Genomic DNA, 57671 nt, shown 5'->3' on the forward strand with positions numbered 1-57671 from the left:
CCCCGGCAATATTAGGCGTACCCGCCTCAAATTTGTAGGGCAATTGATTGTAGGTGGTGCCGGCAAAGCTAACCGATTCGATCATTTCACCGCCGCCCTGATAGGGCTGCATAGCTTCCAGCAATTCACGCTTACCGTACAAGACACCCATGCCCGTAGGACCAAACATTTTATGGGCCGAAAAGGCGTAAAAATCGCAACCCAGCTCGACCATATTGACTGGCCAGTGTGCAATGGATTGAGCAGCGTCAATCAACACCTTGGCCCCGGCTTTGTGCGCCAACTCAATAATATGGGCCACTGGGTTTACCGAACCCAAGGCATTAGAGACATGACCGACTGCAACCATTTTGACCCGCTCATCCAACAACGACTCGAAAGCCGCCATATCAATGGCGCCATCGGCATCAACCGGAATCGGCTCTACATTGGCACCGCGTTTTTGCGCAATCATTTGCCAGGGCACAATATTGGCGTGATGCTCCATTGCCGACACCAAAACTCGATCGCCAGCGGTTAAATTTTGCTCACCCCAACTAGCCGCAACGACATTAATACTTTCAGTGGTGCCCCGGGTCCAAAGTATCTGATCTTTGGAGGGCGCACCAATAAACTGAGCGACCTTTTCTCTGGCTCCTTCAAAAACCTCTGTGGCCCGATCACTAAGCGCGTGTGCGCCACGGTGAACATTGGCATTATCGTGCCGGTAGTAATTGGCAATTGCCTCAATCACAGACTCTGGCTTTTGCGTAGTGGCCGCATTATCCAAGTACACCAACGGCTGCCCATTTACTTCTTGCTGTAAAATGGGGAAGCGCGAGCGCACCTCGGCAACATCAAAGTGACTCAAACGCTTAAGCCTCCATCTGCAGCAAAGATTCTGAACGGCCAAATTGCTGAGCAATGATAGGCAACAAAAAATCTACGACCGCCGAGTTTTCAATACCCTGAATCAGCTCATTGATAAACCCAAAGCTGATCATGATTTGCGCTTGATCTTTATCAATTCCACGAGTCTGTAGGTAATACAGAGACTCGTCATCCAGCTGGGCCACCGTGGCGCCGTGTGCACAGCGCACATCGTCAGCGTAAATTTCTAATTCGGGCTTGGTATCAACCTCAGCTTTATTGGAGGTCAATAGATTTTTGTTGGACAGCTCGGCCAGAGTTTTTTGTGCATCCTGGTGAATATGAATGCGCCCATTAAAAACCGCTTTAGCTCGATCGCCAATAATGCCGCGAAACACTTCACTGCTGGTGCAATGAGGAACACAGTGTTGAATATTGGTGTGGTAGTCCACCACTTGTTTTCCACGCGGCAAGTAAACGCCATTGAGATCGACATGAGCGCCACTACCACGATGGGTTAACACGTAGTCATTGCGAATCAACTCAGCACCCTTCGCAAACGCAAAGCCATTGAACTGCGCGTCACGCCCCAATTCAACAAATACGCCACCGACATGAGTGATGCCCTCACCTTCAAGATTTAAACGGTAGTGTTTGCATTTGGCATTGGCCGCCATCACTATCTCAGTGTAAGAGGCCACTAAATTATTTTGCTGATCAGAATCAGTATTAAACTGCTCGATTATCTCAGCCTCAGCGCCCTCACCTAGCACGACCAAATGCCGAGTACTGGATAATTGTGCCGCATCGCCGGTACTGTAATTTAATAAATAAATCGGCTTATCTAATTGCTGTCCCGCCTGCACATAAATCAAGGCGCCTTGCTCTAAGGTAGACTCACTTAACGCGGCAAACAAATGCTCGCGACTATCGGCCAAACGTCCCAAATGTTGTTGAATAAGGGCTGACTGCTCGGCATTCGCCGATGCTAATAGTGTAATCTCGGCGGGCAATGAATCGGAAAGCGACTCGGCAAAAACACCGTTAACAAACACCAGCCGATAGGCCGGAGACTGCACGCTCGCCACCGATTGAAAATCGACAGAACTTGTTTCCGATGGTGTTAGAACTTTTTTCGCCAAACCGGCAAGTGGGGTGTATTTCCAATGCTCGGTGCGTCGTGTCGGCCAAGGTGTGGCCGCAAAACGTTCGGCGCCCTGCTCACGTAACCCAGACAACCAATCAGGGGCACTTTGTTGCTCAGCCAGTTCTAGCACACGGGTTTGTAACACACCCATTAAGCCACCTCGCCTTCTAGCCAACCGTAACCTTTCGCTTCCAATTCTTTGGCCAGTGATTTATCACCAGACTTGACAATTTTACCGTCGGCCAAGACATGTACGTAATCGGGCACAATATAATCTAACAGGCGCTGATAGTGCGTCACGACAATAAAACTACGCTCAGTATCGCGCATGGCATTAACGCCATCGGCCACTGTTTGCAGAGCATCTATATCCAGGCCAGAGTCAGTCTCATCTAAGATGCACAAGCTGGGCTCAAGTAACATCATCTGTAAAATTTCATTGCGTTTTTTCTCGCCCCCGGAGAAGCCTTCGTTAACGCCACGCTTCAAAAATGCTTGATCCAGTTTGACCTGCTTGCTCGCCTCACGCGCCATTTTCATAAACTCAACGCTGGACAACTCGCTTTTGTCTTGCGCCTTGCGAACCGCATCCACCGAGGCTTTCAGAAATTCCATATTGCTAACGCCGGGGATTTCCACCGGGTACTGAAACGCCAAAAACAAACCTAGGTGCGCGCGCGCCTCAACATCCAGCTCCAGCAGATTTTGCTGATTAAAGGTCACACTACCACCTGTCACCTCAAATGCCTCGCGGCCAGCTAACACACTACCCAGCGTGCTTTTACCAGCGCCATTGGGGCCCATGATGGCATGCACTTCACCTGGCTTAACTGTCAGATTTAAGCCTTTTAGGATTTCTTTTTCTTCAACTCGTGCGCACAATTTATCAATCGTTAACATAATCAGTATTCTCAAACGGTACCGACTCAAGATCGGTAAAAATTTTAACCTACCGAACCTTCTAGGCTCACTTCCAGCAGCTTGCCCGCTTCTACAGCAAACTCCATAGGCAACTCTTTAAAAACCTCGCGACAGAAGCCATTGACGATCATGGAAACCGCTTTTTCTGGATCCAAGCCCCGCTGCTGACAGAGGAACATTTGATCATCGCTCACCTTAGAGGTGGTTGCCTCGTGCTCAATAACAGCCGATGGGTTTTTACTTTCAATATAAGGGAAAGTATGAGCACCACAGCGATCACCAATCAGCAATGAATCGCACTGGGTGTAGTTACGCGCACCGTCGGCGCCCGGATTCATACGTACCAAACCCCGATAGACATTTTGACTTTTACCGGCAGAAATACCTTTCGAAATAATGGTAGAACGAGTGTTCTTACCAATATGAATCATCTTGGTGCCAGTATCGGCTTGCTGGTAATTGTTGGTCAGAGCCACCGAATAAAATTCACCCACGCTGTTATCACCGCGCAACACGCAACTTGGGTATTTCCAGGTCACAGCAGAGCCGGTCTCTACTTGCGTCCAGCTGATTTTAGCGCTGGTATGGCAAACCCCGCGCTTGGTCACAAAATTATAAATACCGCCTTTGCCTTCTTCATCACCTGGGTACCAGTTCTGCACCGTCGAGTATTTGATTTCGGCGTTATCGTTAGCGACCAGCTCAACAACGGCTGCGTGCAGCTGGTTTTCGTCGCGCATAGGCGCAGTACAACCTTCGAGGTAACTGACGTGAGAGCCCTCTTCGGCGATAATCAAGGTCCGCTCGAACTGGCCGGTATTTTGTTCGTTAATACGAAAATAGGTCGACAACTCCATCGGGCAACGTACGCCTTTGGGAATGTAGACAAATGAACCATCGGAAAACACTGCAGAGTTAAGCGCGGCAAAATAGTTGTCTTTTTGCGGCACCACTGAGCCCAAATATTTCTTTACCAACTCGGGGTATTTTTCCACCGCCTCACTGATCGAGCAAAACAAAACACCTGCCTCGGCCAGTTTTTCACGAAAGGTCGTCACCACGCTGACCGAGTCAAACACCACATCCATGGCGACACCGGCGAGCATTTCTTGCTCGTGCAGTGGAATCCCCAATTTTTCATAGGTCTCCAGCAATTTGGGGTCAACTTCATCCAAGCTTTGCGGGCGATCTTCCATACTTTTGGGTGTTGAAAAGTAGGATATCGCTTGATAGTCAGGCGCGGTATAGTTGAGGTGTGCCCAATCGGGCTCCTCCATTTCCTGCCAGGCACGAAAAGCCTGCAGGCGCCACTCCAACAACCATTCCGGCTCTTTCTTTTTGGCCGAAATAAACCGCACCACATCTTCGTTAAGACCTGGCGGTAAGGTTTCTGTATCAATCGCGGTATGAAAACCCGCGGCGTAGTCTTTCCTGATTAGGTGTTCAACCTGTTCAGACATCTTTCTCCTCTCCTTCACCTATAGTGAAGTGGGCAGGGTTTCTGCCGTGCTAATCATTTGCAGCTCTATGGCTGCCCAAATCGTTGCGGCCTTTAGCCGTCTATTTTTACTGAATCATTTCTGGTGTATAAATCGGTACGGAACAGACTCATCAGGCGCGCCGAGGCTGTTTACCGCCCTGCAGACCCAACACCACTTGTCGTATATGGGCTGCCGCTTGCTCAATATCGTCGGCGTCGGTGTAACGGCCGAGGCTGATCCGAATTGATGCCAGTGCATCCGCAGCGCTCAATCCGATAGCGTTTAACACATAACTGGGCGACATACTGGCCGAGGTACATGCCGAACCGGTTGATACTGCCAATTGCCGCAAGCTCAACAGTAAAACTTCGCCATCTATACCGGTAAAAGCTACATTTAAATGGCCGCACACCCGCTCGGCACCCTCGCCATTTAGGCGCACACCAGGCAGATCGCGAATCGACTGCCAGAGTCGGTCGCGCAATTTACTAATACGAGAGGTTTCTTCCGTTAAAACCTGACCGGCCAGCTCGCAAGCCAAGCCAAAACCGACACACTGGTGCGTAGGCAAGGTGCCCGAACGCATACCCCGCTCGTGGCCGCCGCCGTGTATTTGTGCTTGTACAGCGATATTGGGACTGCGCTTTACATAGAGTGCACCAATACCTTTAGGGCCGTAGCACTTGTGAGCCGAAAGCGACAGCGCATCTACCTTCAGCGCGTCTAGATCAATGGGCAGCTTGCCCAGTGCCTGGGCGGCATCGACATGCAGTAAAACACCCGCCTTTTGACAGAGGGCAGATATATCCGCAATGGGGTTGACCGTGCCCAACTCATTGTTAACCCACATCACGCTAACCAGCCGTGTATTGGGTTTTAGCAGCGCCTCAATTCGCTCTGGCAATATCGTGCCATCAGCGGTGGGCTCGACAAAATCGACCTCGATGCCCTGCTCTTTTAGCCAGAGCGCCACATCCAGCACCGCTTTGTGTTCGATACTGGATACAATCAGATGATCGCCAGGCCGGCACAGACCTTTAAGGGCCAGGTTGTTGGATTCAGTCGCACCGCTGGTCCAAACTATTTCCCGGGCATCGGCGTTTATCAAAGCGGCCACCTGACCGCGAGCGGCCTCCACGGCCTCTTCGGCGCGCCAACCATACACGTGTGAACGCGACGCCGGGTTGGCAAAATTGCCCTCTTCGGTCAGGCACTGAGCCATGGCCTCGGCAACTTTTGGCGCAACCGGCGTGGTGGCGGCATAATCTAAATATATCGGGTTCATGTCGCCTTACCGTTAGCTGAGATCACTGCAGACAATGTTCTGCAAATCTAGCTCGCTCTCTTGTCGCCGACAAACAGCCTGTATGTCTTGTCTGGCCACCAGATCGGCTAAGCTGATACCGCTGAGAAACTCATGGATTTGGCCGCTAAGATCCTGCCATAAGTGATGTGTAATGCAGATTTGACCGTCTTGACAGTCACCGGCACCGTTACACTTTGTGGCATCCAGTGACTCATTCACCGCATCGACCACCGCCGCCACCGACACCATAGCCGAGGTCTGAGCCAAACGATAACCACCCCCTGGCCCGCGCACACTAATGACCAGCGACTCGCGGCGCAACTTGGAGAACAGTTGCTCCAAATAGGACAGAGAGATCCCCTGCCGCTCCGAGATGTCAGCAAGGCTCACCGGGCCCGCCTCACTGTGCAAGGCGAGATCGAGCATGGCGGTTACCGCGTAGCGGCCTTTGGTGGTTAATCGCATAGAATTTCAGACTGATTTGCAATAACTGAGTATTTTACTCAACTATTACCCTTGTGCCAAGTGCCCCTACCTTAGCGGGGCCGTAAAACCCGTCCCAGAGCTACTGATCTGAGTCGGATTTTGGATTTTCAGCATGGTATATGTAATTTTGTGTGGATGTAAGCACACCGCGCATAATCGACAATTCCATTTCATCCATCCGTATACGACTGTAAAGACGGCGCAACCGGGTCATGGTTTGGCGCGGATTATCGGGCTCCAGAAAGCCGAGCTTTTCCAAGGTTTCCTGTAGATGGTCAAAATACCGCTCCATCGCCTCCACTTTGGCCGGCGGCACATCCCAGTCGTTATAAGTTGGAGCCTTGCCATCCTTATGGGCCAACCAAGCCATACGCAGCTCGTAGGCAATAACCTGTACGGCTGCCGCTAAATTGAGCGATGAATACTCTTCGTTGGAGGGAATATGTACATGAAAGTGACAACGGTGCAACTCCTCATTAGTCAGTCCGCGGTCCTCACGGCCAAACATAATAGCGACATCGTGACTGCCCGCCTCTTGAATGGCCTTTTCTCCACACTCGCGCGGATTCACCAATGGCCAGGGAATACGGCGCTCGCGAGCGCTGGTGCCGACCACAAAGCCGCAGCCTTCGAGAGCTTCGTCCAGAGTCTCCACCACGACCGCGTTATCTAGTACATCCAAAGCGCCGGCGGCGCGCCAGACGGCCTTTTCAGCCGGGAATTCTTTTGGCGCTACCAAATAGAGTCGCCCCATCCCCATATTCTTGATAGCGCGCGCCGCGCCACCGATATTGCCCGGGTGGGAGGTATTCACCAGCACAATACGCACATTATCCAGTCGATTTTCACTCATTGAGACGCCTCGGCAAGAGTTAGGTCAGCAAAACCGCGGCATTCTAGCAAAAATCGGCCTAAGCTGTTAGCGGATAGATAATAACGCTCAAACGCGCGGGGAAATATTTTGATTGGTTTCAAAGCACTGACTCGCTATAATTGCGCCGGCTGTATCGCCCCCTGTTCTTTAAGCTTTCTGTTAAATGGTGCCCCATGGAACCTATGCTGACTATTGCTTTGCGCGCTGCGCGCAAAGCCGGTGAACTCATTGAACGCGCCACCGAGCGCCTTGATGTCGTAACCATTGAAGAAAAGAGTCGCAATGACTTTGTGACCGAAATCGACAAAGCGTCGGAAAAAGAGATTATTTACCACCTGAAAAAAGCCTACCCCGATCACACAATTATCGGCGAGGAGGGCGGAGTTCAGCCTGGCAGTGATTCAGATGTAGAGTGGATTATTGACCCCATCGACGGCACCACTAACTTTATACACGGTATCCCCCACTTTTCTATTTCCATAGCCTGCCGGATCAAAGGCCAGCTGGAACACGCCGTGGTGTATGACCCCATCAAACGTGAAGAATTTACCGCCAGCCGCGGCCGTGGGGCTGCACTTAACGGCCGCCGTATTCGCGCCAGCAACCGCAAAGGTTTAAACGGTGCGGTTATCGGCACGGGCATTCCTTTTAGTGGCTACGCACTGGACAATATTTCAGCGTACTTGGCTGCGGTCCAAGAAATTGCCGGTCAAACCGCCGGTATTCGTCGCCAGGGGTCAGCTGCTCTCGATTTAGCCTATGTGGCTGCGGGACGTTTTGACGGTTTTTGGGAAATGAACCTAAACCAATGGGACATCGCTGCGGGATTGTTACTGATCAAAGAAGCCGGCGGCCTCAGCTGCGACTTCAACGGTGGCAACTCTCATTTTGAAACCGGCCATGTCGTTTGTGGCAGCCCTAAGGTGTTCAAGCCATTACTGCAAATCGTGCAAAAACATATGGGCCATATACGCTAGTAGACAACCGGCCTGTCAGCAGCCCAGCGATGGCAGGCCGGTTATTGCACTATTTACTACCCGGCGCAAACAGACGATTTAACACTTCAACCAGCTGGCTGATTTGCAGCGGTTTGGTTAAATATTCATAAAACCCTGCCTCTCGCCCTTTTTCTATATCGATCGACATCACATTTGCCGACAAACCAACCACTGGAATGTTTCGGGTAACCGGATCGTTACGCAGCACACTGAGCACATCGTAACCGTCCAACCCCGGTAAATTAATATCCAATAAAATAAGATCAGGGCAAGTTTGCCTGGCCCGGAAGATTCCCACATACGGTTCCTCACTGACCTCCAATTGAAAATTCTCACAGCGATTAAAAAATTGCTGCAACAATCGTATATTGGTCGGGTTATCCTCGATATACAAAACATTATAAAGCCCCTCAACATTCAACGAGAGAACTGTATGCTCCTGCTCTTCAAGCGCATTCGGTAAGCTGACATCTTCAGCCTCTGCGGTTCTGCGCAAATCCACCCAGAAACAAGTGCCCTCGCCCTGCTCACTGGTAAAATCTATGCGCCCTTGCATCATTTCAATTAATTGTCGGGTAATCACCAGCCCTACACCTGAGCCCTCCACCTTGCTAAGCTCTGCGCTTAGGCGGTTAAAGGGCTGGAACACTTCATCGTGACGCTCAGGGGCTATGCCCTGCCCCGTATCGCGCACAGCAATCCGTAAATGGTTATCTTCGGTGCTACTCAGGATAACTTCCACCTCACCACCGACCTTGTTGTACTTAATCGCGTTGCTCATTAAGTTCAGCAGAGCCTGCTTTAACCGGATAGGGTCGGCGGAAACACAAGCGTTCGCCAGGCCGGAAAAATCGCCGTGCAAATTAATACCTCGGGCATCGGCCTGAGGCTGCACTAGGGTAAAACAATCAGTGAGAAGCCTTGACACCAATACTGGCTGAAAAGCGGTGGTCACGGCTCCGGATTCAACTTTGGCCAAATCCAATACATCGTTAATGAGTTTAAGCAAGTGTTCGCCGGCAGAGCGAATTTCGCGAATGTTGTCTTTGTGCGACTCTTGCAAGTTTTCATCGTACTCAAACAACTGGGCATAACCTAAGATCGCATTTAGCGGTGTGCGCAACTCGTGGCTCATACTGTTAAGAAAATCACTTTTAGCCCGGTTTGCTTTTTCTGCCACCTCTTTGGCTTTAAGCACTCGCTCCTCGGCTCGCTTGATGTCGGTAATATCCATATTGGTGCCAGACATCCGGGTGGGTCGACCGTCCACATCAAAGCTGGCCTTACCGCGCGCCCGAATCCAACGAATACTGCCTTGCTTATCGTAAATGCGGTACTCAACATCAAATGGACCAAACCCCCGCAGATGCTGTTTCAATACAGCATTAAACTTTGGCGCATCCTCTTTGTGGATAAAGCTGAGCCACTCTTGCATGCGATCGTGGCCAGCGGTAACCAGATCATCCTCTTCGGTATAGCCGAGGTGCTCCCAGCAGCGGGCAGAAAACTGGAAGTCGTTACTCTCTGGGTACCACTCCCAAATACCGTCTTTGGAGGCTTGAATAATTCGCGCCTGTCGCGCTTCACTCTCGCGCAGGGCCGCCTCGACGTTTTTTAATTCGGTAACATCGAAGTTCACACCTGAAATATACATTGCCCGACCCGAGTCATCGCGTATGGAGTCTGCCCTAACCTGGGTCCAGATGTAATCGCCCGATTTGGTTTTAATGCGGTAACAGGTATTTAAAGGTTCCGCGGTGCGTAAATGCTCCCGCACAGCTTCATACATACAGTCGATATCGTCAGGGTGAATAAACTCAGGCAACCGGTTGGCATCGGTGACTATTTTTCGATCTTCATCGCTATAACCTAGCTGCTCCCAAAAAGTCCCCGACCAATCGATATAACTGTTGGTTAAATCCCACTCCCAAAAACCGTATCCACTACCGCTGAAAATTCGGCGATAGCGTTGCACCAAGTCGCGCAGCTCATCCGGCGTCATGGTGTCGAGCGTCTGACTGGCACTGATCGTATGCATGGTTTGGCTCATTTAAAACAGCATTGTTAAAGTTAGCATATCGCTGATTCTAGAGTAAAAAAAAGCCCACCGTAAGGTGAGCTTTTTTATTTAGGCATGGCGCAATGAAATAGGCGCCTAGAATTTACCGACTGCCACTAGGGCATTTGGTCAATTTCAGCACCTTCTTTTTCCGGTGGCATTAAGTCTTCTTTATCGAGCTTCAACCACATTAGTGTGTTGGCTGAAACGTAAATTGACGAATAAGTACCCACAACCACCCCAACAATCAGTGCAATAGCAAAGCCGCTGATCAACTCACCACCGAAAACGAACAACATTCCCAATACCAGCAATGTGGTCAAAGAGGTGATAAAAGTTCGCTCTAAGGTTTGGGTTAACGATGCATTGATCACATCGGTAGTCGAACCTTTACGCATTATGCGAAAGTTTTCACGAATACGGTCAAACACCACAATGGTATCGTTCAGAGAGTAACCGATAACGGCCAGCACCGCCGCTAACACAGTCAAATCAAAGTCAATACGCATCAAAGCAAAGAAACCAAGCACGATAATCACATCATGCGCCAGTGCCAATACCGCTCCAACCGAGAACTTGTACTGAAAACGAACCGCCACGTAGAGCATCACCACGACCAGGGCAACCAGCATACCAATGCCACCTTCATCACGAAGCTCAGCACCGATTTGCGGCCCGACATACTCACTGCGGCGCAACTCTACGGCGGACTGGGTCTGCTCAGCCAACACCTCAAGCAGCACTTGCGTATAGGCGGAGTCGAGATTATTTTCGATCAGTGCCGACACACCTTGCTCGCTGGCAGAAAGCTCCACTTGCCCATAAAACCGTGGCGGGAATAGCTCGTTAGTATTTAATTCACCGGGACTGACGCCAGAGATAAGTAGCTCCTGCGAATAGCCACTCACACCGCTGGGAGCGCGATTAACGGCAACCAGTTGGGCATCGCCGTATTGAGCCGTCAGGCGGGTTTGCAGGGCATTTTCAGCGCCCTCGGACATAGCGCCTTGAGTGCGAATCAATACCTCAGTATCAGAGCCAAACAGCACTGCAACGGGGTTTTTGAGCCCTTGTTCATTTAAAATACTGCGAATTTTAGGGATGTCGGCCGGTTGAGAAAAACTCACCTCAACCTGAGCGCCACCGGTAAAATCCAAGCCCAGTTTTAACCCATTAACCGCTAGTGCGCCTATAGCCACGACCAAAAAGATAACGGACAGGGCTGTGGCGGGAATTCGGGCTCCCATAAAATTTAATGCTTTTTTTGAAGACATGGCCACAATCCTTAAATCCAGAGTTTTTTCAGGTTTTTACGGCCACCGTAGACTAAATTAGTCAGTGCACGGGTGCCCATAATGGCGGTAAACATTGAGGTCAGAATACCGATCGATAAGGTAACAGCAAAGCCTTTAACCGGACCCGAGCCGATAGCGTAAAGAATGACCGCCACGATTAGCGTGGTTATGTTGGCATCGAGAATGGTGACATAAGCACGATCGTAACCGGCCGATATAGCTGCCTGCGGACTGGCACCATTTTTAATTTCTTCACGTATTCGGGCAAAAATGAGCACATTGGCATCCACCGCCATACCCACCGTCAAGACGATACCGGCAATACCCGGTAAGGTCAGAGTTGCCCCCAGAAGAGACATAACTGACACCAATAGCAATACATTCACCGCCAATGCCAGATTGGCAAAAACCCCAAAGGCTTTGTAATACACCAACATAAACAATAAGACTAAACCCAAGCCCCACTGTAATGATTTAACCCCGAGTTGGATGTTTTCTGCCCCCAGTGATGGACCGATGGTGCGCTCTTCAACAAAGTACATAGGCGCGGCCAGAGCCCCGGAGCGCAGCATCAGCGCCAGTTCAGAAGCAACGGTAGGCGAATCCAAGCCGGTAATACGAAATTGAACTCCCAGCGCGCCTTGAATAGTAGCCAAGTTTATCAAGTCTTTTTCGACATACTGCTCGGTAACCTGAACCTGCTCGCCCTGCTCGTCAACCTCGGTGCTCATCCGGGTTTTGTATTCAATAAACAGTACACCCATTCGACGTCCGATATTAGAGCGGGTGGCGTGGTTCATTTTATTGCCGCCCAAACTGTCCAGAGTAATATTCACCTGTGGCATGTTAGTTTCAGGGTCGAGCGACGCGTTGGCATTGGCGACATGGTCACCCGTTAAAATAACTTTTGATTCGATTTTGGCCGGGTAACCTCGGTACTCGAAGGCTTCGGTGGTTGAGACTAGCGCGTCGCGCTCGGCCTCCAGGCGAAACTCAAGGTTCGCGGTTTTACCAATCACACGCTTAGCTTCGGCGGTATCTTGCACACCAGGCAGCTGGACAATAATGCGGTTGCGCCCCTGACTTTGCACGATGGGCTCGGAAACCCCCAGCTCATTCACCCTTTTACGCAATGTCGTCAGGTTTTGGGTCAGTGCGTACTGCTCGATTTCTCGCCGAGCCATTTCGCTTAAACTTGCCTGAAAGACAAAGCGACCCTCGGTTTGCGGAGCGTCTGTATTGAAAAGCATTTGTCGGTATTCACTGCGCAAATGGCTGATGGCTTGGTCGCGCAGCTCTTCACTGCGAAACTCCGCCACAATAGTCATTTCATCAAGAGTAACGCGCGAATAGCGAATTCGCGCCTCACGCATGCTGTCTTTCATTTCTTCTGCACTGGTCTCCTGACGCTTGGCAATGGCCGAATCGACATCGACTTCGAGCAGAAAATGTACGCCACCGCGTAAATCGAGCCCCAGCTTCATGGGCTCACCACCCATAGATACGAGCCAGCTTGGCGTGGTAGGCGCTTGGTTTAACGCAACAACGTATTCGCTGCCCAGCGCTTGCTGAACCACTTTTTTACCGAGTAGTTGCGCCTCACCGCTGGCAAAACGCAACTGGGCGCTGCGCTCACTCTGAATCGGGTCAAAATACTCAACACCCGCCTCGGTTAGAGCTTTTTCAGCTTTAGACAAAATCGGGGCACCGATCACCATATCGCCGGAGCTACCGGAAATCTGAATCGCATCATCGGGTGGATAGAGGTTGGGTACAGCATAAATAAAACCAAGTATCGCAATAACGACAATCAGCAGATACTTCCAAATCGGGTAGCGGTTTGACATACGAAAGTCCATCGTGAGCACTGAAACAACCAAAGGGAGGCATCAGGCGTTTATTTTCTTTGTTCGAACCTATATGGGACTGATTGCCCTTATCTCAAGTCCCTAGGCCTACTCGGGGGCGGATTATACCGAAACTACCCGCAACAACAATGAATGTTACTCAGGCGCTGGTGGTACTTCGAGCCCTTGGCTCTGATAAAAATCGATCACAAACTGCTCAAGGCAGCCCTGCTCTATGGCATTGCGCAGACCGCTCATCAGGTTTTGGTAGTAACGCAAGTTATGAATTGTGTTGAGCTGGGCACCCAATATCTCGCCACATTTATCCAAATGGTGCAAATAGCTGCGACTAAAATTTTTGCAGGTGTGGCAATCACACGTTGAGTCCAAAGGACCGGTATCGTATCGATGCTTGGCGTTGCGAATTTTAATCACACCTTCGCTGGTAAATAAGTGACCATTGCGGGCGTTGCGAGTAGGCATCACACAGTCGAACATATCGACACCACGCCTAACGGCTTCTACGATATCGGCCGGCTTACCCACACCCATTAGGTACCTGGGGCGCTCTTCGGGCATTTCGGGGGTTAAGTGCTCCAGCACCCGCAGCATGTCTTCTTTGGGCTCGCCCACCGATAGACCACCAATGGCATAGCCATCGAAATCGATATCGACCAAGCCCTTGAGAGACTCCGTGCGCAAATGCTCGTACATTCCACCCTGCACAATGCCGAAAAGTGCTGAAGGGTTGTCTCCATGGGCATCTTTAGAGCGCTGTGCCCAGCGCAACGATAGCTCCATCGATTTCCGCGCCTCATCAGGGGTGGCCGGGTACGGTGTGCACTCATCGAAAATCATCACAATATCCGAGCCTAGATCGCGCTGCACCTGTATGGAGAGCTCTGGGTCCATAAAAACTTTACTGCCGTCAATAGGCGAGCGAAAAGCCACACCTTCTTCGGTAATTTTGCGCATTTTTCCTAGGCTAAAAACCTGAAAGCCACCTGAGTCGGTCAATATAGGGCCGCTCCAGCGCATAAAATCGTGCAAATCACCGTGAGCTTTAACCACCTCAGTCCCCGGGCGCAGCATCAGATGAAAGGTGTTACCCAGAATTATCTCGGCTCCAATCTCCTCAATATCACGTGGTGCCATGCCTTTTACGGTGCCGTAGGTACCCACAGGCATGAACGCCGGAGTCTGTACCTTGCCACGCGGGAACACCAGCTCGCCGCGACGGGCGCGCCCCTCTGACGCTTTTAGAGAAAAACTCATCTGGCACTGGCGGGTCATATATTTGTACTCTTTCTGCGTTTTTTCATAAATAAGGATTAATAAAGGCCCCGACTACGGGCCATCGGGCGCCGGATTGCGCTGAATAAACATGGCATCGCCATAACTAAAAAAGCGATATTGCTTCTGCACCGCGTGGCGATAAGCGCCCATAGCATTATCGTAACCGGCAAAGGCCGACACTAGCATCAGCAACGTCGACTCGGGCAAATGGAAGTTAGTGACCAAGCAATCCACCACGTTAAACTGGTAACCGGGGTAGATAAAAATGTCTGTTTCTCCCTGAAAGGGCGCTATTGTACCGCCGTGAGCTCTAGCGGCACTCTCTAGGCTTCGGACCGATGTGGTCCCCACCGCAATCACCCGCCCGCCGCGCGCCCGGGTAGCGGCAATTTGCTCACACACACACGCACCGACCTCAACGACTTCGGTATGCATGGTGTGATCTTCGATATTATCGGCTTTAACCGGCTGAAACGTCCCCGCCCCAACGTGCAAGGTCACAAACCCCTGCTCAACCCCCATCGCTTTGAGCTCAGCCAGCATGGCTTGGTCAAAATGCAAACCCGCTGTAGGCGCAGCTACCGCGCCCTCACGACGACCGTATACAGTTTGATAACGCTCTTGGTCTTCTTCTGTATCAGCCCGATCAATGTAGGGCGGCAAAGGCATATGCCCCACCCGATTCAACACAGGTACCACCGACTCGGCAAAATCCAGAATAAACAACGCCCCCTCTCTACCTACAACCTTGAGCTGGGAGCCGTCTTCGAGGTGCAGGCAACTGCCGGGTTTAGGTGAGCGGCTGGCTCGGGTATGGGCTAAAACTCGAGTTTCGGACAATACTCGCTCCACCAGTATTTCTACCGAACCACCGGTTTCTTTGCGCGCAAATAATCGCGCGGGTATCACCCGAGTATCATTAAATACCATTAAATCACCCGGCTCCACCCAATCGAGCAATTGGGCAAAGGATTGATCCTGAAGTTCACCGGTAGCCCCATCGAGCGATAACAGTTTACTATCGCGGCGCTCTTTTGCCGGATGGTTGGCGATTAATTGATCGGGTAAGTCGTAGTGGAATTGCTGGCGCTGCATAATTAATAAGCGATTGATTAAGTCGAGGCGCGCAAGATTAGCTTAAATGCGCAACAGTTGCCAGTATTGTGCAAATTGGCAGTTGACGGCGCAAAACTCGCTGCTATAATCACGCCCTCTTTGCCAGAGTGGTGAAATTGGTAGACACAGGGGATTCAAAATCCCCCGCCCTTAAAAGCGTGCCGGTTCGAGTCCGGCCTCTGGTACCAAAATATTAAAAGGCCCATATTATTATGGGCCTTTTTTTATGCCTGTCATTTCAATTCGCTGTCACCTCTATCACTTTCAATCGTCACGATTGTGTCCTATGCTGATTTTTCATGTTTATCTGGAGAGCATTGGATGTTCTATGAATGCACAGAACCTGTAAATAAACAGATAGCAGCACAATTCGGCGCTGTGCGTGCCCGCACTTTAGCCCTAACCAGCGGGCTTAGTGCTGAGGACATGATGCTACAATCTATGCCCGACGCCAGCCCTACCAAATGGCACCTGGCGCACACCACCTGGTTCTTTGAAGAGTTTATCCTCAAACCTCACTGCCCTAACTACACCGTTTTTCAGCAAAACTTTAACTATTTATTCAATTCTTACTATAACGCTGTGGGCTCGCGCCACCCTCGCGCGCAACGCGGCTTGCTTTCGCGCCCCGGTCTCTCTCAAGTGCTCGACTTTCGCCACCATGTCGATGTCGCTATTGAACAGTTACTCGCGGCACCTGACTGCCCCAAGATACAATCCTTAGTAACCACTGGGCTGCACCACGAAATGCAGCATCAAGAACTGATCCTGACCGACATCAAGCACGCGCTATGGCTAAACCCAGCCGCCGACATTGTGCCCAATCATGCGCTTAAAACCATTAAAGCATCACCTAAACCGCAATTTTGCACCTACCCAGAAACATTAACGACGATTGGTACCTCGGGCGCTGGGTTTCACTACGACTGTGAAGCACCAGCTCATCAAGTGTTTATTTCTGCCTTCTCTTTACGGGATCTGCCCATCAGCAACGGCGAGTGGTTAAATTTCATTCAAGATGGCGGCTATCAAACGCCCGGCCCCTGGCTCAGTGACGGCTGGGACCTCGCCCAACGTGAACAGTGGCAAGCCCCTCTGTACTGGCACCCTCAGGATAAAAACTGGCAAGAGTTCACCTTGCACGGCTGGCAACCTTTAGACCCTGCCGCTCCGGTGTGTCACATCAGCTTTTATGAGGCCGATGCATTTTGCCGCTGGGCCGGCTGGCGCCTGCCTACCGAATTTGAATGGGAATACGCCGCGCGCCAGCAAAACCGTACAGTCGAAGGAGAATTTGCCGAGAGTGGCCACTGGCAACCAGGTCCAGCCACACAGCCTTCATTGTTTGGCAATGTCTGGCAGTGGACATCCAGTGCCTATGCCCCCTACCCAGGCTTTAGCGCCGAGCAAGGTGCGCTGGGAGAGTACAACGGTAAATTTATGGCCAATCAATTTGTGCTTCGTGGGGGTTCTTGTGCAACGGCGCAAACTCAAATGCGTCACAGTTATCGCAACTTTTTTCACCCGCACCAACGCTGGCAGTTCAGCGGTGTACGACCTGCTAAAAATAACCATTGATTCACACTAATAACTCAGGGAAACCACAATGCAATACGCCGAAAGCCGTGACGCAAGAGAATTACCCGATAATGAATTTTTAGCCGATGTAATACTGGGCTTAAGCCAAGATCAAAAAACGCTGTCGCCCAAATATTTTTACGATCAACAAGGGTCTGAATATTTTGACGAGATTTGCGACCTGCAAGAGTACTACCCCTACCGCACAGAACTTGCCATGCTGCCCACCGTTGCTCAAGATTTGGGCAATTACTTTACCGGCAACGCACCCCGGGGCTTGGAAATTGTTGAGTTCGGAGCGGGTTCACTGCGAAAAGTAGGCGCCCTGCTGCGCTCCCTACAAAATGTTCGCAGCTTTACCGCGATTGATATCAGTGAGGCGCACCTGATAAGCGCTTGTCGAGTGCTGGAGTCTCAATACCGCGAGCTAAGCATTCACCCCTGTGTGCATGATTTCACCAAACCTCTATCGCTGCACCCTAGCGAACGCACGCGGTTAGGATTTTTCCCTGGCTCCACCATCGGTAACTTTACCCCACAACAAGCCTCAGTGTTTTTGCGCAATGCCGGCACCACACTGGGCACTGGCAGCTTTTTACTGATTGGGGTGGACACCCAAAAGCCCCCAACCATTCTCAATCAAGCCTATAACGACCCCAAAGGCATTACTGCAAAATTTAATAAAAACGTTTTAGAACGTATTAACCGTGAGCTCGACGGAAACTTTAAGCTGCATAACTTTGCCCACCACGCTTTTTACAATGAAACCGTCGGCCGCATAGAAATGCATTTGCGTAGCCTTAAAGAACAGCAAGTAAATATTGCCGGCCACACGATTGAGTTCAGCCGCGGTGAGAGTATCCACACTGAAAATTCGTATAAATTTAAACCCGATGATTTTACCGAGTTGGCGAGACAATCTGGCTGGGTTAAGCACCACTTATGGCTGGACAGTGACAAACTGTTCGCCGTTTATTTATTGCAATATGCCCACTAAACAACAGGAGTATCGGGCTTTTTGCACCAGTAATGGCAGCGGGGGCAACTGCCATAATGTTGTATTTACTACGGAAGACACTCCACCGCATCTCGACCCTAATGGTAAATGGGTGGTGGCTACCCAAGCTCGCCACAATAAAAACAACTACACTGATGCGAATGCTGACACCAACATTGTGGTCAGCCATTTCGACCGAAACCACAAGGTAAAACGCTGCGGCTCGGGCTCGATAGCCTTAGCCCGGGCCTTACAACAAAAACTCGGACACAACTTTGCCTGTAATATTGAAACTGATAGCGGCCCTCTAATGATTGGCTGTGACACCACGGGCCCTTATTACATTGACCAACCACTATCTATTTCACCCGCCAAACATCCCAAGTTTTGGTCCTGGGTGGTCCCTGCGCCTATTATTGATAGTCGCTACTGCGGCGGCCCCCAAGAATATTGCCTGATTCAATTAACACACAACACCAATTTGCGAACAATACAGCCCTTCGCTCGTCGCCTGACAGCCCTGTCGGGCCGCGCCCTCATTTTGGTGGTAGGAAATACTCAGCACCCCAAAATGCGTTACTTCGCCCCTCAGTACGGCGTTGGCGAAGATACAGCAACAGGCTCCGCCGCCGTGCAAGTGGCTAATTTTTATTGGCAAAAATACCGTTTTAAACAACTGTATATTGAACAGCAGTCACCTCAGGGGGGGCTGATTCACACTCAGCGACTCAACTCACATCGCATTAAAGTGCGCGGCAACTGTATCCGTGATGTTCATTAAGCCGCAGATTCTAATGATATACTCCGCCTGAGACTCAATTTCAGAGACAGGACCTATGACTGCAACCCGTAGTTTACAAGCGGTAATGTTCGCCGATGTATCCGGCAGCAGCCGCCTGTATAAAGAACACGGTAACACCCAAGCCAAACAACAAATCGATGGAACTTTAGGCGCCACACGAGAGATCATCGAAAGCTATGAAGGGGTAGTCATTAAAACCCTGGGCGATGAAATCATGGCTCGTTTTAGTTCCCCTGAGCAGGCCTGCCGCGCCGCCATTAAACTGCAACGCCATGCTCTTAAATATGGCCAGCTCTCATTGCGTATCGGCATGGCTTACGGTGAAACACTAATGGACAGCACCGGTGATGTTTTCGGCCAAGTGGTCAATGATGCCGCCGATGTATCCCATATCGCACGGGCCAACCAAGTGGTGCTGACCGACACTTTTAAATTACAACTTCCGCCTGCATTAACGCAACAGTGTGAACGCTTTGACCAAGTCAGACTTAAAGGTGCAGAACACAGCAGTATTGTTTACCGATTGCATTGGGAAACCTCCACCCACCCGCAAAACGCTACCGCGGTTATGGATATACTGTCATTAACCGACCTACCAGTACCGCAATCGCTCGAACTCCACCACGACTCTCGCCAACAAACTATCAATATTGATGATTTGCCTTTGACCATTGGCCGCGATGAAAGCCTTGTAAAATGGTTTGCCGATAACACCAAAGTTTCCCGCGAGCACTGCGAAATTATCTATAGACGCGGCAAGTTCGTGTTGATCGACCACAGCACTAACGGCACCTACATAACCCAAGAGCAACAAGAGTTGGTATACATTCGGCGCGAAGAGACACCTTTAATGGGTTCTGGCATAATCACGCTCGGCCAAAGGCCAGACCGAGCAGGCGCGTACAGCATAAGCTTTACGATTAATCACTCAAGTAGCTAGCCCAAACAATTATGTCCGACACGACAATCACCACTCTGTCCAGCGCCAAGATTTCTAAACGCTTAGCCGCCATGTTATATGACAGCCTACTTTTGATGGCCGTCAGTATAGGTTATGGAGCCGTCGCCCTTGCCATAAAAGTTAACGTGTTTGGAGAAACCTTACTCGAAGGGGAAAAAGCCAGCCTAGGCCCCATCGGTTTTATTGGTTGGGTCATTGTCCTAGTGGCTTTTTATTGTGTATTTTGGAAAAAATTTGGGCAAACACTGGGAATGAAAGCATGGCGCTTAAAAGTAACCGATATTCACGGCAAGCACCTAAGCGTCAGTCAAGGCTTGCGTCGCTGCGCGTGGGCCAGCCTGTCTATTGCAACACTGGGACTCGGCTACTTATGGCTGCTGGTCGACAGAGAGCAACTAACATTGCACGACCGGCTCAGTGCCACCCGAGTTTGGCAACTGCCCAAAGGTCGATAGCTGGCTGAACGCACATGACGTTGGTTCAAACAACCAGCAGCCGGCTAACCTGCTCGGCGCAGCAGGTAGACACCCAAGCCCGCACAAAGGGCAATTGGCAGCAGTACGGCAATCAGAGGCGAAAACCCAAACACAATACTGGAGGGGCCCAGTAAGCTTTGCAATAGCCGAAAACCAATACCAAATACCACCCCGGTAAAGATTCTCTGGCCCATGCTGACCTCCCGCAATGGACCAAACACAAACGATGCGGCAATGAGCACCAAACTGGCAATGGCTAATGGCTGTAACAACTTTTGCCAAAATGCTAACTCATACTCACGAGTGTACAACCCCTGCCCCGCCAAATACTGAACATAACCATGCAAACTGGTCATTGATAATGTTTCCGGCTCTACGGCAACGGTATTTAATAATGTTGGCGTCAGCTCCGTATCCCAGCGCCGCTCAGCAAACTCTTGGGAGGCTGTGCCCTGGTCGGAAAACGCAGTAACCGCTACGTCTTTCTCCAGCCAAACTCCCTCCGCTTCGTTAAAGGCGGCACTGCCGGTAAAGCTTGCCTCGGTCAGCTTGCCGTTATCGGAAAAGGTGTAACGACGAAAGCCAAAAAGCTTACCATCTGGCTGTACCACACTAAAATAAAAGAATTGATTGCCTTCGCGATGCCAAACCCCTCGTCTGGCTTGATCATCAACCGTATACCCCAAAGCCAAAGCCCGCCGACTGTCGGCGACCTGATCAGCGTAGGGAATGACGAACTCTCCCAGCGAAATCGTACAGATTATAAACAGCATTACCGGCTGTAACACAATACCAATAATCCGGGCCACAGAAATGCCTGCAGCCCGAACAATCACCAACTCACTGGAACTCGCAAGCGCCCCTAAACCGATCAGACACCCCACCAACACAGCATAGGGCATATACTGATAAACACTGGTGGGTAATCGCCAGAGTATGTACATCAACATTTCATAGAAGGTGTAATTTCCCCCTAAGCGATCTAACTGATCCATGACCTGCCCAATAAAATCGAGACAGAGCACCAGCAGCAATACCGCCAATATAGAAAAAAACACCTGCTTGGTAATATAGCGTCTTAAAATTCTCATGCAGCGCCCCGTTTAAATCTCGATAGAATATTGGAGGGGCCGATAAAAATAATCAGTGCAAGCAGTAAGAACACCCCGTGAACTAACCATAGTCCGGGCCATAGGGGGAATCCGCCTTCTTCAATGGATGAGCGCAAACTACTTAAGCTTGCGACATAGACCAAATACAAAATAATAGCGGGCAGCATTTTTAAAAAACGGCCCTGTCGGGGATTGGTGCGGCTTAACGGAACGGCAATTAGAGCCACAACCAATACCATAATCGGCATGGATAAACGCCACTGCAGAGCCACTTGGCTGGGAGCATCAGTCGCGCTCAGCAAAGAAAGGGTTGTTTTAGAATCGGCCTCATTAGTTTGAGCAGCGGTAACCTCTGGCTCTGGAACAAATTGGCCTAAGCGTTCAAATTCGGTCACTTGAAAGGCCGCAGAGCCCGGCACCCCCTGGTAGCGGACACCGTGATGTAACTCTAAAAAACGCTGATTGTATTGCGGATGAAAGAACTGATTACCACTTTGTGCCACGGCGATCGTTGGACCATCTGGAGCCAACTGAGCCAAAAATAAATTATTCAGTTTCTCACGATCATTGCTGACGCTTTGTACATAAGCAAAACTGTTATCGCCTATGGATTGAAAGTGGCCAGGTCGGAGCATGGTAAATTCATTGCGTGAGCGTTGCTCAGCGAACAACAATTCAGTTTTGGCTGCCCCCCAGGGGCTCACCCAAAGGCTCATAGACCCAACAAAAAGCGCCACCAGTACAGTGGGTAGCATGGTCAGTTTTAACAATTTGGCCGGACTCATCCCACAAGCAGAAAGTACGACCATCTCACTGTCCATATACATACGGCCATAGGCCAGCAAAATGGCGATTAAAAACCCCAGCGGAATGACCAACTCAAGAAAGCCTGGCAGACGATAGAACATAATTGAAAAGAGCACATCCACCGCCAGCTTACCCGTAGCGGCCTCGGCGAGGTATTTTACAAACCGCCCACTCATAATAATCAGCAACAAAGTCCCACTGACAGCTACCATTGTCAGTAGAATTTCGCGGGCTAAATAGCGATATATGATCAAATTATGAGCACCTCAATCGACTCTTAACGGGGACTATCCCCTTGCTTGTTTGGCCTGTGTTCCGAGCATGATAAACTCTGTCTAGACTCTCGTACGCGCGCTATTATCCCGTAAAGATGGGGCTTTGTCTTGCCACTGCGCCGCATGTTGGGCACTACCGTAACATTTATTCAACACTGAGGATTACTATGCAAATTCAAGCCAAGTCGAGCGATGCCCTCAAGCACAAGGCAGATGCTCTTGTCATCGGAATCTTTGAGGGTAAGCAGCTGTCTGAGACTGCCGCCAGCCTAGACGCCGAGTCAGGTGCAATTAGCAAGATTCTCAGTCAAGAGAAGTTTACCGGCCAAGCGGGCGCCAGCCTCACACTGCTACAAAATATTGGCCAGAGTGCCACCCGACTTGTATTACTCGGCCTAGGCAAGGCCACTGCTGGTGAGGTATCACAGCAAAACTTCAAAACAGCCCTCGGGAAACTACCTGCCCTAGCCAAACAGTATCGACATATTGCGCTCGATTTAAACGGCATTACCGTTAGCGACAATGACGCCAAGGCCTCCGCCAAACTTGTTGCCAAAACACTGGCAACAAGTTTGTGGCAGTTCAGCGCCTTTAAAACCGACAAGCCGCAAAAACCGGCTCTGCAAAAACTTACCTTGTTATGTGACAAAAAATCCGTTGCTCCATTCAATACTGGCAGTAAAGAAGGCATAGCACTGGCATCAGGTATCAATCTTGCTCGGGAATTAGGCAACTTACCGGGCAATGTCTGCACACCGACCTATCTTAGCAAACAAGCCCGAGCCATGGTTCGTGGCCACAGCGAAGCCACCGTCAAGGTCCTGTCAGAAAAACAAATGCAAGACTTAGGCATGGGAGCCTTTTTGTCAGTCTCGGTCGGCAGTGACGAACCCGGACAAATGATCATACTGGAATACCGCGGCGGGGCTAAAAACAAGGCCCCTTTAGCCTTAGTGGGCAAAGGCGTCACTTTTGATACCGGTGGCATCAGCCTCAAACCTGGGGCTGGAATGGACGAAATGAAATTCGACATGTGTGGCGCCGCCAGCGTGCTCGGCACCTTTCAATCGATTTTGGACATCAAACCCAAAATTAATGTCGTCGCCGTGATTGCAGCGGCTGAAAACATGCCCTCGGGCAATGCCACTAAACCCGGCGATATTGTCACTACCATGTCAGGGCAGACAGTGGAGATTCTTAACACCGACGCCGAGGGTCGGCTGGTTCTGTGCGACGCTCTCACCTATGTGCAGCGCTATAAGCCGAGCGCCATTGTCGATGTTGCCACACTAACCGGGGCCTGTGTCGTAGCTTTAGGCAGCCACGCACACGGCCTATACAGTAACGATGAAGCCTTAGCGGAAAAATTGCTGGCTGCAGGTAAAGCCGCCGATGATAAAGCGTGGCACATGCCCCTTTGGGACGAATACCAAAAGCAGTTGGACAGCAACTTTGCTGATATGGCGAATATCGGCGGCCGTGAGGCCGGCAGTGTGACCGCTGCGTGCTACCTTTCACGCTTTGTGAAAGATTGTAAGTGGGCTCACTTGGATATTGCCGGCACCGCGTGGAAATCCGGTGGCGCAAAAGGTGCCACAGGCCGCCCCGTTAGCCTATTGCTGGAATACCTGACAAGCTAATTATGACGCGCATCGACTTTTATGTTCTACAGTCAAACGACACGCAAACCCGATTTGAATTTGCGTGTCGTCTGCTTGATAAAGCGGTTAAAGGCGACCACCAAAGTGTGGTAGCCCTTAATTCCAGCCAAGACCAAAGTGCTCTAGAGCATACGCTTTTGCACTTTCGTCCCGAGACATACCTACCCTTTCGCAGTCATTCCGACAAGGACAGTGCCGAACCGATCATTTTAGACACTTCGGGTCAGGGGCCATACCACGATATATTAATCTGCCTTAAAGACGAATTACCGGAAAATTTTAGTCAATACCAACGTGTGATAGAAATTGTCACTCAAGACGCACACACGTTAAAAAGCACACGTGCCCACTGGGCCTTTTTTAAAGATAGAGGTTACCCAGTTCACCACCACACTGTGTAGCAACTTGGCAACCTATATGGAAGCCTATCAGCACTGAAAGATTTAAAAGCGCTCATACCGCTGAATGATGTAAGGTAAATACTTATGACGTCGGATCGTGAAAAAACCAAAACGGAATTACTGCAAGAGCTGGAGTCGATCCAAGGCCTGCTGGACGATCACGATATACCCATGCTTAGCGAGGTGATCGATAAACTCGAGCCTCAAGGCCAAACGACCCTAAGCGAACAGTCCGATCGACGCTTAAATAAAGATGAGTACGCCGATTTACAAGAGGCCTACCAAGTCATTAAGCAGGAAGTGGCAAAACAAACTGCGACAGACGAGCTTGCCCAACTAGCCGCAACCCTCGATACTGGCTCAGACGAAGAAAATTTAGAGCTCGATCTAGGGGCGCGCACTACTGCCGATAACCAACAAAAAAACATTAATGAACCAACCGCCGTCGATGGTAATACCGAAGCCAACATTAAATCAGGCGACCATAAGAGCACGCACTACTCTGAACCACCCTTACCTCTGCCCGGACAACAAGCGCTCTTTAATCCAGCCACCGATCAGACAGCCGCAGATAATCTGACGCAAGACGAACCCACAGGTGAAAGCGAACACCATGCAGAGTCCACTGTAGCTTTTAATGAGTCAAACTTAATAAGTACAGGAGGCAACTTAGAGTCAGAACAAGAAATAAACAACGAAGCAGACACTGAAATTAAAGAAAAAACCCACTCGGTAAAAGCCAGCGGAGAGAACCCATTTTTACCACAGCATATTCGCGAACGCTTACAGGGAAACCGGTCCGCTGAGTTTCAAGCTATGGCCAACGCTACTCAGCCTCGCACATACAATCGCAGCCAATTGGTGAATGAACTAATCGAGACGGTTCTGCCAGAGGTCGAAAGCACGCTTCGTCTAAAAATTGCCGCCATGAGTGAAGAGCAAATCCGAAAACTTCTGGACGACACTTAAAATCCACCACCGCTTATCATCGTACGACAATTAACATTAACGTCAGACACAAAAAAGCCCAACTGAAATAAATTCAGCTGGGCCTTTGGCTCGTCGCTATAAACGATTACAACAGTAAGCGGCGAACATCGGCAATGACAGCCGTCAGGTACGTAAAGAATCGACCGGCGTCTGCGCCATTGATGGCACGGTGATCGTAAGACAGAGCCAGCGGCAACATATTGCGCGGCTCAAAGTCTTTACCATTCCAAACCGGCTTCATTTGCGCTTTAGACACACCCAGAATGGCCACTTCCGGAGCATTGACAATCGGTGTGAAACCGTTGCCGCCCATGGCGCCCAAGCTTGAGATGGTAAAACAACCACCCTGCATATCGGCCGCAGTCAACTTGCCTTCGCGAGCCTTTTTCACCAGAGCGCTAAAGTCATCGGCCAATTCCCACAAGCCTTTTTTGTCAACATCGCGAATAACCGGAACCATCAAGCCGTTAGGCGTATCCACGGCCACACCAATGTTCACATATTTCTTCTGCACAATGTGCTCGCCATCGTGATGGATAGAAACATTAAAACTAGGCTCTGCGACTAGGGCTGCACCAGCGGCTTTCAGCAAAAACGGCAGTGGCGTTAACTTACTACCACGCTTTTCTGCTTCGGCTTTAAGACCTTTGCGGAAAGCTTCCAACTCAGTGATATCAGCGTCATCCCACTGGGTCACATGAGGAATGTTCAGCCAATTGCGAACCATGTTGTCAGAGGTGAGCTTTTTAATTTTGCTCATCTTAACGGTTTCGATTTCACCAAACTTAGAAAAGTCTATCGCTGGCATGGCGGGTAGCCCACTGCCGCCACCGGCTGTACCGCGACCTTCCTGAGTAGCGCTAACAATGTTTTTCACATAGCTGCGCAAATCATCTTTAGTGATACGCGAACGCGGGCCGGTACCTTTTACCTTGCTTAAATCGGCACCTAATTGACGCGCTAATTTACGCACCGAAGGGCCGGCATAAACATCGGCACTATTGTTAGCAACAGCTTCGCTGTCGGCCACAACCGGTGAACCAGCAGACGTTGTTTTAGCCGGGGCCTGAGCTGCAGGCGCGGGCGCAGGTTCAGACTTCGCTTTGGTAGGCGCCGCGGGCGCCGCACCCTCAAGCTGACAAATAACATCACCCTGAGAAATTTTGTCGCCTTCTTTAATGGCAAGCTTGACGATTTTACCAGCAGCAGGCGCTGGAATTTCCATCGAAGCTTTATCGGTTTCCAATACAATCAGAGTATCGCCTTCAGCGACCTCGTCGCCTTCGGCCACAGACAACTCGATAACATCAACACCTTCGGCGCCACCGATATCGGGCACGGGTACATCCTGTATGGATGAACCACCAGCTGCAGGAGCAGGCTCCGCCGGGGCAGCACTAGACTCAGACGCAGCCGGCGCAGCGGCGCCCCCGGTCATAACACCTAATGTATCGCCCTGTGAAACCTTATCACCTTCTTTTAAAGCGATACTAACAATGGTGCCGTCAGCAGGAGCAGGGATTTCTAATGACGCTTTGTCGGTTTCCAGAACCACCAGTGAGTCACCTTCGGCGACTTTATCACCCGCGCTTACACAAACCTCGATAACATCAACGTTATCTGAACCACCTAAGTCAGGAACTATAATGGGCTGCTCTGATGTCTGTGCAGGTTCTGACTCAGCTGCAGGTGCGCTTTCTGCTTTAGCTGGCGCTTCGGGCTCAGCGGCGGCTGTGGTTTCAATTTCTACCACCAGGTCACCTTCTGATACTTTATCGCCTTCTTTGACTTTGATAGCCTTAACCACACCGGCAACGGTGCTCGGCACTTCCAAAGAGGCCTTGTCGGTTTCCAGTACTACCAGAGAATCGTCCAGCTCTACGGTATCGCCTACAGCAACCGAAATTTCGATGACGTCTACGTTTTCAGAGCCACCAATATCGGGGACCTTTACTGATTCAATTGCCACTTTAAATCCTCGCTTCTTTTATCAGTCCGCCCAGGCTTTTGGCCCGGACGCAAATTATCCATTGATCTTGCAACCGCCCGCAGGCGGCTACTGGGCCGCGGTAGCGACTATACGGTCAATGGATCGGCTTTGTCTGGATCGATACCAAACTGCTTAATGGCTTTGGCGACGACATCCACTTTGATTGCGCCTTGATCGGCCAGCGACTTAAGCGCAGCGATCACAACAAATTCGCGGCTCACCTCAAAGAAGTGGCGCAGTTTCTGGCGCGAATCACTGCGACCGAAACCATCAGTACCCAGCACACGGTATTCACCAGGTACAAAAGCACGCAGTTGTTCGGCGTAGTTTTTCATGTAGTCGGTCGCAATAATGAACGGACCTTCGGCACCTTCAAGCTGCTCGGTAATATACGCCTTGCGCGGCTTGGCAGTTGGGTTTAGCAGGTTCCAGCGCTCGGCGGCCTGACCGTCACGGGTCAGTTCGTTAACACTGGTGACACTCCATACATCGGCCTCAACACTGAAGTCGTTGCGCAGAATCTCTGCCGCAGCACGCACTTCGTTAAGAATAGTACCCGAGCCCAGCAACTGCACACGGTTTTTCTTCTTACTGGTGCCTTTCTCCAGCTGGTAAAGCCCTTTGATGATGCCCTCTTCCGCACCTTCCGGCATATCCGGATGAACGTAGTTTTCGTTCATCAAGGTGATGTAGTAATAGCCATTCTCTTTATCCTGATACATGCGTTTCAGGCCATCCTGCACAATCACTGCCACCTCATAAGAGTATGTGGGGTCATAACTGCGACAGTTAGGAATGGTGTTCGCCATAATGTGGCTGTGCCCATCTTGGTGCTGCAAGCCTTCACCATTAAGGGTGGTGCGACCGGCAGTACCACCCAGCATAAAGCCGCGCGCCTGAGCATCACCGGCTAACCAGGCCAAGTCACCAATGCGCTGGAAACCGAACATTGAGTAGTATATGTAAAACGGCAACAGTGGCTTATCGTGGTTGCTGTAAGAGGTTGCGGCAGCAACCCAAGCGGCCATAGCACCGGCTTCGTTAATACCCTCTTCCAGAATTTGGCCTTTTTCATCTTCCTTGTAGTACATGATTTGGCCGGCATCTTGCGGGGTGTACTTCTGACCGAAGGCCGAGTAAATACCCACCTGACGGAACATACCTTCCATACCGAAAGTACGTGCTTCGTCTGGCACAATTGGCACCACTTGCTCGCCGATATTTTTGTCTTTCAACAGAGTATTCAGAACACGCACGAAAGCCATGGTGGTTGAAATTTCACGCTCACCTGTGCCCTTCAATTGAGCTTTAAAAGCTTCCAGCGATGGAATATCAAGCGCTTCAAAGTCAGCCTGACGTTCGGGCAAATAACCATTCAGCTCCTTACGGCGCTGTTGCAGGTACTGCATTTCGGCGCTGTCTTCCGGTGGACGGTAGTAAGGGATATTTTCCAGATCTTTATCTTCGATCGGGATATTAAAACGGTCGCGGAAAGTCTTCAGCCCTTCCAAATCTAATTTTTTCACCTGGTGCGCGTTGTTAACCGCTTCACCAGTGGGGCCCATGCCGTAACCTTTGACGGTTTGTGCCAATACAACAGTCGGCTGACCTTTGGTGTTAACCGCTTGATGGTAAGCGTTGTACACCTTGTGTGAATCGTGACCACCACGAGCCAGATGCAGGATTTCATCGTCTGACATATCCTTAACCAGCTCCAGCAGTTCAGGATACTTGCCAAAGAAGTTCTCGCGGGTGTAGGCACCACCGTTGGCTTTGTAGTTCTGCATCTCGCCGTCACAGACTTCGTCCATGCGCTTTTGCAGCAGGCCGGTTTTGTCTTTTTCCAGCAGTGCATCCCAGCCACCGCCCCACAGAACCTTAATCACGTTCCAGCCGGCACCGCGGAATACGCCTTCGAGCTCTTGCACGATTTTAGCGTTACCACGTACGGGGCCATCGAGACGCTGCAGATTACAGTTGATCACAAAAATCAGGTTGTCCAGCTTTTCGCGGCCAGCCAGAGAAATCGCACCTAAGCTTTCTGGTTCATCACACTCACCGTCGCCCAAGAAGGCCCAGATCTTGCGATCGGCCTTGTCGATCAGGCCGCGCGCATCCATATAGCGCATAACGTGCGCTTGGTAGATGGCTCCAATTGGGCCAAGGCCCATAGAAACGGTCGGGAACTGCCAATAATCGGGCATCAACCAAGGGTGTGGGTAAGACGAGAGGCCTACGCCGTCCACTTCGCGGCGGAAGTTGTCCAGTTGATCTTCACTCAGACGACCTTCGACATAGGAGCGAGCGTACATACCGGGCGAACTGTGGCCTTGGAAGTAAACCAGATCGCCTGGACCATCTTCGTTGCCGCGGAAAAAGTGGTTAAAACCAACTTCATATAAGGTCGCAGCGGATGAGAAAGAGGCAATATGGCCACCCAGCTCATCGGAATTTTTGTTGGCACGCACCACCATCGCAATCGCGTTCCAGCGAATTATCGAGCGTATTTTCTGCTCGATATAAGAGTCACCGGGACTCTGAACTTCTTTAGCAGGTGGAATAGTGTTGCGGTAGGGGGTAGTGATAGCTGAGGGCTGGTCAATACCGTGATCGGCAGCGGCCTCGGACAGACTTTTCAGAAGAAATGCAGCTCGCTCCATTCCTCCGTGGCGAACAACAGATTCCAGGGCATCACGCCACTCTCGGGTTTCCAGAGCATCAATATCTTCTATCATATAATCTCCTCAGTCATGCGCCTTTTGAGCACATTTAGACAAAGCGTTAGTACCAACGCGGACCTAGCCTGGCAGGATAAACCAGTGGCCTCGCCCTCATTAAGCACTGCAATCGCTGGGTAATACCCCCTATACGGGGACCGAAAAATGCGCGAATTTTTACATATTTAACGGCTATTTACCAGTCCCGTGGTGTTTTAGACACTCAGTCGGAACACTTTTCCCCATCCCCGGTACGATTATTGCTCAAGCAGGTTTAATTTTTGTGCAACCTTTAAGTCATAATTTACACAAGATTAACGTAAGCCTATCAAAAAAACGTTCATCGGGCTTACCAGACGCAACTTATGATGATAAGAACTAATCAAGCCACAGTGGTGGAAACATTTTAGGCAGCCGAAACCCAATGGGCGACGAATCAAATTGTTGCCGGTATTGCACCAAACCACTGGCATTAGAGGTCATCAAGCGAATCTCGGCGGTAAATAGATTTTCAACATAGCGTTCTACTGAGGCGGTATTGAGTGCCGCCAGTGCTGCTCGATTGTCATCGGGCAGCGGTTGAGTCAGATTTTGCCAAATTGCCGATGAAGCCGCCCTACTTTGAGCAACATCAATTTCTTCCTGACGCCACACACGTTTTAACTCCGCCAACCTGTGAGCAATATCAGGCCCCGCCAAGCGGCGTTTAAGCGCCTCCAACAAAGGACCTGTAAGCACATCAGCGGAGGTGGTCAAGGTTAAACCGGCCATTCCAGCCGTAGTGCTTAGCTCGGCTCGTATGGCCACAGGTGTCCCTTCACTGAGTCCCGGGCCATGATCCCCCCCTTCGACATTAATTAGCTCACCATCGAGAAGCCTGGCAATCGTGCGCAAAAACACAAAATCACGAGCGCGACTGGAGCCACTTTGTAAGTACAGCGTTAACTGTTCCTCGCGACGCTCCAGCCCCTGTGGTCGACCCCCTTTAGCCAAGATTAGGCGCGCCGGTAAAATGCCAGTGGCCTCGTCCGCCAGCAGCCTAAGCTCGGCCAGCGCCGCTAAGCGCTTAGCCTCTTGCTGGTAGAGACTACCGGCGACCAACATTTGCAATGACTGCACATCAACCGAGTGGCGCCAAGAGTCTAAGCTCACCCCCTCAAAGGCCTGTAACAATTGCTCGGCCGACCAGTAGGGTTCGTATTGCCACAAAATAAACGGGTCAGTAAAGGCCTCCCCCACCTCGCCTGGTGAGGTGAGCTGCATCTCTAGCCAGCGATGCGCACGGTTTAATGGTTTGCCCGAGGCCATGGGTTGGTCCAACGCTTCAGCCAATCGGCTAATAACAAGCCCTAATTGCGAATTATAACCAGAGACTTCAATGTCCAACCCCAACACAGTGGGACGTATGATGTAGCTCACCCCGGCGCGCTCCGCCTCATCAAATTGAGCTTTCAGTCTATCGGCCAAGAGATAGCTGGCTAATAATGTATCAACCGCTTGCTTTGCTGTGGCACCCCCGCCTTGGGTCAGTAAGCGCAAATAAAGACTGGCATCCGGCAGGCCGGACTGAGCTCCACCCTGGTACCAAGCCGTGATAGTCGACTTATTCACCAAAGTAAATGGCACCGCGTTTTGATTATTTTGTGGGCCGAGTAAAAGCTGACTGGATTTGGCAATCAGCTTTTGTGGGATAAACCTATTGGCATCTGGGAAGTGCAACCTGCGCTTCACCTCCGGCTTAATATCGGGCTGCCTAACTTCGGCCTCCATCAAACGATAAGCGGTATGGCTCTGCCCGGCAATATTAGCCCCCTGAACAGTATCACTGACCAACATCACGATCACACTCTCGCTACTGAGTGACTTCAGGGCATCTCGCACAACAGATTCATTAAATACCCCAAGCTCATAGGGGGCCACTAATACTTTAGCCGGCTCTGTATCTTGCAGTCGATTGGCCAGTACTGGCAGGGATCGTTCGGCAAAGGCGTCGCGATAGAGAAAATGATTATTGGCCGCCCGGGCTAGCTCGGTAAAACGCCACTCATCCAAACCTCGTTGTTGGATATTTCGCAGCACATAAAACAATAGAGCTTCAATTTGTGGGCTGGCTCTAACGCCAAGTGACGTCAGCCCCACCTTAACAACAGCAAAGCCATCGCCACTAGGCTTAATATGAGTGTTAAATGTGATCGATTCACCCCAGCCCAAAGCTTGCAGCAAGGCCACGAGACTGCCCTCACCTTGACGAGTGATAAGCGCATCGACAATGGCAAAGGTATGCTGACGCTCAAGCTGATTCAGGCCCGCTACGGGAAAATAAAAGTACAATGCCGGAGCTTCCACCAAGCTATTCACATGCACTTCTATGGGCAATTTTTCAGTTTCAAAGGCAAGTGCATCAAAACCTGCCAACGGATTGGCAGGTGTAGACTTGGCAAATTGGAATATGGTTTTTATTTGCTCCGCCATTCTATCCAGCGAAGCGGCAGAGCGCACCACCAACGCAGCCCGATCAGCGCGATAATGCTGCGCCATATACTGGCGCAATGCCGGCCCTACATTTACCATAGGCGCGATGCTTGCTGACTGACCCGGCAAGTCCGTTCGCGCTATGGCTTTAAGCACATCAGTGCGATGCTCATGGGGCGCCACCTGACGGGCGGAGCGAATTCTTTCGGCCAATAATTGTTGGGCGCGGGCGATATCTACATCGCTAAAATCACTGGGGCGTAGTAATTGCAACGCCTGCTGCAAAGTCCTCTGACGGGCGTAAGTGGGCAGTTCAAATACGGTATAACGAGGGGTTACTGAAAAATCGACCTCCCCTGTCAACTGACCTTGTAGCGCTATAGCCGCCAACCGGTGCAAGCCCGGAAAAGCCAACGGGTCACTGGCAGCCCCAGCTTTAACACTCAGAGCCCAATCCAAATCAGTATGGCTTTTATCTTGAATCAGCAGGACTTTCAGCCCACTGGCAAGAGTCAGAGCCCGGTAACTTCGCTCATCTAGGGTGCTGGTCGTAACCTCACCGGCCTGTGGCCAAGCCTGAGCACTGAACAACCATAGCAATGTAGCGAGCCCACAGAGCCTTAGATGCTGACCTATTGACCTCATAATGCGTCCGTCTGCGAACTCTTCTGCCGCAAACCGGCCTCATGTACGCCAATAGGCCAAGCGTAGAGTATGGCTTTCACTAAGGTTGCCAACGGGATGGCAAAAAACACCCCCCAGAAACCCCACAAACCGCCAAACACCAGCACCGCCATAATGATGGCAATAGGGTGCAGATTTACAGCCTCTGAGAACAACAAAGGCACCAGGACATTGCCATCCAGTGCCTGGATGATGCCGTAAGCGAGCAACAAGTAGAAAAACTCAGAGCCCCAGCCCCACTGAAAGAAGCCAATCATCGCCACCGGCAAAGTGACTACCGCAGCACCGATATAGGGGATCAAGACAGACAGACCAACCGCTATGGCCAACAGAGCAGCATAATTAACCCCGAGCAAAGCAAACACCATGTAGGTCACAGAACCTACAATCAAAATCTCAATGGCTTTACCGCGCACATAATTGGCAATTTGCTGGTTCATCTCCTGCCAAATCTTACTCATAACGGGCCGCTTGCGAGGCAAAAAACTACCCACCCAGTCGACGATAAGGCTGCTGTCTTTTAAGAAAAAGAAAACCAAAATGGGCACTAAGACAAAGTAAACAAGCACCGCTACTAACATCGGCAAGCTACTGACCGAGAAACTCACAATCCCCTGCCCGAGACGCCCCAATTCGGCTGTAGTCACCGCCATTAGCTCTTCTACCTGAGTTTGTGTGACCAAATTGGGGTAGTTTTCCGGCAATAACAGTAAAACATCTTGCCACTCGCCGATCATGCGGGGCATTTCGGCAATAAAGCGAACCGATTGCTGCCATATTACCGGCAGTAAAATAAACAAGACAGACACCAACATTGCCACCAAAATCACAAAAGCAACGCTAACAGCCAGCCAGTGCGGGGCGCCCCAAGAGCGTAATCGTACCACCACCCCCTGCAATAAAAACGCAATGATAATGCTGGCAATCATTGGTGCCAGCACCATACCCATGGTCAGTAAAATAGCTAAACTGGCAATAATCAATACAACCAGCAACACGGCCTCTTCGTCGGAGAAGTAGCGGTCAATCCAGCCGCGAAATATTCTTAACATTTATATCGGCTCCTGACCGATGGCGCCTTCAGTGGCACCTTTTTGAATAATATGACAATAAACGCCTTGCCCTTCACTCTGCTCAAGTAAAGTATGTGGGGACAGTTGTACATATGACTGAAAATCACGCACCGATCCACTATCTGTGGCCTCAATTTGCAACACCTGCCCGACCTGCATCTGATTGAGCGCTTGCTTGGCTCGCAACAAAGGCATGGGGCAGCGCAGGCCGCGTGCATCCAGGTGCTTATCGACACAAGGGGAACTAGCTGTCTCGGTGTAGGTCATAGAATCATGCAACTTCTTCATCTTAGTCAAAACGCTCTAGAACACGGGAGCCACGGGGCATAGCACCAACCTGTAACACTGACCTATAGTATCAACAAAACATGCTAATGAACCAAACAGGGTTAGACAAGTATCGCCAGCAGCCCCAAAGCTGCGGCCATTATCCAGTATGTGTCCGGCAAACGATACCAAAACAGCCCCTAGCGACGAACGACTCTCAAAGAGTTGGCGCCAAGTGGTAAGATATATACAAATTGTACCTATTAATGGCCTTCTAAAATAACCATTCGGACCCGCGGAGTCATTCTGTAACGTGAGAGCAGTTTTTTTTGGCGCTATTTTATCCGTCATAGCAACACCCAACCTGCAAGCCGATGAGTTTAACTTACCGGATTTGGGCGATACGACATCAGGCATAGTCTCTTTACAGGAGGAGCGACGTCTGGGCCAGATGTTTCTACGCAGTTATCGCAGCCAAGTGCCCACCTCCAATGATCCTCTACTACACCATTATCTGGACGCATTGCTAAGCAAGCTGGCCCAACACAGCCCGCTAATCAATCGCAATTTCGATTTAGTCATTACCCAAAGTGCCTCCCTCAACGCTTTCGCCGCTCCGGGCAATATCATAGGCGTTAACACCGGCCTGATGACTCACACCCAAAATGAGGGTCAACTGGCATCGGTTCTGGCTCACGAGCTGGCCCACCTAAGTCAAAGACATTATGCGCGCCGGTTAGAGCAGCAACAGAATATGGCCCTTCCCTTCTACACCGCGCTGCTGGCAAGCTTGGTGATTGCGGCCAGTGGCAGTGCCGATGGAGGGTTAGCGGCCATGAGCGCCACGCAAGCTGCCGCGGCCAACGCACAATTAAAATTTAGCCGACAAAACGAGCAAGAGGCTGATCGGCTAGGCATTCAAACATTGATTGACGCCGGCTACGACCCCTACGCCGCTTCCGACATGTTCGAGCAGATGCTGCGCGCAGCGCGTTACTCACGGCGCCCGCCGGAATTTTTATTGACCCACCCAGTTACGGAAAGCCGTATTGCCGATGCCCGCGCCCGCGCCATGCGCTACCCCAAAAAATTAGCCCCAAACAATTTGGAGTTTCATTTAATGCGCTCACGTGTTCGCGCGCTTCAAGCTGAAACACCACAGCGAGCTATTGATGTTTTCCAAGGTGAACTCAATGGCAATTCAATGTCAGTTGATGCCAGCCAATACGGTCTCGCCCTCGCTTACAACTTGGCCAGCCAACCGCAAAAAGCGCATAAGGCATTAGCACCTTTACTGCAAAAAGAGCCTGAACGGTTAACTTATCGGGTTATGGACATCGACATTGATATTGCCGCTGAACAATACGACCAAGCTATTGAAAAGTTGCGTTCAGGCTTGCGGACATTGCCCAACTATTATCCTTTTAATGTTCGCTATGCCGAAGTATTAATGCAATCTGGGCGCTATCAAACCGGCGCTCACTTTTTAACGCAGCTGGTGCGACAAATAAAAGACGATCCGTACCTTTGGTATCTACTCGCCGAAGTCAATGGTTTAGCGGGCGATGTACCCGGTGTTCACGAAGCGCGCGCCGAGTATTTTATTTTGATTGGGGTGTACGACAAAGCCATTTTACAATTGCGCAACGCTCTTAAACTCAGTGAAAGCAGTTATCAAACGGCTCTTTTACAAGAACGCTTACGCTATGTGGAAAAATTGCGGGCCGATATCGACCGAGGCTAGAGCGAATCGCCGAGAATTAGCGCTCTAAAAATTGAGGGGAATAATTTTAAGGGCACTAGGAATCGCTGCGCAAACAATGACACCAATCAGACTCAGCAATCCAGTGCTTTATTCCATCGAGATTCATGGGGCGACCAATAAAATACCCCTGAGCATTATCGCAACCCATGGCCACCAGCCGGTCGAGCAGCTCTTGATCTTCAACACCTTCTGCCACCACTTTAATTTCCAAGTTATGGGCAAGCTGTATGGTGGATTTAACGATTATGCCGTCGCGCTCTGATTCTTGCATCTGACGTACAAACGAGTTATCGATTTTTAAGGTTTGAATTGGCAAACGCTTTAAATACGCCAGCGAAGAATAACCCGTACCAAAATCATCGACCGAGAGCCCTACCCCTAAAGCGTGCAACTCATCCAAATTACGCAGGGCTCGATTGGGGTCAGTCATTATCGCACTTTCGGTGATCTCTAAATCCAGTGCGCTACCAGGTAACCGGTAATGTTCCAACAGTCGGCGTAGCATGGAGGGCAAATTATCATCCAACAGATTTCGTGCCGACAAATTAACCGCCATGGTTAAGTGGCAACCCTGATCGTGCCATTGGCGGGCCTGCTTAATCGCTTCATCCAACACCCAATTGGTTAGAGGGTGAATCAAACTGGTTAATTCTACAATAGGAATAAATTCTGCCGGCGACACAAACCCCATAGTGGGATGAAACCACCGAATTAAGGCCTCCACACCGTAACATTGTCGATTGTGCAAACTGACTTTAGGCTGATAATACAGAGTCAGTTGATTTTCCCGAATCGCACGCCCTAAATCACTCATCATCGCCAAACGCTTGGGCGAGTGCGGATCATACTCGGCGTTATAAAGCGACAGCCCGCACATGTCTTTTTTGGCCCGGTACATAGCCACATCGGCTTTGCGCATTAAGGTACTAACATCTTCGGCCTGACTGGGCGCCAAGGCCACGCCTATACTGGCGCTAATTTCGGTGGAGAACCCCTCTAAATTAAACTCATTCCGCAGTGCATCCAGAGTGCGGTGAGCAATAATGATCGCTTGTTGTGAATTACGAATTCTTTGCAAAAAGATGGCAAACTCATCGCCTCCGAGGCGGGCAATGGTTCCCGGCACTTCTGCCAACTCGGCTTTTAATCGAGGCCCCACTTGCTGCAATAATTGATCACCCACTTGATGACCAAGAGTATCGTTAATTTCTTTAAAGCGATCCAAATCAATCAGCAACAGTGCCCCTTGCTGATCAGGTTTTCGAGCGGCCAACCACTGCTCTAGATCTTTATATAAACTGGCTCGGTTAGGCAGCTTGGTCAAGGAATCGTGATTGGCTTGATAAGCCAGCTTTTCTTCGTAAAGTTTACGCGCTGTAATATCTTTAGTGGTGCCCCACACTCGCACCAAGTGGCCACCATCAACAACTCCAACACAGGAAATTTGTCGATAAGTCGCGTCACCTTGTTTATTTTTTTGAGTGATCTCATGATCACCCAGCTGATAGTGATTACGGATAAACGTATGGATATCAAAAAAGTAATTCTGTGATCCAATTTGCGACAAATCTGTACCTAAGACTTGCTGTTTATTATCCAACCCCATCATTTTAATCAGCAAGTCATTGCACTGCGACAAACGAGCGTGATTAGCAATGGCCTTGGCTTGCTCATCTACCGACCAATGCAAAGGTATCGGAGGCTCCATATCGTAGCACCAGATAGCGTCGGTGCTGTTGGCTCGATAGGCTTTATAACGGGCTTCAATATCCCGTAAATTTTGTGCCTGCTCTATTTGCTCGGTTACCTCGCTCATGGTTAACAGCACACCACTAATAACACCGCGATCATCTCGCGTGGGCACTTTATCAACACTGTACCATCGGGTGCGCCCGTGCTGAGTAACGCTCTCCAAAGAGTCGGTCTGAGCGATGCCCGTTCTGGCCACATGCATAATTTCACGCTGTCGCTCGGACGAATCGTCCCAACCCTGGGCGTATTCCACAAAGTGCTTATCGTTAAATGCCTGTGCGCCAAACACTTGGCGCGCCGCTTGGTTAACTTCTTTTACCACCCCCCAACAATCAAGATAACAAATAGCAGCGCGCACGGCATTGAGTAGCCGCTGCACATCATGTCCTTTGGGCGTAGACAGTGCCTGATCGGAATGAGGGCTAAGTAACTGAGCATACAACCCGGATTTTTGACCTTGAATCTGCAGCGGCAGATCTAACACCGTGTATCTCTGCTCCATTGACTGCGGTGGTAACGCAAGTGTCATAATATCGGCCAAAGCAGTTTGCCCCGCCAAAGACTCTTTGCCCAGCCGGCGCAACGCCATTGCTGAGTGAGCCGAAAAACAATCTAAATCGGTCTGCCTCACGACCTCACTGACACCACTATCAGTCTCACAAGCGTAATAAAGCGGGTAGAATTCAGATAGATAAAAACCTTTTTGATTTTTAATGGTAAGAGCCGTCTGGTCACTAAGCACCAAATTATCAATATTAGCGAGCGAGTCGTGCTGACCTGCCAAGTGTAAATGCATTAAAAAGGCGCCCCCCGACTCTTCGCTCACAAGCGGAATAAAACGGACCCGGAATTGGCCAAAATTCAGCGGCCCGCCGCCTTGCCGAGTTGGGTAGCGAACCACAAACGCGCCGCCAACTTTGTCCGAGCTGACACGCTCAAGAACATCGGTTAGTGCGACTTGCTCAGTAAGGTGGGTATCTTGCAGGAGGTTATAACGATTAATCGCTCGGGCTTGTTGACGCAAGTTCATGCCAAGCAGTTTGCGGCTGGCAGTGTTTAGCCAACTGAGGGTTCCATTTGCATCAAACAATGCGAGCCCATCACAAGCCAACTCCATCACCGAAAGGGTATATTGGCTCAACCCTAATTTGCCCGCGTGCCGCCCTATAGGAATGGCCACTCCCTCGGCAATACGAGCATTTATATCACCGGCAGGAGTAAATACAAACAGTAAGGATTGGGGCTGGGTGTCTTCATGCAGGAGGTCTTGACGCAAGGAAATAGTGCAGAAACAATCGCTGGGGCTGGCACGATCAAAATGCGCTAAAGTACCGCAGAAGGCAGAGTAATCCTCCTCACTGAGCAAGTCAGGGAGCGGATCAAACAGTATGGAATGCAACTGCTCGGCATCAGTTAGATACAACCGGGTAGTTTCTCGATCAAAGCGCCAAAACCAATTGGCGCCAGTCAAGCTAAGTAGATCAGCAGCTTGATTTGATCTGAGCGCCACACCGCGCCTATTGTCTATTCCCTGATTCATCCGTGGGACTAACCCTTTGACCTTTATTAAATAAGTGTAGTCACTGTATGGCCAATATTAAAGCCCTACAAGTACTCTCAATCACTTATCCATCAACTTGCGGTATCCCGTCACAAACAGTCATTAATAATGCGGCGGTTTTTCATCAACGGCGCCCTGTGATTGCTCGCGCTCAAACATCAGGTCATCGTACTTTTGCGCCAGTGACTTTAGCGCTGCCATTAACGCCTGTATTTGCCGGTCTTGCCGGGCAACCACGTCGTTCAACTCGCTGAGGGTGTCTTCCTGAAAAGCCATACGGCTTTGAATATCTTCGATTTCCTGACTCATAGGCACTCCGATAATGTGCGCACCAGGCGCTGAGCTCTGGCGTCAATCAATAAACTCTGCCCCAGGCGGGCTGTTACATAGGTAAAGCCAATTCCGGTTTCAGGGTCAGCGTAGCCCACACTGCCCCCGGCACCCGGGTGTCCAAAGCCTTGCGGGCCACCGTAACGGCAGTCGTCGACATCCTGCGACAACATAAAGCCGAGGCCAAAACGCAGATGCACACCCAGAACATTATCAACGCCGGCGGTGGACTCGGCCCTAAACTCCTGCAGGCTAGCCGCCTTACCGTAGGGACTATCATCGGCCACCAGAGCGGCGTAAAAGCGCGCTAACGACAGCGCATTGGTGTGCAAGTTGGCCGCTGGAATACAGGCTTCACGCCACACCTGGCTATTGGTGCTGTTCATTAGCGTCATAGGGTTGGTAAAGGCGCGGTTGGTTACCCCGCGCGGGTCCGATTTCATCAGCTGCCCCAGGGCCGCGCTATTGGCCCCCTTGCTGGCACTACCCTGTGTGCCCAGTGGTTTTTTTAACGGCGCAACATCAGCAAGCACCTCCTGCTCTGACTCAGGCACGCCCAAATAAGCCTTCATACCCAGTGGTTTGGTCAGCCTTTCGGCGAACAATGTGGGGTAATCTTTAACACCACTGACACGCCGCGCGACTTCGGCCAGAATCCAACCATAGAGAAAAGGCGAGTATCCCTGCTCTTGCCCGGGCGTCCACCACGGCGTTTCGTACTGCAATAAGCTAACAATAGCCGCTGCATCGAAAATAACCGGATCTTTCACTCGCGGGTGAAACGCACTTAAACCGCTAGTGTGATTAAGCACTTGCCGGGTGGTTATTGACTCTTTACCGCGGCTGGCAAACTCTGGCCAGTAATTGCCTATCGGGCGATCCAAATCCAGCTTGCCTTCTTCGACCAACTGCATGATTACCACAGCGCATAAAGGTTTTCCGGCGGAAAACACATTCACGCAAGTATCTTCCAGCCAGGGTTGCTCGCCCGCTCGGTCTCGGGTGCCCGCCCACAAACTGGCAAGCACCTCACCATTTTTTATCACGGCAACTGCCGCCCCTTCTTCGCTAAACTCACTAAAGTTAGCGGCAAACGCCTTGGCCAAGGGTTCTAGCTCAGGCTTGTACTGCCCGTGGATTTCCATTATGGCTGCACCTTTGCCGGAGTTTGAGCGGCAAAATAAGCCGCCAGGTTATGGATGTCCTGCTCACTGAGATTGATCGCCATAGAACTCATCATTGGGTTTTGCCTTTCACCGGATTGAAACGCCTGTAGCTGCGCCGCAATATAATCGGCATCGAGACCGGCAAGCGATGGGTATGACGCTATACGGGAAACACCCTTGGGGCCGTGACACCCCATGCAAGCACGCGCTTTTTTGGCTCCCATCGCGACCGGGTCGGCCGCTAGCTCAGGAGCCGAGGCCTCGCCCTGCTCGCTACAGGCTGAAATCAGCCATACCAGCGTTAAACAGATGATTAACCGCATCTACCCCCCCAATATCGTCGTCGCTTAAGTGGGCGCATTATACAGGTTATAATCCCCCACCAAACGACCAATTACTCAGGAGGTAGCAGTGAGCAAAAATTCACGACTGGTGTACTCCACCGACCAAGGCCGCATCAAAGAAACTGATGAACCCAGTCAGCCCAGCACCCCAACCGACGGGATAATACGCATCTGGAAAGAAAGCAAAGGCCGCGGCGGCAAGGTCGTAAGTATCGTAAAAGGTTTGCCGCTGGCGGGCAGCGAGCTTAAAACCCTCGCCAAAAAACTCAAACAAGCCTGTGGCACCGGTGGCGCCATTAAAGACGGCAATGTTGAGATACAAGGTGACCACCGCAACACTCTCAAAACCGAACTAGAAAAAGCCGGTTACACCGTCAAGCTGGCCGGAGGCTAAACCGCAGTCCGCCAAATAATGGCTCGATTTTTGCTGAATAGGAATATTAATTGGTCTAACGACGGTTTTATGACGCACCTGAAAAAGAGCCCCGTCATGAGCATTATCGACAGCAGCGCAGCACTGTGTGAGGAATACCATGGACACCAGCATCACCTTCGCCATTATTGACAGCACCTTTAAAATCGCCGCCGGGGCCGGCATTGCCTTTGCCAGCGCCTGGTGGTGGCAAAGGCACAACAATGTATTGGGCCCGCGCTCGCTGCGCGAGCAAAAACGCCTGGACGCGTTTGAAGAAATCTCAGGCTTTGTGGGTGAAGTGACACATATATTCAGCAAGTACGCCTCACTGGCGGCAGAATCCGTCGAATACGGTGAGCACTGGCCCGCCGGGCGCAAAATTGAATTGGACAAGGTCAACGAAGACCTAGTGGCCACCTTCCAAAAAATGGCGGCCGCCGAAGCCAAACTGCTGATGTTGGGTGAAAAGACTCTGGAGAAAAGCCTGAAAATTTACGCGGGGCAAATTGTCGCCTACCGCCGCCAAGTCTATGCCGGGCGCAAAGACATTACCCCTGAGCAAGCCACCGCCCTGCGCCAAGGTGTACTGCAAGCCCGAGAGAGCTTTTACGATATCCTCAGCCGCAAGTACGACAAAGTGCTGTCCGGCGCGGTGTAAAACCGCCGGACACCTTAACTTACACACAGCACAATTACCGTAAGGCCACAGCCGTGTGATTCCACAACCGCACCGAGCGACTCTAATCGACACCCCTGCAATCAACATGGCGCTCTAAAATTCGATAGTTACGCCCCACAGATTAGCCATTGTTAACCAGCATCAGCGACTGGGTTTAAAGCGTTTAAACAACGAAACGCCAGCCAATAACATTAAAACCAGCCAGTGCACCGCACCGCCACCCTGCCCACCACTGCCCTGACCGGACGTTGAACCACCGGCGGTACTGGAACTGCCGATACTGCTTGAGCTACTGGCACTGCTTACACTACTGGAAGAGCTAGACGCGGCACTTAAACGCAGCGCCAACTGCGCCTCAAACAACGAACTCGGCTCCACTTCTTCACCGGGCAACTCATTGGCCCCATAAGTGCCCTCTTCCATTGTCACCGACTCGCCGCGCAGGCCCGAAAAATAAGGCAGAGCAAAGGTGTGGCCATTGCGACTTGATGGCCAAAAGTGATAGTGACCAGGGCCGCCCTCAATAATATTATTCCACGCCACAAAATGTTTGCCGTGGTGCGGATAACTTTCATGGGGGCCACCATTGCCATCAAAGTGTCCGTTCACCACATTGTCGAACAGGTTGGCATAGGGGCTACCGGAATGACTGTCCATCCGCTGACCGGGGAACATCGTGTAGCGCAGGTAGACAGTGCCGCAACCCCAGTAACCTAAGCCAGGGCCATGGTGAAACCAGGCGAGGTCTTGACTATCTTTAACCAGCACACCGTAAGACCGGCGGGTATGAATCGAGGTATGGCCGCGCTTGCCTAAAAAAGTAATATTGTCGATGGTGAGCGCTGCCGAACCGTCAATAAAAATGCCCTGATTCCAATCCTTTAACTCGACATTTCGAATCCAGCCGTTGACCACATTATCAAACCGAATGGCGTTCCAGGCGTAGTCATGAATATCATCTTTATGGTGAACAAACTCTTCTGGGTAGGAATCCCAATTGCCCTTAAAGTGGATATCCTCAATACCCACATTCTCAATCACTGAATAACTGCGCACTGCGATAGTCGTACCATCGGTATCCAATGTGATATGCAGCGGCTCGCGCAGCGTAACGGTATTGCCATCAATGTCGGCAACGGTATGCAGCTCCCTTAAATTAAAGCCGCGCGACTCATCCAGCAGGCGCGTCCAGTCGGAGTCTATGCCTAAATCTTCGTAATAGCTTTGCGCAAAGGCCACACTGTTAGTTCTTAAAATAATACGCTGCCCAACCGACAGCGCCGAACCGTCGGCCACCTCAATAACATAGGACTCGCGCGCAGCGTCAGCCGTTACCGTGGTTAGCGTTGATTCGCTCACACTTAAAGGCGAGACCTCAAACATATAGCGGCCGTTATTTACCTTCATCTTATCGGCGAATATTTCCGTGCCGCCAGTGCCAGAGCCACTGCCCTGCAGCACAATATTACTGCCATTGATAAAAATATTTTCGCCAACAGTTTCATTGGGGCTTACCATAAAGCGCCCTGCCGGGAAAAACACAACCCCACCGCCGGCCGCCTCGGCCGCATCTATCGCCGCCTGAATCGCTACATCATCGTAGTTGCCATCATTAGCGACCGCACCGTAATCGGTGACATTAAAAACAGCCCAGCTAGTGGTGTCGGGAATATCACTTTCGGAGTAGTCGTAACCGGCATAAGAGAAATCCGGCAAAATAGGCTCAGAACCTGAAGCTTTCGCCGCAACAAAATCTTGCCAAAGCGCCGACTCCACCGCCTTGGCAGTAGGCGCTAACGAAATATAAGCGACCAACAACAGGGCAGCCAGAGCGGCCGCCAAGACAAAACGAATAATACGGGGTGAGGACAGATGATATGACATAGGTAATATTGCTCTTATGGGCCTATAGTCAGTAAAACACCAAACCCATAATAAGTAAATTACTCGCAAAGTGCAGGCTAAGCGCCCTAAACGTAGCGCGGGCGAGACTCAAACTCAGGCCAACAAGGCAACAAACTAACCCGCTAACCCAAACGCTTTTGCCAGCGGCCGTTATCCTCGCGCGCGCAACTCTCCTCACTGTCAAAACGCACCTGGCGACTCAAATCGGCAAGCTCAACCCCCATCGAGTGTAAACCAGTTGCCACCAAACGCCTTACGCCTGTTCGATCAGCACTTGCCAGCTGTGCATCGGTGTCATACACACACAGCACAACCAAAGACGCAGGAAAGTCTTGATAATTTACCCAGTGAGTCAACCATTCAAACCCCGCATAGCAATCCTTCGCCAACTCACAAACCTTCGTCAACTCGCGACAGAGTTGATTGTCGAGCTTTTTATCGGTTTTTTTCATACCATTAACTTTACAATTTTTATTTACGCTAACAAAGAAGACGACTTCAGTGCGTTAGTAACTTCGGGCGTCTCGCCACCCTCAAGATGAAAAACACTCTTAGGCCTCCACGTCTATGCCATTATAAAGAGTCATAGGTTTTACCGTCGAGTTTGTGTAGTCGTGGTAGAGCGCCCCATTACTGAGACGCCCCACTCACAGATCCGGATGTGCCGCTGGAGAAGGGAAAAGCTCGGGTTCGAGCCAAGGCTGAACATCCTTGTCGTCGCATCAAATATCAGCTTGAGAGTAACATAGCCCAGTACTCGACCGATCACGCTATACAATGGTCGAGCCTCTTAGCTTATCGGCCGTGCGCTAATGATCAGAACAGCCATTATCATAAGAGCGGGTTAAAGCGCTTCGGTGGCATTCTCTCGCGGCGTTCAGACGGTACTACATTTAAAATTGGCAGACGTGTCGCGAGCACCACCGGTCGATCACGTTGCGCTCTGCATCGCATTAATCAATATTTCGCTCGGACCATAGGCCCCAAAAATACCGCCCTCATGGCTTAGGCTATTAAGCGTGTGTTGATGCAATGTCTCATTGGCCGCACCACAGCAATCACTTAGCAACAGACAGTCATAGCCGCGGTCATTCGCATCGCGCATGGTGGATGAAACACAGACATCGGTGGTCACCCCTAATAAAATTAAGTTGCGAATACCCTTAAGGCGAAGAATATGCTCAAAGTCAGTTGCGTAAAAGGCACTATTACCCGGTTTATCGACTACAATCTCTCCCGCATGCGGAGCAAAACCTGGATAAAAATCACAGCCGTCTTCGCCACGTACCAGCAGACGCCCGAGAGGGCCTTCACTCCCTACCGGCGAGTTTTGACGCAAGGCTTTGCGACGTTTATTGTCTTGTAGATCGAGCAATTCGGGACGGTGACTTTCACGCGTGTGGATAATTAAAAACGGTTCTTGGCGAGCAGCTTGCAGTACTCTCTGCGCCGGCTCAATAGCCTGACGCAAATGATCGATATTCTCACCCAAACTGGCAAAGTATCCCTCGTCGGCTAAAAAGTCGCGCTGCATATCAATGACCACTACCGCCGTATTGCTGGAGTTCCAATGGCCCGTTAAAGGCCATGGGTAAGGGGTCGACTGTTCCAGAGCGTTAAACTCATTCATTGTGCGATCTCGGTTAACCACTCGGCATTAAAACGCAACTTAACGTTAGTATCATTGCCGAGAATCGCACCACTGCCGGTTTCAATACCGATAAAACTGGCATCGGGCGCACTTTCACCAAGCAAACCATGCTGAAACGCAAACTCGGTAATGCTATTCATTGTTTGACCCAGTGCATCTGAGGTGACATATTTCAGTCCCTGCTCGGCATTAAAAAACTCAATGGTGCTAAGCTGTGACCTCAGGTCATCAGATGATGTGTTCAACTGCTCTGCCATGTAAGCAATAAACTCATCGTGCTCAGGGTGACTGGGAGAAAGCATAGCCGTAGTCTCGTACCACGCTCCAGCTATGGCTCTACCTAAATTGGGTTCGCGCTCAAGTGTTTCGGTATGAACAATTAACCCATCGACAATTTCTCCGCGAATATCGGAAGAATCGAAAACCAACGCTGTATCGCTAAATTGTTGCAGTATCTGACTGAGTTGAGGTTTCCATGTAGCGACAACCTCTGTCGCACTATCGGTAAAAATAGAGCCGATATCGGCATCTGATGTATTCACAATAGTAATATCTCGTTCACTCATGCCTACACGATCGAGGGCACGGGCCAGCATATAATGCGAACCCGACAGCTCAACCAAATTTACCTTCGCTCCCTTAATATCCGCCAAGGTTGCATTTTTGCCCCGCATCACAATGCCATCGCTGCCCACCGAGGTGCTCATCGGCACTACCACCGTGGTATCCACTCCAGAGGCAGCGGGTATGGTCAGTGCGTCAAGTGTAATAGCGACCGAACCGTCAAAAGTACCTGCGGCAAATTGAGTTTGTGCTTCAATATAATCATTGAGCTGAACAGCCTGTAAATCGAAGCCGTATTTATCACCCCACTTCTCCAAAATACCGTGGTCTTGTGCATACCCCAATGGCATGGTGCCAGCGTAAATAGTCCAGGCTATCTTGTATTCTTGCTCAGCATAGACAGTAGGTGCTGCAGCCACCACGCCCAGTGCGGCACCAGCTAGCGACTTTCGGAAAATTGTTAACATAGTGTATGACCCTTGAGGTAATAATCGTTAAAGCCACTGTAGCGCCGAACACTGAGCCATAAAATGACAAATTGGACCTGTTTACTTGTTCATTTTTGCATGTGTCGCCGCGTTTAACACCGTCAGTGCTGTAGCAATAATGGGCCGGTCCTTGTCTTCTCCACGGCGATAAGCCAGCGCCATGGTCGAAACTCGCTTAATTTGATTGGGCAATATCGGCGTGAGGCGCCCTTCGCTAACAAAAGGCGCAGCGTACTGAGCCGGCATAAATCCAACATAGCGTCCAGATAGGACTAAAAATGCAATGGCTTCAAGGTTGGCGGTATAGCTGATATCCCCCAGTAAGTCATACCCGAGACTGCCAATATCCGACTCATTGAGAAAGTTACGCGCTGCAAAATTCTGGTGTTTTAGCGCCTCTTGCAACTGCTGAGATGAAGCACCCTCGGCTTGCAATGTGGCGGCAGGACTCCCAGGAGCGGCGTACAGATAATCTAACTCCTCATAGAGTGCACGGTACTCAAGACTATCGTGATAGCGCTCAAATATCCCAAGCGCAATATCGACGCGCTTATCCAGCAGGTATTTTTCAAGCTCATAGGGATTCTTTACATATAAATCAATGTGAAAACGATCATCAAAATACTGGCTCAGCTCGGTAATCGCGCGATCCAGACAAAACCGTGACTCTCCTATGATATTGTCAATCACCCCAATCGCAAGTCGGCCCGAGCCACGCCCGCCCAAACTTTCAGTGCGATTCTCAAAGGAGCGAAACGCTGCAAAAAGCTTTAATGCCTCATCGGCTACCTGCTGGCCTTCTGGCGTTAGGCGAAACCCTTGTCGACCGCGCTCACACAATGTCAGCCCCAAGCGGGCCTCCAACGCACTCAGGCTGCGACTGATCGCCGAAGCGTCCTTGTTAAGTAATGATTGAGCATTGGACACGCCATTGGCCTCGATCACTGCCATAAATACTTCCAGCCCTTTAATCGCGCTGCCATCTATCTTAATCATCCCACCCTACTCTGCTGCAACTAACTTTAGCTATTAAGGTTAATAGTACAGGCTAAACGCGGGCAGCGTTAGCCCAGAGTTCCCTCTAGGGCTTATGCTCAGCACGATTAAGGTGACACACTGAAGTGGCCAAAAGTTTGTCAATAAAGATCGATGCATTCGTGACCGTGTCGAAGCCATGGCTTGGGTAAGTCAACGGATGATAATCAAGCAAGAAACTCCCTTAAACAAACCTTCACAAGTGACACCAGAGATCTCAGGCAGGCCCAAAACGTTCAAAGAAAGGCCGTATACTTGCCCATTGTGGCCTCAACTTTTGCTCGTACTAAACCGCTTGCAAGTGTCATTAAATAATTCATAAAGCTTGAAAAAATTAAACGCCTTTGTGTAACTTTTACCAGAAGCTTCAACCTTTTTTCTAAGACAGACAGCACAGCGTTTTACTCTGTACGCATTTCATACAGAAAATCACCATTTATCGCAATTTATACGCATAACTGTGAAACCAGTCTAACTCTAAGCGGTAAAAATTATATTGGCACATAGGTTGCGATAAGCACCGCACCCTTAAACGATTTTGTAATATTCTTAGGAGTAGTATCGATGATTAAACCTGTCGTTTCCGCCTGTATTTTATTTGCCTCCTCAACCGCTGTTCTCGCGCAATCTAATGCTGACAATGGCTGGCGCTTCGAGCCTGAGTTTTCCGTAGGTGGTGGTTATGGTGTCACCACATTAAAAGATGAGGACTTTGACGAAGACGAAACAGCAAAAAAGGCATTTGCGCTGGTGAAATTTAATGAATATATAGGCCTTGAAGGTGGTTATATTGATTTCGATGAATCCAGCAACGAAGCCCTTAATTTCGACCCATCTGGCGCCACCCTAGCGCTATTGCTAGAAGCTCCGATCACCCAAAGATTTTCTGTCTACGCCAAAGGCGGCCAACTGTGGTGGGACGGTGAAGTTAGCTTTAATACAGACCTGGTAGATGCCAACACCGACTTTGATGGCGATGAAACATTCTGGGGGCTGGGCGCCAAGTTTCAATTAGCAGAGCATTTAGACCTTAGGGTGGAGTATGAGCGCTTTAACTTTGAGATAGAGCAAGATGAAGTTAACGTACTGCAGTCAAGCGCACTGGATATGGACGTAGATTATGCCAGTGTAAACTTGCAATACACATTCTAAGTCAACATATTTTTGGGGATGGACATTTTTGGTAACTTGTCAGTAAACGCAGAAGTTTACTCGCCCCAACTCCACACCACATAAATCCACACTATTGATTGATGGAAAATAACGCTCAAGGAAGAGCCATGACCAGCACCGAAACGGTTCACCCTTAAGAGCAACGCATACTACCACTGCGATTCAGTGAATCATTCCTATACAACTCTGAAACCGACCACCAACCTCTAAAAAACCGGGATCAGTCTTACAATTTCACGCGTTTAATTATTACGCTTAAGCTCCCTTATTGTCTCCCTAATCGAGTTAATCCTTTCTTTATTTTTTTGTTTTTCCTCTGCAGTTATACAAGTGCACTTTGCTTCCACCTCTCTCACCGGCTGCTGCTGCCACCAGTGTTTAGTCGTCTCTGGAACCCAGACAAAGTCCACCCCGCCTTTGGCTAAACATTGATCCTCGCACCTTTTTCGCCCTAACGTAATATTGTCGTAAGCTGACCAAATCATATTGCCAAAGAACACTACTGCAAAAGTCGCCCCTATATACTGCCTAAGCTTTTTCGACAATTTTAACCTCCTTTTATAACACCCAGAAATATATTTCCTTTACGCCCCGACGCACTTAGAAAAACGCTAGGGCATCCATCCACTTGACACTATGGACAGAACCAAGCTGCCACCCAATATTGCGGTCACCGACACCTTTATGCCGAAACAATGGATTGGATACTTCTGACTGTAAACTTGAGCATCTTGGCCACAACTAAGTCATAAATCAATTTGCAGCCATTATTGAAATAGACCAAAATTTAATCGTCCAAGTGACGTCTATATCGATTGCGCGATAAAATTCTTACCCCGGCCACAGTGGTGCCATGCTTGCCAAATATTTTTCTAGCCACTTGTTTTTCTTCGTCAGTAGGTTCTTCCCATAGGGGACGAGGCCTAATAAGCATGATCACCCGAACCAATATAACCATGCAGCACACCCCAAACAACAAAGGGGCGAACAAAGCCGAAAAAGTGGAATCCGACAAAAAATCGATTTGGTAAAAGGTAAACCACCCCAACAAAGCAAACAGCAATAGAATTTTCATTCAGACTCCTTGTCATCAATTCAGCGTTCACACATGGTAACAGGTTAGACCAAATCATTTAAGATTTGGCCCCAACAGATTGACAACCAACAAAGTCACCAAAACTTACCATTCAAGGAATCAAACGCTCAAACCAGCCGATACTTACAGCCGTCAGCTACACTTGATCGTTAGCACCATGGACATGATTGGATTGAAAACTGTATATTCGCTTCACAATTGCCAGTAAGGCTAGCGCTAATGCTATATCTATAACATCTGACACTTGATAGATAATATTAAGGTTTAACAGCTCGGGAATCTCTTCTGCTTTCATGGAAAACCGGAAGAGTGCCTGACCCAGAAAGTTCGACACAAGCCATAAAGCCCACCATATCGGAAGAATACTGCTGACCTCTTGCGACTCCCAATCAGATGGCTCCTTGCTCGCCTTCCATATTTCTTTCATTGCTTGGTATGGCTTCCACAATGTCAGAATTGGTATGAAATAGTAGCCTATTGACCAACCAGATGAGAACCTCATATTCTCCGCCCCCAGCTGTCTTGCGTTGTGGTTTGCTCTATGAATCCAACGTAATATCAGAAACATCGAGATAAAAAATACAACAAAATAGACTATACCGATTAACCTTTGGCGCTGATCATTTTCCACACCATCAGCCATCGCTTGCTCTTGAGAGGTATAAATCCCATCTTGATAGTCAGAAAGTAATTGATACTCGAAATTACCTGAAACGAGTGAAAGTACAGCGACTATGATTTGTGCATAAAGAATATATCGAACCCAAGAGGTTAGGCGTGATGAATCCCTAAAGCCTTCATTATTGGACAAACTTCATCTCCTTTTTAATTATTAACGCTCCATCGGCAGCTTCGCTGAAATACAGCTCCGAAAGACTATATTACCGCTACTTATTATAGATTACCAATCAGCAACATTTCTGCCTGACTGAAACAACCTCCATGTAACGGTCAAAAAAATTACACATACACCAACATAAAATGATTGAAAAACGGTTAAAAAGAATGCTTTATTTTGGGAGCATTAATAAAATGCATAATTGATAAGACAGTACCTACAGGAATGTTCACCAAAGATATTGCAGCATACACATGCAGCACATATAGCCCCCACTGCTTTCTTTTAAAATATGCCACAATAGCTACCGACTCGACCGCAATGAAAACCTGAACAAACAACAACACTATTACTAGTGGGTACGTGTACTTCACATTAGAATGGCTAAAAGAGAGCACACAAAAACTGATAAAAAATAGAGTTAAGACTACATTCAAGCCCAGCTTCAAGCCCCAAATAATATTAAGAACCTGAACCGCCGATGCTTCCTCCATTGCACGCCGAGCTTCATTTAACTGATCACCTCTACCCATCCTTCAATTCCTTTTCGATTATTATTTTTTCAACACTGCCTCAAGGATTTTTCACTCCCAACAACCAAGCCATTAACAGCAATGTTAACCTCAACCGCTATATATTAACCATATAAAAACTTCATAATTCGCCATAATTTTTATCTGAATCCACATTTACATTTATTCGATAATGTATACAGCTATACATGGATTTACGAGTAAGTAACGCCACGCCATACACGGCGTGGCGTTACAAAATGAACGACTCTGACCCTATTAGACCAATCAAGCGGCGCTTGTAACGATTAGCACCGAACGACAAGTACTAAGGGGTTAGGAGTCGCACGCTCCTACCCATATGCAGAGTTGACTCAACACGTAATCAACCACCATAACGCCAGCAGTGTCTAGGCCAACAATAAATGCGAGCGCCGCAGGAGCTGTAACCCCCGCAAGCCCGGCAGTGGCAACGACCAGTGCACAATCGGCCGATAAAAACGCCGCATCTGTCCCCGCAATAACTGCCGTAATGGCTACAGCCAAACCATAAGTTGCGATTTTGCAGCCTGCACACTCCCACGACGATATTGATCGCTTATGACTCGGCTGGAATACACTCTCTAAAGCCGCCCCGGTATCTGCAGCCATGGTATTCATTCCACCGGTTAACGGTGTTGCCCCAGCCATGACCTGAAGTGCCGGAGACGTGTCCGACACAGTGTAATCAATTCGCCAATCTCCCGGCTCCGGATTGATGATAACGGCTGACTGAATCTGAGATGTGCCGCTAGATTTGGCAGGCCAAACAAGTTGGTTTGGGTTATTAAGGTCTGTCGATACCTCAACGACTGTACCGTCGGGGCGGTATAGCCGAATCCAAGCCCCATCCACACTACCCTCCTGCCAATTGCCGATCCCCAGTGTAAGTGAAGGCGTACCACTCGTTACAGTTACATACTTAGTCCCGGAGGATGAGATTGACTCCCCCTCCACTGAGGCTAATATTAGTTCTGATTTAGTTGCGGTTGACTCCCTTACATCAGATACATTTGTCGCAATAAATGCACTGAACGTACCTTCTATGTCGACTCCATGAACAGCTGTTGTAGTCATTGCTATACTCCTTTATTGGCTTACTAAACGACCACCTAGAATTAGATGGTTTTTAAATGGCTTTTGGCCGGACAACTATTTATAAAGCTAAACCTGAGTGCAAGAAAAATAGACACGTAGAAATTACACCTTTCACTTTCTCTAACTGACAGCCTCTCATTTAAAATTGTGGATGCTCATCCCATCTATAGATAGAGGAAAAATCTTGAAAATGGAATCAAATGAAACTTATGACATAATTATCATCAATTTAACCCCAGCTGCCTCATATCAACCATATAAAGACTTCATAATGCGTCATAAGTCTCTTCTGACCCTACATTTCCTGACTCAATCAACAACAAGTTAACCCCCGCCACTCCACATTAACTATAGAAAGAATTCATAATGCGCCATAAGTTTCATCTAGCCCTACATTTAGTTTATCGTTTGGCTCTCAATAGATCCATGTGCCAAAAATTTCATCTGGCCCCATTAATCCCAATCTTTCCATGGGTTCCTAATTTCGGAAAACTCATCGGGAGAAAGAGATAATTGACGCCATTTTTCAACGGCTTCTGGTACAGACAAACTTCGCGAGTTGTAATATTTCCAGAGCTCTGCGGCCACATTTGATGAGACACGCCGGACTTCCAGTTTCTCGTCAAAACTCAGATATAGATTGTCTCTATCGTATTCTGTATCGGTAAGTAATCTATCAAGTCGCCTTTGGACGGCTGTCTTCAATCCATCGGAGATACTGTTTGGTGAATTTTTCAGAATGCGGGCGATGACCCACAACGCCAAGCTTATAGAATTTATTGAACACCATGTGAGGTATTGGCGGAGCATTGATGTTGGATTAGCATCCAAGGAATTAACATCAGCCTCATTGCCATCGATAATGATTTTTGAAATTGCATTGAGACCATCTTTTTTAAGATCACTCTGATCCGATATCAAAGCTTCATTGATTCGATTATAAACTTCCGTCTTCTGATCGGGATATATATGAAGACATGTCGCTTCAGCAGTAATGCCCGGCAATCCATACTCCCGAACCTCCTTTAAGAGTCGACGGAGGGACATCTTGATTTCGACAGATAAATCTGTTCTGAGTTTGGGACCTACAACCTCAGCAAGCAACTCCAGCAAACGAGAAAATCTTACTCGAAACTCATCTTCTGTGGAGAAAAGACGTTTAGGCACATTTTCTTTTTCTTTGAGTCTCTCCTTATCGGCATCCCACCACTCGAGCAGTCGTTGCAGAATATCGATGGCATCCTCCGCTGTCCAGATGCTTCCGTCATTGCTGTTTGCTCCAAGAATTTCGCGCACGATGTGGATATCACCACCCGTTATGTGGACCCCCCTACCCTGCTTGTCTTTCTGAATCGGGAAAGGCATAGACATCACATAGTTTTTAAAAAGCTGAGCGGGGTCAACGTTCTCGGGATAAGGAAATATCAGAAACGCAAATTTGTAGAAATTGGTACCATCCGGCAGACCGTACTGATCTGTTTCCCGCCAGAGGACTTCGGCGAGTTTGCTAATTTGCTCATCGTCAAGTAGTTGCAGATCGTAAAGAGTTACCAGGGATGTGATTACCCAACGACGGCGAGCTGGATCATTCAACGCAGCCTGCCGGAACAAATCATCGACTAATCGGGACTGAATGTTCACGGCTGGGGCACCTTCGGGCTTTTGATTGATTTCTAGCAGCGAGAAGGGGTTTAGGTACTCACCTTCGATATACGGATCCAGACCCTCGGGAAAAGGAATTTTCAGCAAGCCCGGAACCAGCCTGTATTGCTCCACCTGAGACATAGAACTTATAAGCCGCTTGGTCAAATTTTTCACATTCCCGTAATTCGCTTTATAAGATGAAGCGTAGAGCCCGGCAACAAAGTCAAGAACGCGACCCTTTGTTTTATCTGAACATTTGCAGCACAGCCTCGAAATCACTTCGGGCAGAAACTGGGCAAGGCGCACAGCGTAATTGATATTTCGGAACGTACCCCCCCCCTGAATTTCATCCCGATTTCGATTAAGTGCATCCAGGTAATTTTGAATGAGTTGGTCGGCCTTATCAGCTGAGAATTTGTAAACAGACTCACGACTGAACAGGCTATCAATATCCCTTGCATCACCACTCCCCAGCCTGAAGAGTGTTGCTATGGCCCAAAATAAAGAGTAATTTGAGATACATTGCAGGCTTACCAACGCGGTTTTTGTCAGCATCGTGTAGCCTGGCAAGCCAACTTCCTCGCAAAATCGGAGAAATGAATAGGCGCTAAGCGCCTCTTGATCGGTACCGTGAAAATGGTGAATCCTGGAGATTCGGCCAATATCAAATTCGCGCTTCTCTGTTAATGTTTTTCGCTGAACAGACGGCCTATCCAACTTTAGCTCGTACAATTTTAGTTCGTTCCACGGGTCACAGCGGAAAGCTTTAAGTTCATCCCAACGGGCATTTTGTTGTTGTAGCTCTCTTTTTCTCTGATCATCCCGAATATTTCTGAGGTACTTATCCCACTCTAGCTTTCTGTCATCTTCGCGATTTTTAACGAGGCATTCCCAATCTTTACTAGCAGTACTGAACGTTTCCTGCGGCTTAAGCTTAGCAATATAACTTGCTTGGCGCTTTGATTCAGATACCTGCTTATTTCGCTTCCACTTATCCAAAAAAACTTTTTTTATCTGCTCTACTTCTTCGGGTGTTGCAGTTTTTTCCACACTCCAAAGGTTTACATCGCTAATATAACGAAAGAGAACCATTTGATACGCTTCATTGGATATCGAAAAACATCTTGCGTAGTTTTTTCTCCTCTTTCGAGTCTCAACTAACGATAGTCTAATTTGATCGTCCATTTTATTCAAAAGGCCAAGCTCAGCGAACGCTGCTGCACGCTTTGCCATCCAGTATGGTTGAGTTTCGTTAGGCTGCCAGTTTTCAAGCCTCTGTTTGGCGTTGGGAAGATCCAAGGTAAAAAGGCTGAAGAGAAAGCCTTCGTAATGTAAAAATTCCCTCTGTTCCGCCGAAAGATGATCAGAAAGGGAAGGTATATTGAGCTGGTTTTCTGATTTCTGCCATTTATCGAGACATCCCTCCTCGCGATAGAAGCGGAGCATCGCCACTGCAATGGCCAGCCACGCCTGCCGAAGGTCATTCCATGGCAGTTCCTGATATTTCTCTTTGCCAGGGTGGATCTGGTAGTTTGTTGGAGGATTTTCGTTTTGAAATGGCCAATACTTTTCAAGGAGTTTTTCGCAGAGCTCAGCAAGCTTGTCGAAAACCGGCAGCAGGCATCGTTCAAGTCGCCAGATCAGCTCGAAAGCGTATTGAAGGTCCAGCCCAGGAGCTGATTTTTCTGTGTCTGGAAGACAATCAACCCAGGCGCTCGTAAACACCCATAAGTTCTCGCGGTTTTTATTAGGCAGGATCAACCAGCCGGGATAGGCCTGCCGCTGCCGTTGCCACTCTTCCGTGATTTTGCGAACCTCTTTACAGTCCGCATCGCGGGAAGGAGACATCATTTGGGGATTATAGGGCCAATCGAGGACATCCGGTTTGTTAGACTGCATATAACCGAAAAACCGCTCCAAAGCCTTTTTATGGTCGTGTTTTTCTACTCCTTCACAGCACGAGAGGTCAACCACCACTATTCCGCGTTGCGCCAGAAGTTGTAACCTCGCAGGCGACAGATCAAAGACCCCGACCAGATAGATTTTCTGAGTCTTGTCCTTGCCGAGATTGTCGCGAATCCAGCCGATCCACCGAAGAAAATTGGGATCATCCCCGGAAAAACCGATCAGGCAGAAGGTGTTTTCAAGGAGCGCCTGCTGAACAGTATTGACGAAAGGGGCAAAGTCATTCGGATAGCGCCGGTAATCCTCTTCGGTAATGATAAAGGGCCGCTCCGAAGGGAAGCTGCCGTGGAGCTTCACAATTCTGGGTTTAACGGCGTAAGGGATATCCTCCTTATTGATAACCGGCTCATATCGACGGGTCACGACCTTGGCACTGGCCCTCTCCAGCAAGGTGTCGTAATTGGTGGTGAACACATCGGCCCACGGCAGCTTAAGCAACTCGACATGGAGATCAGAAGGTTCGACATCCAGATCAGGTATACTTGCGCGCAGCAAATTCTCCAGCGCAGGCCGTCCAATCCCGGCCTGCAGCTCTTCTGCCAGTCGCAAGACATTCAAATACTTTTGTTCGGTTGAGTCTGGTTTAACACCATGGTTTTTTTGATAAAATAGGTCACCCAACTGGGTCCAATCGGGAAACTCATTCCCCGCGTTCTTGCTGAAACCTGCACCGACCATTACGACGGCTCGCTCTACCCATAAACGTTCCGCGA

47 protein-coding genes and 1 tRNA gene (2 of these 48 only partly in view) are annotated in these 57671 nt (G+C 49.7%); 14 read left to right on the plus strand and 34 right to left on the minus strand.

All coding sequences use genetic code 11. The features are described 5' to 3' along the window. The 7 genes from Q4526_RS13605 to trmJ all read right to left on the minus strand — a co-directional run. Window positions 1–850: the 5' portion of an aminotransferase class V-fold PLP-dependent enzyme gene (locus Q4526_RS13605; RefSeq protein ID WP_215977624.1), read on the minus strand. It extends 374 nt beyond the left edge of the window; the window shows 850 of its 1224 coding nt (coding positions 1–850); it begins with the start codon at window positions 848–850; its stop codon lies beyond the left edge, outside the window. 4 nt (window positions 851–854) lie between these two features. Then, entirely contained in the window at window positions 855–2147 is a 1293-nt protein-coding gene (gene sufD, locus Q4526_RS13610; protein WP_215977625.1) for a Fe-S cluster assembly protein SufD, read from the minus strand. Continuing rightward, window positions 2147–2896, minus strand: coding sequence for a Fe-S cluster assembly ATPase SufC (gene sufC / locus Q4526_RS13615; protein ID WP_215977626.1), 750 nt, complete (start codon window positions 2894–2896; stop codon window positions 2147–2149). Before sufC ends, sufD begins: the two co-directional genes overlap by 1 nt. Window positions 2897–2940: 44 nt before the next feature. Next, a complete protein-coding gene (sufB, locus tag Q4526_RS13620) occupies window positions 2941–4377 on the minus strand; it encodes a Fe-S cluster assembly protein SufB (RefSeq protein WP_215977627.1) in 1437 nt (478 codons plus the stop codon). A gap of 151 nt (window positions 4378–4528) precedes the next feature. Beyond that, entirely contained in the window at window positions 4529–5683 is a 1155-nt protein-coding gene (locus Q4526_RS13625; protein ID WP_215977628.1) for a cysteine desulfurase family protein, read from the minus strand. 12 nt (window positions 5684–5695) lie between these two features. Then, window positions 5696–6169: a Fe-S cluster assembly transcriptional regulator IscR gene (gene iscR, locus Q4526_RS13630; RefSeq protein ID WP_215977629.1), complete on the minus strand. Its 474-nt coding sequence runs from the start codon at window positions 6167–6169 to the stop codon at window positions 5696–5698. A 100-nt stretch (window positions 6170–6269) separates the two neighbouring features. Then, window positions 6270–7043: a tRNA (cytosine(32)/uridine(32)-2'-O)-methyltransferase TrmJ gene (gene trmJ, locus Q4526_RS13635; RefSeq protein ID WP_215977630.1), complete on the minus strand. Its 774-nt coding sequence runs from the start codon at window positions 7041–7043 to the stop codon at window positions 6270–6272. Between the two features lie 194 nt (window positions 7044–7237). Here trmJ and Q4526_RS13640 point away from each other — a divergent pair, with 194 nt between their 5' ends. Continuing rightward, complete coding sequence (locus tag Q4526_RS13640; RefSeq protein WP_215977631.1) at window positions 7238–8041, plus strand: inositol monophosphatase family protein; 804 nt, start codon at window positions 7238–7240, stop codon at window positions 8039–8041. 49 nt (window positions 8042–8090) lie between these two features. Here Q4526_RS13640 and Q4526_RS13645 read toward each other — a convergent pair whose 3' ends face one another. The 5 genes from Q4526_RS13645 to queA form a co-directional block, all read right to left on the minus strand. Further along, entirely contained in the window at window positions 8091–10100 is a 2010-nt protein-coding gene (locus tag Q4526_RS13645) for a PAS domain-containing protein (RefSeq protein ID WP_303609662.1), read from the minus strand. A gap of 137 nt (window positions 10101–10237) precedes the next feature. Beyond that, complete coding sequence (gene secF, locus Q4526_RS13650; RefSeq protein WP_215977633.1) at window positions 10238–11395, minus strand: protein translocase subunit SecF; 1158 nt, start codon at window positions 11393–11395, stop codon at window positions 10238–10240. Between the two features lie 11 nt (window positions 11396–11406). After that, entirely contained in the window at window positions 11407–13263 is a 1857-nt protein-coding gene (gene secD, locus Q4526_RS13655; protein WP_215977634.1) for a protein translocase subunit SecD, read from the minus strand. Window positions 13264–13419: 156 nt separating this feature from the next. Next, window positions 13420–14556 carry a tRNA guanosine(34) transglycosylase Tgt gene (gene tgt, locus Q4526_RS13660; RefSeq protein WP_215977635.1) on the minus strand — a complete coding sequence of 379 codons (1137 nt, stop codon included), beginning with the start codon at window positions 14554–14556 and terminating at the stop codon, window positions 13420–13422. Window positions 14557–14610: 54 nt separating this feature from the next. After that, window positions 14611–15654, minus strand: coding sequence for a tRNA preQ1(34) S-adenosylmethionine ribosyltransferase-isomerase QueA (gene queA, locus Q4526_RS13665; RefSeq protein WP_215977636.1), 1044 nt, complete (start codon window positions 15652–15654; stop codon window positions 14611–14613). 122 nt (window positions 15655–15776) lie between these two features. Here queA and Q4526_RS13670 point away from each other — a divergent pair. From Q4526_RS13670 to Q4526_RS13695, 6 genes are all read left to right on the plus strand, one after another. After that, a tRNA-Leu gene (locus Q4526_RS13670) sits at window positions 15777–15863 on the plus strand. 133 nt (window positions 15864–15996) lie between these two features. Beyond that, window positions 15997–17253, plus strand: a complete 1257-nt coding sequence (egtB, locus tag Q4526_RS13675; RefSeq protein ID WP_215977637.1) for an ergothioneine biosynthesis protein EgtB — start codon at window positions 15997–15999, stop codon at window positions 17251–17253. Between the two features lie 28 nt (window positions 17254–17281). Then, the gene (gene egtD, locus Q4526_RS13680) at window positions 17282–18250 is read left to right on the plus strand and encodes an L-histidine N(alpha)-methyltransferase (RefSeq protein ID WP_215977638.1); all 969 of its coding nucleotides are present in this window, start codon (window positions 17282–17284) and stop codon (window positions 18248–18250) included. Then, window positions 18240–19031: a PhzF family phenazine biosynthesis protein gene (locus tag Q4526_RS13685; RefSeq protein WP_215977639.1), complete on the plus strand. Its 792-nt coding sequence runs from the start codon at window positions 18240–18242 to the stop codon at window positions 19029–19031. The genes egtD and Q4526_RS13685 overlap by 11 nt, the downstream gene beginning before the upstream one ends. Window positions 19032–19086: 55 nt before the next feature. Then, window positions 19087–19992 carry an adenylate/guanylate cyclase domain-containing protein gene (locus Q4526_RS13690; RefSeq protein ID WP_215977640.1) on the plus strand — a complete coding sequence of 302 codons (906 nt, stop codon included), beginning with the start codon at window positions 19087–19089 and terminating at the stop codon, window positions 19990–19992. Window positions 19993–20003: 11 nt separating this feature from the next. Continuing rightward, window positions 20004–20468 (plus strand): RDD family protein, encoded by a 465-nt coding sequence (locus tag Q4526_RS13695; protein ID WP_215977641.1) that lies wholly within the window; start codon window positions 20004–20006, stop codon window positions 20466–20468. Between the two features lie 44 nt (window positions 20469–20512). Here the strand turns inward: Q4526_RS13695 and lptG are convergent, their stop codons facing one another. Together lptG and lptF are read right to left on the minus strand one after the other, a co-directional pair. Then, on the minus strand, window positions 20513–21580 hold the full coding sequence (gene lptG / locus Q4526_RS13700; protein ID WP_215977642.1) for an LPS export ABC transporter permease LptG: 1068 nt from the start codon (window positions 21578–21580) through the stop codon (window positions 20513–20515). Beyond that, window positions 21577–22662 carry an LPS export ABC transporter permease LptF gene (gene lptF / locus Q4526_RS13705; protein ID WP_215977643.1) on the minus strand — a complete coding sequence of 362 codons (1086 nt, stop codon included), beginning with the start codon at window positions 22660–22662 and terminating at the stop codon, window positions 21577–21579. The genes lptG and lptF overlap by 4 nt, the downstream gene beginning before the upstream one ends. A 188-nt stretch (window positions 22663–22850) precedes the next feature. Here lptF and Q4526_RS13710 point away from each other — a divergent pair, with 188 nt between their 5' ends. From Q4526_RS13710 to Q4526_RS13720, 3 genes are all read left to right on the plus strand, one after another. Beyond that, on the plus strand, window positions 22851–24323 hold the full coding sequence (locus tag Q4526_RS13710) for a leucyl aminopeptidase (RefSeq protein ID WP_215977644.1): 1473 nt from the start codon (window positions 22851–22853) through the stop codon (window positions 24321–24323). A gap of 2 nt (window positions 24324–24325) precedes the next feature. After that, window positions 24326–24745: a DNA polymerase III subunit chi gene (locus Q4526_RS13715; protein ID WP_215977645.1), complete on the plus strand. Its 420-nt coding sequence runs from the start codon at window positions 24326–24328 to the stop codon at window positions 24743–24745. 84 nt (window positions 24746–24829) lie between these two features. Then, window positions 24830–25714, plus strand: a complete 885-nt coding sequence (locus tag Q4526_RS13720) for a hypothetical protein (RefSeq protein ID WP_215977646.1) — start codon at window positions 24830–24832, stop codon at window positions 25712–25714. A 106-nt stretch (window positions 25715–25820) separates the two neighbouring features. On the opposite strand, the gene aceF is transcribed toward Q4526_RS13720, so the two are convergent. The 5 genes from aceF to Q4526_RS13745 form a co-directional block, all read right to left on the minus strand. Beyond that, window positions 25821–27704, minus strand: coding sequence for a pyruvate dehydrogenase complex dihydrolipoyllysine-residue acetyltransferase (aceF, locus tag Q4526_RS13725; RefSeq protein ID WP_215977647.1), 1884 nt, complete (start codon window positions 27702–27704; stop codon window positions 25821–25823). Window positions 27705–27811: 107 nt separating this feature from the next. After that, the gene (aceE, locus tag Q4526_RS13730) at window positions 27812–30460 is read right to left on the minus strand and encodes a pyruvate dehydrogenase (acetyl-transferring), homodimeric type (protein WP_215977648.1); all 2649 of its coding nucleotides are present in this window, start codon (window positions 30458–30460) and stop codon (window positions 27812–27814) included. A gap of 360 nt (window positions 30461–30820) precedes the next feature. Further along, on the minus strand, window positions 30821–33559 hold the full coding sequence (locus tag Q4526_RS13735) for an insulinase family protein (RefSeq protein ID WP_215977649.1): 2739 nt from the start codon (window positions 33557–33559) through the stop codon (window positions 30821–30823). After that, on the minus strand, window positions 33556–34650 hold the full coding sequence (locus Q4526_RS13740) for an AI-2E family transporter (RefSeq protein ID WP_215977650.1): 1095 nt from the start codon (window positions 34648–34650) through the stop codon (window positions 33556–33558). Before Q4526_RS13740 ends, Q4526_RS13735 begins: the two co-directional genes overlap by 4 nt. Continuing rightward, the gene (locus Q4526_RS13745) at window positions 34651–34938 is read right to left on the minus strand and encodes a sulfurtransferase TusA family protein (RefSeq protein WP_215977783.1); all 288 of its coding nucleotides are present in this window, start codon (window positions 34936–34938) and stop codon (window positions 34651–34653) included. It lies immediately after the preceding gene. Window positions 34939–35251: 313 nt separating this feature from the next. Between Q4526_RS13745 and Q4526_RS13750 the strand changes: the two genes are divergently transcribed. Continuing rightward, the gene (locus Q4526_RS13750; protein ID WP_215977651.1) at window positions 35252–36682 is read left to right on the plus strand and encodes a M48 family metalloprotease; all 1431 of its coding nucleotides are present in this window, start codon (window positions 35252–35254) and stop codon (window positions 36680–36682) included. A gap of 55 nt (window positions 36683–36737) precedes the next feature. Here Q4526_RS13750 and Q4526_RS13755 read toward each other — a convergent pair whose 3' ends face one another. The 4 genes from Q4526_RS13755 to Q4526_RS13770 all read right to left on the minus strand — a co-directional run bounded on the left by Q4526_RS13755 (window position 36738) and on the right by Q4526_RS13770 (window position 41835). After that, window positions 36738–39965 (minus strand): bifunctional diguanylate cyclase/phosphodiesterase, encoded by a 3228-nt coding sequence (locus Q4526_RS13755; protein WP_303609663.1) that lies wholly within the window; start codon window positions 39963–39965, stop codon window positions 36738–36740. Between the two features lie 153 nt (window positions 39966–40118). Further along, the gene (locus Q4526_RS13760) at window positions 40119–40325 is read right to left on the minus strand and encodes a SlyX family protein (RefSeq protein ID WP_215977652.1); all 207 of its coding nucleotides are present in this window, start codon (window positions 40323–40325) and stop codon (window positions 40119–40121) included. Further along, window positions 40322–41491 carry a serine hydrolase domain-containing protein gene (locus Q4526_RS13765; protein WP_215977653.1) on the minus strand — a complete coding sequence of 390 codons (1170 nt, stop codon included), beginning with the start codon at window positions 41489–41491 and terminating at the stop codon, window positions 40322–40324. Before Q4526_RS13765 ends, Q4526_RS13760 begins: the two co-directional genes overlap by 4 nt. Continuing rightward, window positions 41491–41835, minus strand: coding sequence for a cytochrome c (locus Q4526_RS13770; protein WP_215977654.1), 345 nt, complete (start codon window positions 41833–41835; stop codon window positions 41491–41493). The genes Q4526_RS13765 and Q4526_RS13770 overlap by 1 nt, the downstream gene beginning before the upstream one ends. An 88-nt stretch (window positions 41836–41923) precedes the next feature. On the opposite strand from Q4526_RS13770, the gene yciH reads away from it, so the two are divergent. Both yciH and Q4526_RS13780 read left to right on the plus strand, forming a co-directional pair. After that, a complete protein-coding gene (yciH, locus tag Q4526_RS13775) occupies window positions 41924–42250 on the plus strand; it encodes a stress response translation initiation inhibitor YciH (RefSeq protein ID WP_215977655.1) in 327 nt (108 codons plus the stop codon). Window positions 42251–42389: 139 nt separating this feature from the next. Next, window positions 42390–42929 carry an energy transducer TonB gene (locus Q4526_RS13780; RefSeq protein WP_215977656.1) on the plus strand — a complete coding sequence of 180 codons (540 nt, stop codon included), beginning with the start codon at window positions 42390–42392 and terminating at the stop codon, window positions 42927–42929. Between the two features lie 162 nt (window positions 42930–43091). Here Q4526_RS13780 and Q4526_RS13785 read toward each other — a convergent pair whose 3' ends face one another. The 5 genes from Q4526_RS13785 to Q4526_RS13805 form a co-directional block, all read right to left on the minus strand. After that, a complete protein-coding gene (locus Q4526_RS13785; protein WP_215977657.1) occupies window positions 43092–44834 on the minus strand; it encodes a DUF4955 domain-containing protein in 1743 nt (580 codons plus the stop codon). 143 nt (window positions 44835–44977) lie between these two features. Then, a complete protein-coding gene (locus Q4526_RS13790; RefSeq protein WP_215977658.1) occupies window positions 44978–45307 on the minus strand; it encodes a hypothetical protein in 330 nt (109 codons plus the stop codon). A 479-nt stretch (window positions 45308–45786) separates the two neighbouring features. Next, window positions 45787–46485 carry a cysteine hydrolase family protein gene (locus Q4526_RS13795; protein WP_215977659.1) on the minus strand — a complete coding sequence of 233 codons (699 nt, stop codon included), beginning with the start codon at window positions 46483–46485 and terminating at the stop codon, window positions 45787–45789. Then, on the minus strand, window positions 46482–47537 hold the full coding sequence (locus Q4526_RS13800; RefSeq protein ID WP_215977660.1) for a putative urea ABC transporter substrate-binding protein: 1056 nt from the start codon (window positions 47535–47537) through the stop codon (window positions 46482–46484). Before Q4526_RS13800 ends, Q4526_RS13795 begins: the two co-directional genes overlap by 4 nt. An 81-nt stretch (window positions 47538–47618) precedes the next feature. Beyond that, window positions 47619–48554 (minus strand): LysR family transcriptional regulator, encoded by a 936-nt coding sequence (locus tag Q4526_RS13805; RefSeq protein ID WP_215977661.1) that lies wholly within the window; start codon window positions 48552–48554, stop codon window positions 47619–47621. 603 nt (window positions 48555–49157) lie between these two features. On the opposite strand from Q4526_RS13805, the gene Q4526_RS13810 reads away from it, so the two are divergent. After that, a complete protein-coding gene (locus Q4526_RS13810; protein WP_215977662.1) occupies window positions 49158–49745 on the plus strand; it encodes an outer membrane beta-barrel protein in 588 nt (195 codons plus the stop codon). Window positions 49746–50008: 263 nt separating this feature from the next. Here the strand turns inward: Q4526_RS13810 and Q4526_RS13815 are convergent, their stop codons facing one another. The 6 genes from Q4526_RS13815 to dsr2 form a co-directional block, all read right to left on the minus strand. Then, entirely contained in the window at window positions 50009–50311 is a 303-nt protein-coding gene (locus Q4526_RS13815) for a hypothetical protein (protein WP_215977663.1), read from the minus strand. A 242-nt stretch (window positions 50312–50553) separates the two neighbouring features. After that, window positions 50554–50841, minus strand: a complete 288-nt coding sequence (locus Q4526_RS13820; protein ID WP_215977664.1) for a hypothetical protein — start codon at window positions 50839–50841, stop codon at window positions 50554–50556. Between the two features lie 157 nt (window positions 50842–50998). Next, window positions 50999–51673, minus strand: coding sequence for a DUF4328 domain-containing protein (locus tag Q4526_RS13825; RefSeq protein ID WP_215977665.1), 675 nt, complete (start codon window positions 51671–51673; stop codon window positions 50999–51001). A gap of 185 nt (window positions 51674–51858) precedes the next feature. Next, window positions 51859–52233, minus strand: coding sequence for a hypothetical protein (locus Q4526_RS13830; protein WP_215977666.1), 375 nt, complete (start codon window positions 52231–52233; stop codon window positions 51859–51861). A 315-nt stretch (window positions 52234–52548) separates the two neighbouring features. Then, window positions 52549–53328, minus strand: coding sequence for a hypothetical protein (locus Q4526_RS13835; RefSeq protein ID WP_215977667.1), 780 nt, complete (start codon window positions 53326–53328; stop codon window positions 52549–52551). A gap of 474 nt (window positions 53329–53802) precedes the next feature. Next, on the minus strand, window positions 53803–57671 hold the 3' portion of the coding sequence (gene dsr2 / locus Q4526_RS13840; protein ID WP_215977668.1) for an anti-phage defense-associated sirtuin Dsr2. It continues 55 nt past the right edge of the window; only the last 3869 of its 3924 coding nucleotides appear in the window; its start codon lies beyond the right edge, outside the window; the stop codon is at window positions 53803–53805.

The sequence above is a fragment of the Gilvimarinus sp. 2_MG-2023 genome, from assembly GCF_030547685.1.
Classification (GTDB): Bacteria; Pseudomonadota; Gammaproteobacteria; order Pseudomonadales; family Cellvibrionaceae; genus Gilvimarinus.

Excerpts from the sequence above, each read along its gene's own strand:
- sufD (WP_215977625.1), bottom strand. The coding sequence starts at position 2,147 with ATGGGTGTGTTACAAACCCGTGTGCTAGAACTGGCTGAGCAACAAAGT.
- sufC (WP_215977626.1), bottom strand. The coding sequence starts at position 2,896 with ATGTTAACGATTGATAAATTGTGCGCACGAGTTGAAGAAAAAGAAATC.
- sufB (WP_215977627.1), bottom strand. The coding sequence starts at position 4,377 with ATGTCTGAACAGGTTGAACACCTAATCAGGAAAGACTACGCCGCGGGT.
- Q4526_RS13625 (WP_215977628.1), bottom strand. The coding sequence starts at position 5,683 with ATGAACCCGATATATTTAGATTATGCCGCCACCACGCCGGTTGCGCCA.
- iscR (WP_215977629.1), bottom strand. The coding sequence starts at position 6,169 with ATGCGATTAACCACCAAAGGCCGCTACGCGGTAACCGCCATGCTCGAT.
- trmJ (WP_215977630.1), bottom strand. The coding sequence starts at position 7,043 with ATGAGTGAAAATCGACTGGATAATGTGCGTATTGTGCTGGTGAATACC.
- Q4526_RS13640 (WP_215977631.1), top strand. The coding sequence starts at position 7,238 with ATGGAACCTATGCTGACTATTGCTTTGCGCGCTGCGCGCAAAGCCGGT.
- Q4526_RS13645 (WP_303609662.1), bottom strand. The coding sequence starts at position 10,100 with ATGCATACGATCAGTGCCAGTCAGACGCTCGACACCATGACGCCGGAT.
- secF (WP_215977633.1), bottom strand. The coding sequence starts at position 11,395 with ATGTCTTCAAAAAAAGCATTAAATTTTATGGGAGCCCGAATTCCCGCC.
- secD (WP_215977634.1), bottom strand. The coding sequence starts at position 13,263 with ATGTCAAACCGCTACCCGATTTGGAAGTATCTGCTGATTGTCGTTATT.
- tgt (WP_215977635.1), bottom strand. The coding sequence starts at position 14,556 with ATGACCCGCCAGTGCCAGATGAGTTTTTCTCTAAAAGCGTCAGAGGGG.
- queA (WP_215977636.1), bottom strand. The coding sequence starts at position 15,654 with ATGCAGCGCCAGCAATTCCACTACGACTTACCCGATCAATTAATCGCC.
- egtB (WP_215977637.1), top strand. The coding sequence starts at position 15,997 with ATGTTCTATGAATGCACAGAACCTGTAAATAAACAGATAGCAGCACAA.
- egtD (WP_215977638.1), top strand. The coding sequence starts at position 17,282 with ATGCAATACGCCGAAAGCCGTGACGCAAGAGAATTACCCGATAATGAA.
- Q4526_RS13685 (WP_215977639.1), top strand. The coding sequence starts at position 18,240 with ATGCCCACTAAACAACAGGAGTATCGGGCTTTTTGCACCAGTAATGGC.
- Q4526_RS13690 (WP_215977640.1), top strand. The coding sequence starts at position 19,087 with ATGACTGCAACCCGTAGTTTACAAGCGGTAATGTTCGCCGATGTATCC.
- Q4526_RS13695 (WP_215977641.1), top strand. The coding sequence starts at position 20,004 with ATGTCCGACACGACAATCACCACTCTGTCCAGCGCCAAGATTTCTAAA.
- lptG (WP_215977642.1), bottom strand. The coding sequence starts at position 21,580 with ATGAGAATTTTAAGACGCTATATTACCAAGCAGGTGTTTTTTTCTATA.
- Q4526_RS13710 (WP_215977644.1), top strand. The coding sequence starts at position 22,851 with ATGCAAATTCAAGCCAAGTCGAGCGATGCCCTCAAGCACAAGGCAGAT.
- Q4526_RS13715 (WP_215977645.1), top strand. The coding sequence starts at position 24,326 with ATGACGCGCATCGACTTTTATGTTCTACAGTCAAACGACACGCAAACC.
- Q4526_RS13720 (WP_215977646.1), top strand. The coding sequence starts at position 24,830 with ATGACGTCGGATCGTGAAAAAACCAAAACGGAATTACTGCAAGAGCTG.
- aceE (WP_215977648.1), bottom strand. The coding sequence starts at position 30,460 with ATGATAGAAGATATTGATGCTCTGGAAACCCGAGAGTGGCGTGATGCC.
- Q4526_RS13735 (WP_215977649.1), bottom strand. The coding sequence starts at position 33,559 with ATGAGGTCAATAGGTCAGCATCTAAGGCTCTGTGGGCTCGCTACATTG.
- Q4526_RS13740 (WP_215977650.1), bottom strand. The coding sequence starts at position 34,650 with ATGTTAAGAATATTTCGCGGCTGGATTGACCGCTACTTCTCCGACGAA.
- Q4526_RS13745 (WP_215977783.1), bottom strand. The coding sequence starts at position 34,938 with ATGACCTACACCGAGACAGCTAGTTCCCCTTGTGTCGATAAGCACCTG.
- Q4526_RS13760 (WP_215977652.1), bottom strand. The coding sequence starts at position 40,325 with ATGAGTCAGGAAATCGAAGATATTCAAAGCCGTATGGCTTTTCAGGAA.
- Q4526_RS13765 (WP_215977653.1), bottom strand. The coding sequence starts at position 41,491 with ATGGAAATCCACGGGCAGTACAAGCCTGAGCTAGAACCCTTGGCCAAG.
- Q4526_RS13770 (WP_215977654.1), bottom strand. The coding sequence starts at position 41,835 with ATGCGGTTAATCATCTGTTTAACGCTGGTATGGCTGATTTCAGCCTGT.
- Q4526_RS13780 (WP_215977656.1), top strand. The coding sequence starts at position 42,390 with ATGGACACCAGCATCACCTTCGCCATTATTGACAGCACCTTTAAAATC.
- Q4526_RS13785 (WP_215977657.1), bottom strand. The coding sequence starts at position 44,834 with ATGTCATATCATCTGTCCTCACCCCGTATTATTCGTTTTGTCTTGGCG.
- Q4526_RS13790 (WP_215977658.1), bottom strand. The coding sequence starts at position 45,307 with ATGAAAAAAACCGATAAAAAGCTCGACAATCAACTCTGTCGCGAGTTG.
- Q4526_RS13795 (WP_215977659.1), bottom strand. The coding sequence starts at position 46,485 with ATGAATGAGTTTAACGCTCTGGAACAGTCGACCCCTTACCCATGGCCT.
- Q4526_RS13800 (WP_215977660.1), bottom strand. The coding sequence starts at position 47,537 with ATGTTAACAATTTTCCGAAAGTCGCTAGCTGGTGCCGCACTGGGCGTG.
- Q4526_RS13805 (WP_215977661.1), bottom strand. The coding sequence starts at position 48,554 with ATGATTAAGATAGATGGCAGCGCGATTAAAGGGCTGGAAGTATTTATG.
- Q4526_RS13810 (WP_215977662.1), top strand. The coding sequence starts at position 49,158 with ATGATTAAACCTGTCGTTTCCGCCTGTATTTTATTTGCCTCCTCAACC.
- Q4526_RS13820 (WP_215977664.1), bottom strand. The coding sequence starts at position 50,841 with ATGAAAATTCTATTGCTGTTTGCTTTGTTGGGGTGGTTTACCTTTTAC.
- Q4526_RS13830 (WP_215977666.1), bottom strand. The coding sequence starts at position 52,233 with ATGGGTAGAGGTGATCAGTTAAATGAAGCTCGGCGTGCAATGGAGGAA.
- Q4526_RS13835 (WP_215977667.1), bottom strand. The coding sequence starts at position 53,328 with ATGACTACAACAGCTGTTCATGGAGTCGACATAGAAGGTACGTTCAGT.